Source organism: Clostridioides sp. LIBA-2809 (assembly GCF_056688965.1).
Genome location: NZ_CP197004.1, coordinates 4232173 through 4289843 on the forward strand (window position 1 = coordinate 4232173; position 57671 = coordinate 4289843).

Genomic DNA, 57671 nt, shown 5'->3' on the forward strand with positions numbered 1-57671 from the left:
TTGCCATTTAATTGAAACAGTAAAACAGAATCCAAATATTATAATGGACTTTCACTATATAAAAAAAGATGATAACATAATTGGAGTTGGATTAATGTCACATGGAATACTTGATATACCACTTTTTTTCCCAGACACGATAAATATTTCAGAACCTACAGATAATATTTTGGTATTCAATTATTTTCATATTTCTCCAGAAGACCGAGGTAATGGTGGACGTTGGTTAAGAGATATCATTATTCCATATTACTATGGTAAAAAATTCAAAAGTATTTATGTAAAATCAAGTCATCCTAGAGTTTTCAACCTATATAATAAATTAGGTAAATGTATTGGTGAATATATCAGTAAGAGTGATAATGGACTTTATGAGCGATTAGGCAAAATGTTCAGAATATCTCTTGAAAAATAAACTTATTACAACTGCATATTAATAAAACCACAAGAGAATATAAAGATAAATAAGCTTTAATTCTGTAATAAACTCTTGTGGTTTATACTGTACTATAAAATCATAAATAAAATACTTTATCCATGATTTTACGCTTTTTTAACTACCGAAGACTTCAACTTCATAGCTCCGAATCCATCTATTTTGCATTCTATATCATGCCCATCTGATGGGTCATGTACTAAACGTATATTTTTTACTTTTGTTCCAATCTTTATAGATGATGAACTCCCTTTTACTTTAAGATCTCTAATTACTGTAACAGAGTCTCCATCATTTAATATATTTCCATTTATGTCTTTAATAATATTTGAATTTTCTTCTGTTCCCAATTCTAAGGCCCATTCATGAGAGCATTCTGGGCAAACTAAAAGAGTTCCATCTTCATAAGTATATTCTGAGTTACATTTCGGGCAATTTGGTAAACTTTCCATATTTATATGTCCTCCACTTGTTATTTTTAAATTTTTTTACAACATAAAATTTCTTTTGAGCCTATATGATATCATATTATACTTATATTTACAAACTACTCTTTTTCCTAAGGTTTAAATTCTTCCATTACACCATATCAATACATAGGTATGCTTCTTTTTGATTCCACATAATGGATGTACTATGAATATCTATAGAATCAAGATAACAAGGTTGTCCAATTTGGAATCCAGAATATGTATTTTTAAATTTTTTATTTAAATACAACAAAATATTATTTTCCTTATCAATCACATAAATACATTGTTCAATATTATCTAAAATAGACTTATATTGGTTCATATGTTGACTTACTTTCTTTTCTTTTTTACGTTGTAGAAATATTGATATAATTTGAGAAATCAAAGATAACGTGCTGACTTCTTCCTGTGTCCATAGACGTAGTCCTGTACACTCATCAAATCCAACAAATCCACTGAAAACCTGACCATCTCTATATGCACATTGAAGTGTAGAATGGATACCCTGACTAGAGAACAGATCTTCTAACTTAGGAGGTAGTGTATGAATGTCACGACAATAGAAAACTAAATCTTCTCCAAAAAGCTTTTCATAATCATTATACTCTTGATAATCACTATTTTGTAAATTAGCCATTTGAGAAGAAACTCCAGTATTACACCATTCATAAGTGTTCGATGTATATTGACTATCTTCTGTATTTTCAAAAATATAAACACGACTCACATTAAACTGTTTCCCAACAACTTCAAGTATCATATTAATTGTCTTATCTATATCATCAGACTGATAAAGCATACGGAATATATAACGTGTAAGGTTATCAGGACATTCAGCATATTTCTTTTCTGAATCAATAGCTGTTCCAAGAGAAGAGTAATTAAATTCTTCCAAATCTTCAAAGTAACCTTGATCATAGATGACATAATTGTTTTTGCCCAGAGTTTTTGCTTGATATAAAGCCTTATCCGCTCTTTTATACATCTCCTTAAATGTGTCACCATCTTTTGGATATATAGCTATTCCAATACTACATGTCACTTTTATGGAACTTTTCTCTTTATGAAATAGATGACGAAACATATATAAAAGTTCTTCTGCTTTCTTTTCTGCATCTTTTAATGAAGAAATATTCTTCATTAAAATAGTAAACTCATCTCCACCAATCCTGCCAACAATATCATTATCTCGCATTATTTTTTTCATACCTGCTGCTATTTCAGTGAGCACTATGTCTCCAATCATATGTCCTTCTGTATCATTAATCTGTTTAAAATTATCTGTATCAATCATAAACAATGCACCCATAACATCTAAATTCTCTTCAAAATATTTCTTAATCTGCCTCTCGGTTTCAGCACGATTATAAATTCCTGTTAATGCATCTTTCTCTGATATGTACTGTAATTTCTCAATCTGCTTTCTTTCTTTAGTAATGTCAAGTCCTATACTGTAAAAAGATGGTATTCCATCCCAACTATCTTCTCCACTAACATAACACAACGTGACAGTCCATACGCGTTCTTGCTTTGAGCGTGTATATATTCTTGTTTCAAATACAACATTATCTCCAGACTCTTTTAAATCTAGTGCCAATTCCTTACTGCGTTTATAATCCTCAGAAAATAAATATCTACATTGATTATCAAGTTCTTTTTCAAACTGTTCCTTTGTATATTCAATCATGTTCAAGAATATGTTATTATGCCAAAGTATTGTACGAAAATCTCTTGCATCTATTCTAACCATACCTGCTGGAATAGTTTTCAAGATTGATTCTCTTTCCTGGTCTTTTTTCGCTAGCTTATACTCAGCACTATACATATCATAAGATAACTCTATACGAGCTCTTCGACCTTTCCAATCTATCATGCGATTTTTAATCATAAATGTTCTTTTCAGTTTTTTATTGTAAAACTCCCATTCATATATATCATCTTTCTTTAAATATGAATTCGTACAAAATGGACATGGAGAAGTTCTTCCTTGAATTACCTCATAACATTTCCTTCCAATCAGCTCACTTGGTGATGCTTGTAAGGTATTACACGATTGTTTATTTAAATATAACAACTCATACGTATTCATATCGCTAATATAAACGTTTCCAGCATACTCTGACATCATCCATTCAAAATTCTCTTTACTTTCTTTTTCCTTCTCACACAGTTCATCTTGCTTTATTTTTAATTCATTGATATTTGAATACAATATATAGATTATTGCTTTTTCATGTTCCTGTGATTCGATTAATATGCCATTCATTATTACCCAAAGATTACTTCCATAATTTATTGGAATGCAAGTTTTATGCTCTCCACTCTTCTTACCATTATGGTAAACATCGAAAAAATAATCTCTCATAGATTCAAAATCATCATAATCATCTTCATAATAATCTCTTAGATTAGAAAATTCATTTAAAAATTCTTTTTCTGTATATCCTAACAACTGATAAAAAGCTGCATTTCCCCAGATAACTGTAAATGAATCATCTAAAAAATGCTTACTAACTCCAATACCCATAGATTTTAATATTTCTTCTGAAATAACTTCATTATTTATTGTTTGTTCTTTTTCAAATACTTTATCTAACCCAGCATTATCTCGTATCATTTTTTGTTATCCTCCTATCCTTATCACCCTTTTTCAATACATTATGCTTTTTATAACATAATGCTAAAAGTGAATCATCAATGTGTGTTAACCTATCTTATTTACAGCTTCTTCTTAACTTAAATCCATATTTAAATTTCCCTATGAAAATATATAAGTTCTCTTTCCCTGTTTCTTTTTACTTAATATTAAATCTTTTGTAATTATAATTAATCTTTTTTCAAATTTAAAGACGAAAGTTTTATTTATTTGACTTTGATAATCTACTTAAGACTATTTTAAAAAATTTAGTTTGTAAGGTTTGTTTATTGTCATTTAAATGATAAGTTTGATTTGTTGTAAACAAAGCTTGATTTATTTAATATATAGAACTAAATTTATTTCTACTTCAATCATAATTTTTTCATACATATCTCAAGTTTGCCTTCTTTTAATGAAATTATATCATAACTTGATTTTTAAATCAGTTCTTTTCTAAGTCAAAGAGACAATACAAAACAACTGAAGTTACTTCACTAAAAATAACCATATAAGTAATTATCTTATATGGTCTTGATTATTCATTAATATAAAGTTTTATTTCAAGATATTATACAATAAATATGCTTAAGGTAGATTTCCTTTTTTAATGCTAGTAATTGTTACTTCTATACTATACAATATATTTACTAGATAATACTCTATATACATGTATTGCTCACTTATAACCAAACTATATATTCTTATTTATAATGTATTTCCATGTTGCACTTTTATTGAAAGTTTTTTTATTTAGTTTATCTTGTCTTTTTTATTTAAATATTCTATTAGATAACTAATTCCCATACCTATAAAACTACCAACTATTCCCCACATAAAATTCTCTGTAATAAATCCAATTGATATTCCTACTATAAAGCCACCTATCATGAAGCTATCTGACAGTTCATCTTCTGACTCATTTTCATCATAATTTATACTATTTGTAGGCAATTTGCTTGACTCAATCATGTCTTCAATTTTATCTGTATTTTCCTAAACCTCCCATGACTAAAGTCACAGGGTTCCTGCTTCATAGAATTTTGCATACTAAAATATGTCTTACCAATTCTCCACAAGCTATCCCCGTAGTTCCTACGGTTCTTACATAAGTTATTTATTTTAAACTGTTATTAGTCTTAGTCCTTCTTTTAGTATATTTATACTTGCATTTATATCTCTATTGTGAGTTACATTACAACAAGGACAAATCCATTCTCTTATATTTAAATTCTTCATTTCCTCGTTTTTGTACCCACATTTATTACATATTTGTGAACTTGCAAAGAATTTACCTACTTTTACAATTTGTCTACCATACCAATTAGCCTTATATTCTAATTGACGGACAAATTCTGACCATGACACATCAGAAATAGAGCGAGATAGTTTATGATTTTTAGTCATATTCTTTACTTGTAAATCTTCTATGCAAATAATATCATTCTCTCGTATTAATTTAGTAGATAGTTTTTGTAGAAAATCCTCTCGACAATTAGCTATATGTTCTTGAAGTCTTGCAACTTTTAACCTTGCTTTATTTCTATTTAAACTACCAATTGTTTTTCTTGATAATTCTCTTTGTAATTTAGCAAGTTTGTTTAATGACTTCTGAAGATATTTAGGATTTTCTATAAAGTCTCCACAACTTGAGATACAAAATTCTTTAATTCCTAAATCTAAACCTATCTGATTATTAGTATTTTCAAATGCTTTAATATCTATATCAGTACAGCATAATGATATATAATATTTACCACTTGGCTCCCTAGATACAGTAGCATTAAGTATTCTCCCTTGAGGTACTTGTTTATCCCTTACTTTAACCTTACCAAGTTTAGGTAATTTTATATATTGACTAAAGTACATAATATTTCCATTTGTAAAGTTAGTTCTATATGAAAATCTATTAGTTTTCTTTGATTTAAATTTAGGAAATCCTGCATTTTCTTTAAAGAATTTTTTATATGCGTTTTCTAAATCTTTTAAGGTATTTTGTAGTGAAAATTTGTCAGGTTCTTTAAGCCACTCTAATTCCTTTTTTAAATTGGTCAAATCAGAACTACACTGTTTATAAGTAAAAATGTCTTTATCGTTTTCATAAACTTCTATTTTTTTAGCAAGATATTTATTATATACAAATCTACAACATCCAAAAGTTTTGTTAATTAACTGTTGCTGTTTTTTATTTGGATACATTCTAAACTTATATGCCTTTTCCACTACTATCACCTCACTTTACTTGTTTTTTCTGATTATTCATCACCCATCATAATATTAACATTTAAAACAAGTATTTTGAAGGTTTTCATATTTATTTTTTAAATAACATATATAAGAACTGTAAGCCCTTAACTTTTATCATTTTTGAGGTTGTCGTTCACATAAGTTCGCTACTACCTATGCAGTTCTCTTATGAACTTCTTACATTTTCATGCAAGCACAGACTATATCTTATCCTTCGGCATTATCCGTTAAGGTCTACCCACTTCCACTACCAATAGCTTGTAGTGTACTTCCCTCAAGAGGAATAGTCGTTGAAGTTTCTCCTATTCGGAGCTTACCTGCTGATTGCCCATTTTAAAGTACTTAGGGTTTAACCTTATACCATCTAACCAATTTTTTCTACTTTCGTAACTTTCACACTTAGGTTTATTTCATCCTTATGTTTTAGTTTAGTTAGCTTTAGGGGTTTCCAGCAATTCAAGTAGTATTGGATAGGTTCTTTCCTATCTCTACATATAAGTTTCCCTATATGCTGACTACTTTAGCTACTAACTCACGACTAAAGTCACGAGTGTGCGTAGCTATTTTTTAATCAAATAACAAATCATCTAATGTTGTATTAAATATATTTCTTAGTAACATTAAATTCTCTATATCTGGATATGTTTTATTGGATTCCCATTTTGATATAGCTTGCCTAGATACATTTAGCATTTCAGAAAGTTGTTCTTGTGATAAATTTCTTTCTTTTCTTAGTCGCTTTAAATTTTCTCCAAAGTTCAATATTATCACCTCATCTCAACTTAATTATATTTATATATTGATTGATTCACAATCCTTATATAGTTGCATTTTGTTAACTAATAGTTGCATTACTAATTTTATCTATAGTTTAGATTAAAATATAGCAAATATTAAAGAGGCTATATCATAATAATTATAAACTACTATGATATAGCCTGAATATTAAACTTCTCTTGTATTTTTAATGATTTCACGAATCTTTTTAGCATTTTCAGCAATATCCCCAACATTACCTTTAGTTAATAAACCACCAAAACCACATACATCAACACCGTTTCCAAGCCATACATGCAGGTTATCAAAGTTAATTCCACCACTTGCCAAAACTGGCATATCAGGTATCGGTGTTTTAAATACCTTTACTAGTTTAGGTCCATAGAAATCTGATATTGGAAAAGCCTTGATAAAGGCAGCTCCTAAGCTCAATGCATCTACTGCTTCAGTCAATGATGTACATCCTGGAGCATAAGGAATTTGATATCTATTGCAAAGCCTTGCTACATCTTCATTGTAATTTGGTGCAATAATAAATTGAGCTCCATGTAAGATAGCATGGCAAGCTGTTTCACTATCCAAAATGGTTCCTGCTCCTACACAAAGGGATTCACCATATTTTTTATTAAGCCCTTGAATTATTTCTCCAGCATTATTCAAAGTATAGCTCATTTCCATAACCGTTATTCCACCTTTTATACAACCTTCAGCAATTTCACATGCACGATTAAGTGTTTCTTCTCTTACAATTGCAAGAGCCCCACATTCTGCCATTCTTTTGGTTATATTCATCTTTTTCATATCATCACCTCTATATTTATCAAACCATTTTACTTTTCCATTAAGTTAACTTCATTTTCATAAGACATATATTAGTCATATGCAAATGTGATTCCCTTATCTATGTTATCTATTATCACTATATTGATTAAGTACTCCTCTATAATTTTTAACCACTTGCTTAATTTCTTCAAGTGCTTTTCCAGTTGGTTCAGTTACAGGAAGTCGTGCAGTTCCAACGTTAATTCCATTAAATACAACAGCTTTTTTTATAACAGATGGAATTGTTCCCAGCTTTAGGATACGACGAAGCTCCTCTATACTACTTTGAGCTTTTTGAGCTTCTTCCAAATCCCCCTTCATGAAATTTTCATAAATAGCAATATCAATCTCTGTAAGAAAGTTTGCTGTTGCAGCAACAGCACCTTGTCCACCAGCCTTCAAACTATCAAGAATAAGTGAATCTGAACCTGAAAATATACTAAAATCCTCACTCTTAGTTACTTCAATATAAGCTTTCATGTTGTCAAGTTTACCACTACTATCTTTAATACCAACGATATTCTTTATCTTTGCCAATTCACGCACTGATTCAGGCTCAATATTAATCCCTGTCTTACCTGGCATGTTATACATCATAATGGGTAAATTAACTGAATTAGCAATAGTTTTATAATGTAAAATTAATTCCTCCTGTGTTGGTGTCACAAAGTATGGTGTAATAATAGATAAAGCGCTTGCTCCAATAGATTCCATTCTCTTAGATAAACTTATAACTTCACGAGTTGAATTACCACCTGTTCCAACAAAAACAGGTACACGATTATTAGTGTGATTAACAACAATTTTTGCAAATTCAACCTTTTCATCATCTGTTAGCACATGACATTCACCATTAGTTCCCAAAATAAATAACCCATAAACTCCCTTACCTACTAGATAGTCAATTAACTCACATGTTGCCTGTGGATTTATATTTTGATTTTCATCAAAAGGTGTTATCATTGCACATATAATACCTTTATATTTCATAAAATTACATTTCCTCTCTAATAGACTTTCCAAGACTTCCTCCTGGATGCCACTTCAAATACTGTTGTACATCAAGTTCTTTAGCATATTGTAATGCAACACTTAAGGACTGTAAGACTATAGTTTCAGCAAGAATCGAAGCACGAGGGGCTTTATTAAGGCAATCACCTTCCTGTTTAACACCTGCAAACAAGAATATATCAGAAACATCCTTTAAGAATGAATTTGTATTACCACTTACACCAATTATCTTTGCTCCATTTACTTTTAATGTCTCAATAGTTGCTTTTAATTCTTGAGTCTCACCACTATTTGATATTGCAATAACAACATCCCCAGCTACTACTTGACCACTTGAGCCATGTACTGCTTCTGTACCATGTAATATATATGCTGGCGTTCCAGTAGATGAAAGTAATGATGAAATATACCCTGATACATGTCCTGGTTTACCAATACCAGTCACGTGTACACGTCCATGATTCCTTTCAACTTCAAAAATTAAGTCACATGCTTTATTTATAGATATTTCATCTATTGATGCAATAAACTCTGATACTTCATTAGATAGAGTGTCTAGAAATTCAGATAGCGTGTTTTCCATAATAGACTTATCCTCCTTTAAATTATGGTAACCATACCTATGACTTTTACATTGTTACTTTAAGACTAGATAGGTTTTATAAATTGTAAAATATTATGTAAGATTGAGCCAACTACGTTATAATCAATATTTGGGAAAGTTGCACCCTCTATACCAAGAGTTCCATAAACTGGATATAGTATAACTGGTAAAAATGCAAGTAATAATCCTACAACAAACGACCCTGCAATAGCTCCTCTCCATCCTCCTGAAGTATTACCAAATATCGCAGCTGTACCACCTGAAAAGAAACATATATGAGCAGCTGGAATAATTACTACAGGGAATATACTAGGAAATGATGCCATAATAACAATTGCTAATAGACCCGCAGCATATGCTGATATAAAGCCAATAATAACTGCATTTGGTGCATATGGAAATACTGTTGGAACATCAAGTGCAGGACGTGAACCTGGAATATATTTTTCTGAAATAATTACGAATGCCGCAGTTATTTCAGCTAAGAACATACGAACACCTGACATCAGTATTGACATACCAGCTACAAATGTAAATGCCTCTATAAGTGGAAATACTAACCAATGTGTTGAACCAGCGATTTCTTGAGTAAATGCCTGTCCAGCTTTTAATGTTGCAATATAAAATAAGATTAACATAACTATAGATAGACCCATTAAAAAGTCTCTAAATATTGATAACCACTTAGGAAATTCTATAGTTTCTGTTGTATCATCTTTATGCTTTGAAAATAAACGTCCTATATATCCTGATAGACCATAACCAATCATATTGAAGTGACCAATGGCTTGTTCATCTCCACCTGTCAATTCACGCATAAATGGCTGACAAAATTGAGGTAGTGCAGCAGACATAAATCCTAAAATAACTCCACCTATTAAAATAGTGATTGTATTATCGAATCCATGTGCTTTCATGATTAAAACTAATACACAAGAAAAGAATAAACTATGACCTGTTGTAAAGAAAATATTTTTAAACTTTGTAATACGTGCAAAAACTAAATTTAATATAAATCCAAGAATTAATGTACATGAAACTGCAAAACCGTATGTACTTTGTGCAAGTGCTGTAGCTGCTTCTGGTGAAGCTATAACACCAGTAATTCCAAACCCATGTTGGAACAATTTATTGAAATTCTGAAGTGCACCAGTCATAGCAGATGCACCAATACCAAATATTAGAAAGCCAATAAGCGTTTTTGAAGACCCAGTAAATACTTCAACAGCTGATTTCTTTTGAAGAATCAATCCTATACATGCAACTACACCAAGCAAAACAGCAGGTGTACTCAACAAACTAATAATAAACTCCATAAACATTCCTCCCTATTCTCTTAAATTTATCCCTCTTTTGAAGCAAGGAATTTTTCTAGTGCCGCCTTAATCTCGTTACGGTCAACAATATTACGAATTCCAATTATATCGAATTTCAAATTTTTCTTTTTTAATTCTTCAGCAACATCAATTAATGTTTCTACAGCATCTCCATTGAATCCATTTAATGAATCCAATGAACCATGTTCTACTTCGATTGGAAAGTTATTTTCTTTAATAATTTGTTGAGTTTTTATTTTTAACATTAAACTTGAGCCAACTCCTGCTCTACATGCGATTAAAATTTTATACATTATTAAATCCTCCTTTATAATTCGTGTCTTTTTATAAAATCAATAATTTCTTTACCTTCTTTAGCAGTATCCAACACACTAAAGAATTCATCTTGTTCCAATAATTCAACCAGTTCAGACATAGCACGTAAATGACTATTATTATCTACTGCACTTAAACAAAATACATATTTTACAGGGTCATTTTCATCATTTCCAAACTTAATAGGGCTATCTAAAGTAGCAATACCTATTGCAATCTCTTTTGAGCCAGCCTCTGGTCTAGCATGTGGAAGTGCCACATGTTTTGTAATTACTATGTATGGCCCAGATACTTTTGCTGAGTCAATCATGGCATCTACATATCCCTCAGTTACTTTATTGTTTTCAACTAAAACAGAAGCTGATTGTCTAATAGCATCCTCCCAATTCTTAGCTTTTATCTTTAATTTTATTAGTGTTTCACTAGTAATCTCACTTAGCATAGGCCCCTCTCCTTCCTTAGATGTAAAATTCTCTATTTGTGCAAAATAAGCTAATAACTCGCTTGAAAGCATACTTTCAGAAGTTACTTTTGCATATTTTTTTATTATATTCATAACCTCATCTATCTTAGGTTGTCTTAAAAAAATATCTCCCAATTGAATGTACACTTCACGTGTAATCTTATATTTTTCTTTTGTGGTCATAACAGGACTTACTTTAATTACTGGTACATCTGTCTTTAGACTCTCTGTATTATAATTAGTAGTAAATACAATGTCTACAGGTTCACTTATATTTTCCAAACCAACTGATTCTGACATTGGTATAAAATGCAAGTCAGGAAATAAGTTTGTAAGTTCTGCATGTAAAATAGCTGAACTCCCAACACCATTTGAACAAACTATTAATGCTATTCTTTTTCTAAAGTCTTCGAATTCCTTTTTATTTGAAAAAAGAGTTGCAAAATGCATTGTTAAGTATGCTAATTCCTCTTCTTGAATTTCTTCTCCAAATAATCCACAAAACTCTTTCATTGAATTACTTACAATTCTATAAACTAATCTATATTCTTCTTTTACCTTTTCACAAATTGGATTATAAATAGGCAATTTAAACAAAAGTCTATAATAAGCTGGTCTAAAATGAGAATATAATTGTTTAAATATCTTTTCTTGACTTATATAATAAACCCCACTTAAATATCCAAACCTTGTCATCATTTTATTTACAATTTCTGAAATTACAGCCTTATCTTCTGTATCTTCTTCATAATTTCCTACTGATATACCTAAAATCCAAGCACTAATATACATTATATTATGAGGTCTTATCTTTTCTTCACTTTCATATACTTCTAATAATTCCTTAGCAAATTTATATTCCTTCATTGAACTCATAACCGAAATATTAGGAATATCTATATTTTCTTGAGTAACTATTCTAGTTGAACACATCCTTGCTTTTAGAAAGATAAATATATATATAAATTCTATTAATCTATCTTCAACAAAATTAATTTCGTATCTTTTTATGAGCTTTAATATAATTTGTTTGGCTTCTTCAAAACTATCTAAATTATATTCTTCAATAAAAATATCAAATACTCTTGAGCTCTTCTCATTAGACAGAGTTTCTATAATATTCTTAATAAGTACCCTTCTAATTTCCATTTCATTTCCAACTAAATAATAACCACTTATACGATTGTTCTTAACATATATGCCTTTTTTTTCAAGATTTGGTATTAAATCCTTAAAATCAAGATTTACAGTAGACCTACTCACTTTTATAGAATTTGTAAAATGGTTAATTGAGATATCCTCCATGTTAATAAAAAGCATTAGGTACATATATAAAAGTCTTTCTTCTTTACTAAAGTAATAAGTATTCTTAGAATAGTTTTTTTCTAAAATTTCTTTAATTACTTTTTTAGTTTCTTTTCTAACGATAATATCTTTATCAGCTCTTAAACATATAAGTGGTACTTTTTTTACTTTAAGCATGTCATTGATTTTATTTATTCTATAAGTAATTTGCCTCTTTGATGAGTTGGATTCTTCTTGTAATCCATTAGCTGTAATCAATGTGCTATTTAATAAAATCTGGAGAATTGATACAATTTCTTTGTCCACTACCATTAATCCCTACTTTCTTATTAAGATTAGTCTTCATATTATCATTGGATTCTTTCATCACCTCCACAATATTTATTTTATTGGAGAATTTTATTGTTTTCAATTTCATTTAAGTATAACTTTTGTTTTAGATTGAGACAAAAATTATACTTATCTAAAATAGATACCATATTACAATTGTAGATTTTATAAATAAAAAAGGTTTCTTTAGTAAAGAAACACAAGAAAACTGATTTTATAAATAAAAATCATATTCACTTTTAGCACATTATTTCACTTAAAAAGCACATTAATTTAAAATAAAATTGATGTGCCTTATCCTACTTATATAATTCTAATACACTAGATTTGTCCATTAACTTTTACTCTAGTATCATACTTTTCTAAAATTAATCTGTCTAAATACAAGATTCAGTAACTTATACTTCTTATGATTTTAATATTTTAATCCAAGTAGATTACAATTTTTTATTATAAGTAGTCTATACTTATTTCATTCTTTTAAGGGTTTCATCCAATGAAATACATTCTGCATATCTTCCATCCCATATGAGTTCATTGTAGTATTTATATGACTGTTCTGCTGACATAAATGAATTATCAACAGTTGTATTCGAATAAGCCGGAACTATTATGTTAAAACCATGTTCAAATCCACATTTTATAGTTGCATCAATACAGTAATCTGTTTGAAGTCCAACGATAATTATATATTTTTCACCCTTATTTGTTAAATATTCTAATAGACCAGTTTCTTTAAAAGCGCTGTTTACTTCTTTATCAAATATTTTTTCTTTATCGTATGGTTTAAATTTTTCATATATCTCAAAACCATTTTTACCCTTAGTCAACTCATTTTCAGCCCCATCATCATGACGTACATATATTATCTCTATGTTATTTTTTCTAGCTGTATCAATCAAGTTTTCTACATTTGCTACAAATCCATTAAAATTATATAACTCTTCATTTGTTATTAGTTTTTGTGTATCGACTACCAATAAAACCATATTTATCCCTCCTTGAATCTCTTTTAAAATTTCTTTATATTTTACCATAAAAAGTAAATACAATCTTATGTAGTCTTTCATTTCTTTTATAGTATATTTTCCTATAGTGTATTCTCCAAAATATTTTTTAATTTTTTACCTTTAAGATACTCTTTCATATATTTTAAATTTTATCTCACAAGATTTTCTAGACATAAAAATATTCCCTTCATGGTAACAGTTTTATTATTTCAACTTTCTATCATAAAAGGAATATCTCAATTTTTAAATACACTCTAAACACTTTTTAATAAATATCTTATAAATTTTTATCTCATTGGAATATATCCACGATACTGTGAATATGCATCCATAGTAGCTATATCACCTAAAAATACTGATGCGATATTGAATTGTGGCTTTAGATATGGAAACTCCTCTTCTTGTGCCCATTCTGGCTTTTTAATAAATGATTTTGCCTCTTCAACCACAGCTTTATACCATTCTTCTTCTCCTTCAAACCATAGTTCTACTACACGGTCAAAAGCAGTTGCTCCATAGTTAATCATAATTTTACTACTTACAAAACGATTAACATAACAGCAGTTTGTAAAGTATGGAACTACCTCATCATAGAACCATTTTTCCCCTTCTTCTTTAGAAATGCCCTCTGGATACTTAATCATAAATTGCCAACGATAGTTTGGTCCATCTTGCACAGTACGTCCTTTTCCTCTAAAATCTTCTTCCCAGTTTATTGGAACAAAAGCAAATATAAATGGTGGACATCCGTTGTCCCCACCTACTGCACGTCCTGCATCTCCACTTTCTGCATTCTCATGAACTTTTTTATTTTCCACATCTGGTATACATCCTTGCCAACGAAGAACATCCATAGGCATGTACTCTGTCATAATTCTATTTGCCATTTCAGGCATATGCTCATCCACAATCCAATAATGCTCTGTTAATTGCATCTTACGTACCCCAAAGCGTTCTCCTTCATTCGGTGTAGGATATGCTTGATAAAAAGCATATTTAGTACAATATGGTCCAAAATTACTAATACTATCTGGAATATGGTAACGATATAACCAGTCCATTAATTTAGGTCTATACTCTTCCTTAGCAAGCCCTACGTATATTAAACTTCTCATTATTTTAAATTCAAATCCCATAAACATTCTCCTATAATCAAATTATATTCACATGCTTCAATTTTTCTCTTTTTTATCTTTGTTCAAAATACCTCTAGTAAACAAATCTACACCTGCTCCCACATACCACACTCCTACTGCCATAGCTATAGCAATTTGAATACAAGTGTCCTGTAAATTAATAATATTTTCACCTGTCATGATAGTTAGACCTATAGCCCAACCACAAAGCCATGATGGTAAGAAAATTATTTTTTCAAATAAAGATGCAATTATAACTGCAAAGAATCCCAATATACTAAGTGTTAAAAATAATTCTAGGTTTTGATTGAAATTTATATGTTCCATAATTAAAATGGCCAAAAGTGCCCATAAATCTCCACACCAAAACCCAAACATTATTTTTAATCCATCTTTTTGTTTATTACCATTAGTTACATATAACCCTGCACAAATTAATGCTACTGCTCCAGTTTTTATTCCTATATAAGGTGCTAATACTGCCCATAAAGGAGGTAATAAAGCAATTCCTATGGATAGTGTTAATATTTCTTTTTTCTTTCTATCCATTTTCTATATTGTAATTAGTAAATTTTCTAGTTTGTCTCATTCCTATTAGCTTAATTGCTATTGGACTTATAATTATAGATGCTACAAAATAACTTAGGTATAGTGGTATTATTAGTACTACAACTGACACGATAAGTGCTATGGGTATATTTTTTACTGTATTGATAGCTACAGTTTGTCTAAAGCACGGCTTTTCATTCATATAATAAGCCTCCTATAACACTCCTTAAAAAAGAGTCTTTATATTTCAATTATTCTCCTAACGAAACTTCAACTTGCTTTTCTTTAGTTAATGGTTCTATAAAATTATAAGCTACTTTTCTTTCTTTAAATTCTGGTGTTTTACGAATTTCTGCATAATGACCTTCCATTTGTTTAATATCATCTCCATGTATAAACTTACCTGGTAAAGTATCATGAGCATGACCTAATTGCTCTTTTGGAAAACTAAATACAGTTTTTCCATTTGCTGTATCCAATTCTCCAACTATACCACATAGAGCACATATTGATTTTTTAGTACCTGGTTCAAGGTAGAATAGCCTATTATGGCAATGTGGACAGACTCCTTCTTCTCCTTGGTATGAAGCTTTTTCAAAATCTTTTGCTGCTTCAACTATATTTATTCCTATTTGACGAACTTGAGCAAGTTTTTCATCATTCATGACTAGTTCCTTTGCCCATGGAAACCAAGCATTATCTATCACTTTCCACATTGGTATTAGAGCTAACATAGCATGCTCACATTGAACTCTTGTACCCCAGTCTGAACCACCTATTCCCATAAATGATATTACTTTATCTTTAAGAATCCTTGGGTCTGGAATTTTTCCTCCTGTAGCTTCTGCAACTTTTGTTCCTATAATATTATTTCCTTTATCTACTCTTGGCCCAAAACGATCCATTATCGTATGAAATAATCCTGATGCTCCTTCTTCGAATATTGGGTCTGAAGCTACTATCCCATCTGCATCTTTCATTTTGTCAAGTAGCCACTCAAAATCATCTTTTAGTACACACATACTACCTTTTCCAGATAATAAAGTCTTAACACATGCACAGCACCCAGTACAATGTTTAATATTAAGAGATGACATTTGAATAAATTCTACTTCAGCTCCTGCTTCTTGAGCTCCTTTAAGTGCTACTTTACACATTGTGTCATTATTTCCATTTTTTGTTCCGAAAGAAATACCTAATATTTTCATTTTTAACTCTCCCTCTTCAGTATTTATTAATCTTCTTTCATTTTTAATATATAGAATCCATCATCTAGAGCATCTATAATGATGTATCCTCTATCATCAACAATAATATCTTCTGTTACTGCCAAACGTGGTCCAGGGAATCCTGGAAAATAAGACTCTTCTGGCGTTTTATTTGGATTTGGTGGTATGAAATATGCTAACTCTTTGATGTAATATGGGTCTGATACATCATAAACTCTTAAACCTGCGTGGAAATAACAACAATATAATCTATCTCCTCTTTGCTCTAGCCATGGTTTATTATCCATTGGTTCATGAAGATTATGTGGGCCAAATGGTCCTGGCTTTCCTAGACCTGCAACATTAAAATTAGGATAAGGAAAATCCTTTGGTACTTCAGGATATGGGAATTGAGCAATTAATGTTGGCTTTGTTGGATTACTAACATCAACCATATGTATATTGTTCATGGCTTGAACATCTGTGATACTATCTGGTTTAAAAAATTGAAATCGCTCTCCTTCATTTTGAACAACTACTAAATCCCTTCCTGGTAATGGTAGTGCTGTATGAGTTCTTGCTCCTGCAAGTCTACTAGAAAATGCAGGCATAAATGGTAATTCACCTAAACATCTTGGTCTTGTTAAATCCTCAACATCTAACACAACTAATCCAGCTCCACCATAACCACAATATGCTTTTTCATCTCTTACAAATGGAGGCCCATGAAGCCATCCTTTATCCATAAATTCTGGGCAATGAGGTGCTCCTGGATCAAATGTCTTATTTGGATATCCATCTGCGTATTGGTCTGGTCTCCACCACTTGCCTATTTCTACTGGATTAGTTGGATCTATTATATCTATGATTCTGTAAATCATACCTTCAAATCCAACACAGTCACTTGATAAATGTACATATCTTCCACCATTATACATAAATCTATGAACACCCATCACATGCTTTAATCCACAATCCCAATATCCTAAAAACTTAGGATTTAAAGGGTCTTCTTTTAAACTATATATTCTAATTCCTGCTTCACACTTAATACTTGATAATTTAGCTTGGTCAACAAGAGCTCCTGGTCCACTTCCACAGCTCATAGCTACTATCATTAAATCATCTGCTATTTGAATTTTTGGAGTTGTTGTTGTAGGATACTCTTTTGGGTCTAACATTTGAAAATGCTTTATAAATTGTGGATTATAAGGATTTGTAATATCACTAATCATTACTCCATTTTTCTTACTTCCGCCAAAACAGCATCCATATAAATAGTATTTTTCATCTCTTTTGTACAGAGCCATTTGAAACATTCCACAAGTTCCATCTAAGTTATTAAAGGAACAAACTTCAAGATTTTTAATATAACCGTTATTTCCTTTACCTTTTGCATAAAATTTATCTTCCATTTTTTCTCCCTTCTCATTTAAGGTATTATCAATTGATATACTTTCATTTTATGAGATAAACTTACTTAAATCCAATATCGTTTTCATGGGAATATATAAGTTATTCTTATTAATAAATTTATAAAATCTAGTGTGAAAATATGTTTAAAATATATATTTTTATACAAATATTTTTCAATATCCTTTAAAAGTAAATTTTCTTATACTATAATAAGTTTTAATTATATATAAATGATGTTTACGAACAATCAAGTTTAAATAGGGGTGATTATTTGAATACTAAACAATTAGAATATTTTATATCTGTAGCAGAAAGCCTAAGTTTTACCAAAACAGCAGAAAAATTTTATATTTCCCAAACTGCTGTTACACAGCAAATAAAAGCTTTAGAAGAACAAATAAATGTAACTCTATTTACAAGAAGTAAACGACATGTTGAACTAACACCTGCTGGAAAAGTTTTTTTATCTGAGGTACGTACTATAATAAAAAATATAGATGATGCTATTACAAAAACACAGCAATTTGCACATGGTTTTTTTGGAACTTTAAGTATAGGAATTTTAATAGGATATGAAAAAAACAAATTTCAACAATATTTAAAAGAATTTTCTAATATATACCCTAATATATCTATGGAAATTTGTACTAATGAAATAACTGAACTTTTAAACTTAGTAAAAAATAATTTTATGGACCTTGCATTTGTAATTAATCCAGAAAATCAACCATTAAAAGATTTTGAATATAAAACTGTAGAAAGGTATTCCTTGGTAGCTCTTTTACCCCCTGGTCATCCACTTTGCAATGAGGATTATATTGATTTAATTGAACTACAACATGAGAAATTTATTTTTGTAAAAGAAACAGGAGATGAATATGGTCAAAAATCCATGATACAGAATAGATATCGTGAAGCAGGATTTGTGCCTAATGTAGTTCAACGTTCAAATAATCTTAACACTATTGAATCACTAGTAGCATCTAATATGGGGATATCCATTTTACCTTCATTTTGTGTTCTAGATACTATGATAGAACATGGTATTGCAATAGTACCTATAAAAGAAGTAGAAGATAGAATTGAAGTTGTAGTTGTATGGAATAAAAACAATACAAACCCAGCATTAGAAAAATTTATTTCTATAGTATAAAATTAATTATAAAAATAGCATTAACCACTTTTATATGGTTAATGCTATTTTCTACTTAATTATATTAATTAGGTTTACCAAAACATCAATAATGGAACACTATAAATATGATATAAAAATATTATCTCAATACATCTAATTTCTCATTGTTCATCAATCTAAATACATGATTTGTATTTATTAAGGAACTATCGCCATAAGTTGTATGAGCTAACACTGAACTAGCAACTCCAAATTCAACAATATCTTCATTTCTCATCTTTTCCAAATATGAATATATAATTCCTGCTACATATCCATCCCCAGCACCTACTCTATCGTATATTTCTAGTTTATATTCCTTACTTTCAAAATAGCCATCATTATTTGATATGTATCCCTTTATAAATCTATTGTTCATATTATCAAATCTTCTCATAGTTCCAGCTACAATTTCTATATTATACTCTTTTCTAATTAATTCTGAACTCCATTTTATATCTAAAGTATCTATATTAAGTATTTTATTTATATCTCTATAACTAGCAAATAATCCGTGACAATATGGCAGTATTTTTTTATAATCGTTTACTAAATCATCATAAGTCTTATCTGGATTTAGTGATTGTCTAAAATTAAAATCAAAGAATACTTTTATTCCCTTTTCATAAGATTCTTTAGCTAGTTGTAAAGCAATATGTTTAACTGAATCTGTAAGTTGCATAGCAATACCACAAATATGAACCACATCAATTCCTTCTAAACATTTATCAATATCATAGTCTTGTATCCTACTCTCGCAAAATGAACTATTTAACCTATTTAAGTAAGTCACTTCTGAAGGTCTTTCCCCATATCCACTTTCAAGAAAGTATACCCCCATATGATTTCCTCCATATGTAATAAAGTCATCTTTTACTCCAAACTTTCTTATGTTTGCACTTGATGCTTTACCTACATTGTTATTAGGTAACTTTGTTAACATATAGGTATTATATCCAAAGTTTTTAAGTCCAGATAATATATTTAACCCTGTACCTGTAATTACATAATTTAGTTGGTCAGTTTGTGTTAAAAATTTATAATCAGGTACTGAAAGTCTCATCATTATTTCACCAAAAGCTAATATATTCATAAATCTATCCCAATAATTCTTTCATTATTTTATAAAGTGTTTTTATATCTTCTACTTTTGTATCACCTGTTACTTTATCGATTATTGATGTATAAACATGAGGTATGACCTTTTCTACACCATTATCAAGTGCAATTTGAACTATCTCTTTAAAGTTATCTAAGTCTATGCCTCCTGTTGGCTCTAGATAAAAATTATGTTCTGCACAAGCTTTTACAACTTCTATATATTCATCTTTTGTTTCAAGCCCTCTCATTGGGAAAAACTTAACTGAACTTCCTCCCATATCCTTCATCATAGCTATGGCTGTTTCTATAGGAACTATGCCATCTTCCTCCTTTGAACTTAATGGACCTGTAGATATCTTTACAAATCCTGGTTTACCAGTTGGAGAAACTAATCCATTTATTATACTATCATTTTGACTAAGTAATGCTCTAGATGTAGCTACACCTGTAAATACTTGATTTATATGTTGTGGTTGAAGTTCTTTAGAAATTTGAGATACCATATTTGACTGATTCGGATCTCCAGCTCCAAGACCTACAGATACTGCATTATCTATTTCCTTTGAGTATTTTTTCATATCTTCAATAGCTGCTTCTACAGTACTATAATTCTTCGATAATACTCCTACTAATACATGCCCATCACAAGCATCATATATTTCTTTGGCGTTTTTTATACTTCCTGCAAGAACATTTAAACAAACTCTATCTTTATAATATTTTGGCGTACAATTCATATCACTTACCCCCGTTAGTAAAATTTAATAAATCTTTATAATTTTATTTATCTTATTTTCTATTTTTCTATTATCTCTTTTATTCTATTATAAATAATATCTAAATCATCTTCACTCACGCTTCTTATATCAACCTCTATATTGCCTTCATTAGACTTATAATCTCGAGTGTATATAGCTATCTTTCCACCTCTAAGTTCGTTTATAATTTGTTGTGTTGATTTATTTATTATATCTTCATTAAAATTAATCTCTCCACGTAATATTTCTCTCCCTGCTGAGTCTCTAGTTATATTCGCACTAACCCCTTTTAAAGTATTTATCTTATCTATAAATGGATTTAACTTATCCTCCATTTCTTTTAAAGTTACTTTAGCACTATTCACATATCTCTCAATTGCGCATGTTAAACCTATTATATTTTCTTTTCCTATTTTCATAGCTCTTCCAATACCCTTTGATTGAAGCTTTACATTATCTATGTATTTTTTCCTACCTATTACTAACCCTGAACTAGGACCCTCTATAGCCTTTGCACCACTGTATATAACTAAATCTGCTCCTAATTCATAGTATACTTTTAAATCTTCCTCTGCTGCTGCATCTACTATTAAAGGTAGGTTGTATTCTTTGGAAACTTGCACTGCATCTAATACACTTAGCATACTCTTTTGAACACAATGATGAGATTTAATATACATAATTGCTGCTGTATTGTCATTTATCTCTCTTATTATATGTTCCTTACTGCACATATTACTATAACCAGCCTCAACAACTTCTCCACCACCAAGTCTTATCATTGTTTCTACTGGAACTCCATAGTCAACATTGTGTCCTTTAGGAATTATTATTTCCCTTTTAATTTGTTTCTTAGGGTTATTTATATTGTAAATTAAATTTATATCATCCTTTGCTATTATTGCACCTACACTCTGTGCAATTCCAGCAGATGCACTAGAAACTATTACTGCACTTTCACAGCCTAATAAACTCGATATATATTCACCAGTTTTATTTACAAGCTCTTCTACTATGAAGAAATTTTCACACCCTTGACCTATTGCTTCAATAACTTCCTTATCTAATGTTGACACCCCTAGTATAGTCATCTTACCTGAAGCATTTATAACACGTCTTACAGAGTACTTTTCAAATATACTACTCATACAATCAGCCTCTCCCATCTATACATTCTATTTTATGGACTAACATATATTCAAATACTCTCCATTTATTACTACAGCCCTTGGTTTTATGGACGTATTTGTGATTACTGAATTATTCAAAGAATCTTGAAGCTCTTTTTCTTCATTTACTACATCAAATATAGTTAAATCAGCATCATATCCTTTTTTTATTAAACCTTTATTTTTCAAATTTATTGCATTTGCTGCATTTTTAGTAACCTTATTTATTATATCTTCAAGTGAGTAACCCATATATATAAACTTTTCCATTGTTGTAGATAAACTATATACTGGACCATTTATTCTATTTTTAATATATATATCTGTACTTATGGTATCTGGAAAAAGTCCTGCATCTTTAGCTTTCATTGCAACATCCATACTAAAACTTTCTGTTCCATGACCTACATCAAGGATTATACCTCTTTTCCTAGCTTCTATAATTTCCTCTTTAAGTTTATTACCTTTCAATATTCCATTTGGTTTTCCGTTATATATATGAGTTAATATATCACCTTTTTCCATATATCCTAATATATCCTCTATAGTTGGAGGAGAACTGCCAAAGTGAACCATCATAGGTAGATTAAGTTCTTTTTTAATTCTTTTAGCTAACTTCAAAGGTTCAATACCATTTGAAATTACAACACTTTTACTCATTCTAGCTTTGATTCCAATAATAAAGTCTTTATATTTTTTAACTGCATATTTAAGCGCCTCCTCATCTATGCTCATCATATTTGAAAGTTCATCTTGAGACGTTATTCCCTGCTTTGCAATATTTATCAAAGCATACACATTTGTTTTGTACTTTTTAGTATCCTCATAAAATTTTTCTATATCTAAAGCACCTGTTGTCCCTGTATCTACCACAGTGGTAACTCCACTTTTTATTCCAACCTCATCAGGATAATCCTTATAAATCTCTAACCTTTCATAGCAGTGTGTATGTATATCTATCCATCCTGCACTAATAAATGTCTCTCCATACAGCTCTATGATTTGGCTTGCTTGATACTTAGAATCATCTATATTATTTGTTACCTCTATTATTTTACCTTCTAATATAGCTATATCAATTATATGTTTATCTACTGTTTTTCCACCTTTGATTAATATGTCTATCTTCACTTTACTCTCCCTCTAAAATAATCTTAAATTTGCTCCAAGGTTCAATAAAGTCTAAAAGCATTATTTCATCTTCCTTTATTCTACCAACCCTATTTTTTCTTTCATCTTCACAGTCTTGAAGTATCAATTGTAATTCTCCTTTATACTTTCCAAAGTCATCATTACCAATCACTACGTCTCCTCTTTTAAAAACAGTACTGTTATCATGTTTAGGGAAATGTTCTTTAGCATATTTTTTTCTTACCTCTGTAGACCTGGCCACCTGGCTAGTTATGTCTCCTCTTCTAAAGTGTTGCTCTTTTATCATTATTATCTTTTCTACCTCAGAAATTTGCTCCTCAGCTACTACATTAAATACAATTTGATATTTATTTACTTCAGACATTCTTTTTAGTTCATCTTCACTTGCATATGCATTTCCTACAATCACATCATCAATCAAACCAGTTGCAAATAAGTGCTTAGTAGCTGTAGATATATCTAAATTTCTATGCATTTCAAGTGTGCACAATCCATCATTTATATCCCAAGGTCCTATCGTTGCATGTTTTGAATTAACAAAAGCAGCAGTTCTTATTCCATACTTTTTAAATCTATTTGAACATCTTACAAAGAAATCATAGGGTAAACCTGTACCCCTTTGAGGGTAAAAATTATGACAACCATATATATTATTTACATTTGGCTTGTACGTAATTATATTATCTAAGTATGCTACATCATTACTCATATTTAGCTCTACTTTTAAATCATATGGATTAAAAGAAATCATGGCTTCTTTACTTCCATCATATCCATAGTCAAGTCTTATTCCACTAGCATTTAACTCATTGAAGAATGTTAAATCATCATAAGATATTTCTAATATATCAAATATATTTGGAGCTATATCAAGGATTACTTCAAATCCCAAGTCTCTTGCATAGGTTATAATCTCTTTAAAATGTTTTTTAACCTCTTCCTTTGGTCTTGTAATTGAAAGCATACACATAAATATTCTTTTAAATCCATACTTTGAAGCCATTTTTATATATGCTTTATCATCTTTCATATTACTATGTTCTGGATATACTGATATCCCTAATCTTCTTTCCATCTTTCTCCTCCTCAAGTTACATTTTTAAAGTATATAAATTATTAAAGGTGAAGGTAATTCCTCCTACCTTCACCTTTAATAATTTATAAGTTTCTTATATTTACAATACAAAACTTCTATTCTATGTATTTTTATAAACTTTCACTCATTTCTTCTTGCTCCCTTTGTAATTGTTGTTTTTCAAAAACCTTGAAGAATGGATAATAAACAACAAATGATATCACAAAGTTAATTAATACTAAGATACCTGCCATTATACTCCAGTTAGTACTCATTACAGCTGCTATTGGTGCTGGCATTGCAAAGGGTAGTCTTGCTACCATCATAGGTATAATCCCTGTAATAGTAAGAACATACGACAAAGCTGTCATTATCATAGGTCCAATTATAAATGGTATCCCTAGTATTGGATTCATAACTATTGGTGCTCCAAATATTATAGGCTCATTTATGTTAAATAGCCCTGGTAAAAATCCTAATCTACCTAAACTTTTTAGGTATTTTGACTTAGAAAACATAAACATTATAACTAATGCAAGAGTAGCTCCTGCTCCTCCTATCCATACATACCATTGTAAAAATTGTTCTGTAAATATATTTGGCATTGCATGAGCTGATACTCCTTCTGTGAATGCAGTTATATTTTCTGCTATGGACATATCCCATATAGGTCTTATTACTGGACCCATTATAGCTGGACCATGTATTCCAAGTACCCAGAATACTGTTATTAGGAATACTGTCAGCAGTCCACCACCCAAACTGTTTCCTGATAAGAATCCTTTTAAAGGTGATAACATAGAACTTAACGCTGTACTTATATCAAATCCTAATATATGTCTTATTACCCAGAATAACATTAACACCACTGCTGTTGGTAATAATGCAGTAAATGAGTTTGAAACCTCTGGTGGAACCCCTGCTGGCATCTTAATTGTAATATTCCTTTCCTTCATAAAACGATATATCTCAACTGTAATTAATGATGTTACAATTGCTCCAAATAGTGATGGCGAATTAAGTTTTGCCATATCCATCCATCTTCCAGCTTCTATAACTCCATTTATCGGTTCAATCACTTGAGTTGGAACTATTGTAGAAACCAAAAATGCCATAACTGCAAGCATACCAACACCTGTTGTATCTAGGTTGTAGCTTTTGGCAAGTGATGATGCTATTCCAAAAGTAGCATATAGAGATAAAAATCCTACAGTATATCTAAATGGTATATCTAATGTTGCCTTGAATGGAGCTATAAAATCCATATAAGCATCAATAGGTATGTTTAGTAATATTGTAAAAAATGAACCCACTATTGTTAGTGGTAAGGTTGCTATTATACCTGCCCTTACAGCTCTCATATGCCTTTGATTACTTATCTTCGCCGCTACAGGCATAACCTTACGTTCTAAAAAACTTGCGAAATTTTCCATAATTCCCCCCTGTATTAGTGATATTTTCCTTTATTTATAATTCAATAACTATTTCATAATAAAAATTAATTTTTATGTAATTGGTAATATCACTTATTTGCTTAAAAATATTATAACATTATAATGTTTAGTTGTAAACATTATAATGTTATAATATTTTATAAAGGAAATAAAAATCCTGAGCATATTATCACTTTAATAAGCTCAGGATTTTTATTATATTTCATATTTAATTACATAATTTTGTACTTCTGTATTATATCTTGCAAATGATAATTCAACTATGCTATCATTTTCATCATATGTTTTTCTCTTTCTTCCTAATAATTTGTCTTTCTCAAGATTTAGAGCCTTTGATATTTCTACTTCTGATTCTTCTATAAAAAATTCATCTTCAAATCTAGTTATGTTTATATTTCGTCTATATAAGTACATATATAAAGAACTGTGATTATTAAAGCTTTCAATAGTTAGATTTTCGTCAAAAGGTATATAATGAGTAAAATATATGTATGGTTTACTATTCAAGTAATACATTCTAGTAATCTTGCTACAGTTTTCTCCAAATATACAAAATTCTTGTGAGTTTGCATCATTTGTAATTTTTTCAATTGAAATAATCTCTTTAGATAACTTATGACCTTTAGATAAGAGTATACTTGAAAAAGAATCTGCTTTAGATAACTTATTAAAAAGACTATTACTTATTACTTTTGTACCTTTTCCACTTTTTTTCTCTACATATCCTTCTGATTCTAATATCTCAATAGCTTTTCTAATAGTAATTTTACTAACGCCAAACTCTTGCTCTAACTCTTTTTCTGTTGGAATATTTTCATCAATTTTATATTCATTATTTAATATTTTTTGCTTTAATATCTCTACAACTTGTATATATAATGGTTGATTTCTTAACATGATTCACCTCTTAGATTATATGTTATAATATTATAACATATAATCTTATACTTTAATAGTAGTATATATTAACTTTAAACTTAATATAAAAAGAGTCCTCAAAATAAACTTAATGTATATTTTAAGAACTCTCTTAATTTGTTCCTTTTAATTCTTATTTATCTTGTAGCTTCAAATGTAAATCAACGATTTCCTCAGCTAACTGTTGAAAATTCATAGAATTCATTAAGTGGTCTTGTGCATGTACAAGTATGACACTCATTTCTGTCTTGTTTCCACTAGCTTCATTTTGTATTAATTCTGTTTGATATCTATGTGCTTTATTTATAACTTCCTTAGACTCTTTTAACAATTCTTTTGCTTTTTCTATATTTCCATTTTTAGCTTCTTGTATTGCCTCAAAAGCTAATCCTTTACCTTCACCTGCATAACCTATTATACCAAAAGAAATCTCTATAATTTTTTCGTCCATCCTTTGATTCTCCCAATTTATATATTAAAAATAAATTATATTTTCTATTACTTCGCATTGTTAAGTTCTATTGCTCTATTTAGAACAGCTTTTCCATCAACTGTCCCATAGTGCATCATATTTATAACCTCTACTGGTATATTATATGGCTTAGCTATTTCCTGAGCCTTAGGTAATATGTATCTAACTTGTGGACCTAATAATAAAACATCACATTTTTCTATTTCATTTTGTATAGTTGATTCTGGTATTGCCCAAATTTGTGACTCTATACCGTTTTCTTTAGCTGCACTTTCCATTTTATTAACTAATAAACTTGTAGACATTCCCGCTGAACAAGCCAACATTATTTTTATCATATATTCCCCTCCTATTTTTTGTTAATAACATTTTAAACATTATAATGTTATAATATTTATTTAATTCTACCTTAAATGCTATATACTTTCAACACTTTTTTATTATTTTAATGTTATTAGTTGCAAAACAGATAAAAACCGTATCATTTGCTTGTGATACAGTTCTTCATAACTTAATCCACTGAGCGTGTTTTTATTACTTAACTATAAGTGATTAATCATTGAATTTTATTTGCTTAAACCTTAATATAAAATACTCAATACCCCAGTATATCTAATTATAACTATTAATAAAACTATTTTATTACAAATTTATTTTTTGTCTTCTATAAATAGATGGTGATACTCCTGTTTTCATTTTAAATTTTTCAATAAAATAACTAGTACTTCCAAATCCACACTGATAAGCTATATCTGAAATTGAATCATTAGTTGTAATTAATAAATTTGAACTAGCTACTAAACGGTAATTAGTAATATATTCAAAAATAGTGCAATTCATATATTTTTTAAATTCACGACAACAAGTACTTTTAGATAAATTAACTTCTTTTGCTAAATTATTAAGTTCAATTTTCTCCATATAATGATTACATATATAGCTAATTATATTTTTTATATGCAAACTATTGTTTCTAGCTTTATCATTAGGAAATGATACAAAATAAGATTTTATTAAAATATTCCATACCTCTATTAATAAGATAAATATCTGTAATTCAAACCCCATTTCCTTTTTGTTATACTCTTCATAAACTTTGAAAAGCTTGTTTAGTATAACCAATTTCCATTCAATATCATTTTTCAAAATACAATAATTAATTCTAGAATTATCTATATAAGGTTGTATATATTTTATATTTACAATACTTCCTGCAAAGCTAGATATAAAGTCTGAATTAAAAACTACACTTATATAAGAACAATCACTTCCCTTATAATTTTTTGCTTGATGTAATTGCCTTGCATTTATAAATATCCCTTCTCCTTCAGATAAAATTATTGAATCTCCATCAACATTAAAATTAATATTACCCTTTATTACAATACAAAATTGCAACTCTTCATGCCAGTGCCAATCAATATATCCCAAAATATTTTCACTTATTTTAGTTTGATAGACTGTAATTGGAAATTCAAATGAACCTTGTTGTGTTACTTCTTTTTTATTTTTATTAGTAACAATATTATCCTGCATAAATCCATCCTCCTTTTACTAATTTCGATTTTTTTTAATTATATATAACTTGATAATATAACGATATTTATTGCCTATATTATTATATATTTTTTGTGAATTAGTCAATATAATTATAATTAAGAAATAAATAATAAATAATTTTAGGAGATAAAAACTATGAGAAATATAAAAGATATTAAATATATACAAAATGAAAATGCAAGAAATTTACACAAATCTAAAGTAAGTATAGACTTTATTAACAAAGAACAAATAGAAAAAATTAGAAATTTCCATAGAAGCTTTTCAGAGTATAAAGTAACTCCTCTTCACAGTTTAAGTGAATTAGCTAATGAATTAGGTATTAGTAATATCTGGATAAAAGATGAGTCATATAGATTTGGACTTAATGCATTTAAAAGTCTTGGTGGTTCATACGCGGTTGGAAAATATATAGCAAAAAAATTAAATATGGATATTTCTGATCTTTCTTTTGAAATGCTAAATAGTAAAAATATAAAAGAAAAGCTTGGAGACTTAACTTTTGTAACAGCCACTGATGGAAATCATGGAAGAGGGATTGCTTGGTTTGCAAATCAAATTGGACAAAAATCAGTAGTATTTATGCCAAAAGGGTCTTCTGAGATAAGATTAAATAATATTAGAAAAGAAGGTGCAAAAGCATCTATAACAGATTTAAATTATGATGATGCAGTAAGATTAGCTACTAAATATGCTGATGAAAATAATGGTGTTATAATACAAGATACCGCTTGGGATGGTTATGAAGAAATTCCAACTTGGATTATGCAAGGATATGTTACTCTTATTGATGAAGCTATAAATCAAATAAATTCTTTAGATAATGGAATTCCTACCCATGTATTCCTTCAGGCAGGAGTTGGCTCTTTTGCTGGAACTGTACAAGGATATTTAGAATATGTATTTGGCAATAATAGACCAATAACTACGATAGTTGAACCAAATGAAGCAGCATGTATATTTAAATCGGTAGAAATAAATGACCAAAAACCACATGCTGTTACAGGTTTTATGGAAACTATAATGGCAGGGCTTAATTGTGGTGAACCTAACACTATAGGTTGGAATATTTTAAGAGATTATTCTGATATGTATATTTCTTGCCCTGATTATGTAACTGCAAGAGCAATGAGAATACTTGCTAACCCATTAAAGGGAGACCCTACGGTTGTATCTGGAGAATCTGGTGCGGTAGGTTTAGGAATTTTAAGTTTGATTTTAGAGGAAGATGGATTAAAAGAAATAGCTGAGAAGCTAAATATAAACAAAGACTCAAAAATACTTGTTATAAGTACAGAGGGTGATACTGATCCTGAAAATTATAAAAGAATAGTGTGGGATGGCGCTTATATGTCAATTTAATAAAATAAGGTAGATTAGGTGTTTATCACCTTGTCTACCTTTATTTTATTTATTATGTTATATCCCTTACTTATGATACGGTTCTCCATTATTTATCCTATATGCTCTATAAATCTGCTCCAACAATATCAATCTCATCATCTGATGAGGAAAAGTCATCCTAGAAAAAGACAACTTATAATCAGCTTTTCCTAGGACTTCATCAGAAAGCCCTAGAGAACCTCCAATTATAAAACAGACATTACTATTCCCTCTAACCGCTAAATCACTCATCGTCTTAGCAAGCTCTTCAGAAGACAAATTCTTTCCATCAATAGCTAAAGCTATAACATAACTATTGTGCTTTATCTTCCCTAAAATTTTCTTACCTTCTTTATCTTTTATAATTTCCATTTCCTTAGCACTCAAATTCTCTGGAGCTTTCTCATCGTCCAACTCTATAATTTCCAACTTACAGTACTTAGAAAGTCTTTTTTTAAACTCATCAATACCTAATTTTAAATATTTCTCTTTAATTCTACCTACCACAACTATACTTATATTCATATGTTTCTCCTAAACTTAATTTTGCTATAAATTTATATCCTAATAGAATCTATAAACTCTTATAAAATTATCTCTCTCTTTCTTGATTTGCATACTCTATAAACTCATCAAAAGGTACAGCTTTGCTGTAATAATATCCTTGATATATTTCACATCCTAATCCATATAACTTATCTCTTTGATTTAAATTTTCAACATACTCTACAATTATATCAAAATCCAAATGCTTTGAAAGATTTACAATAGACATTATGATTTCACTGCTTCTTTTATTTGTAAGTATCTCTTTAACTAACGAACCATCCAATTTAACTATATCAAAATTATTATTTTGAAGATATATAAGAGAGCTGTGCCCCATGCCAAAATCATCCATAATTAACTTTACTCCCAAGTTATGTATCGCATTTATACGTTCAATAATTATTTGTGAACCTGACAATGCAACTTGCTCTGTGATTTCTATACCTAGCATATTGGGATTTATATCATTACTATTAATTATATTTTTTATTTGCTCTGGCAACTTAGGGTCATCAAGTTGGTCTGGAGATATATTTACAGAGAATTTAACAGGATTTCTCAGTAGCTTTTCACTCTTCTTTAAATCAACACATGCTTTATTAATAATATACTCTCCAAGCTCATCTAAAAAGCCTTCTTCTTTAGCCAAGATTATAACTAGTGGTGGATAAATGAATCCCCCTATTGAATGTTTCCATCTAAGTAATCCCTCTGCACCCACGACACTTCCATTATAATTAACTTGAGGTTGATAAAAAAGTTCTATCTCTCCTCTTTTCATAGCAAATTTTAAATCTGAAGCCAACATTTTTGAAATTGACCCTATTTTACCACTGTAATTTAAAAGATTTGGCTGTTCACCTGTTAATTCATACCTTTTTATTAAATTTGTTAAGTTTTCTATATTATTCTTAAACATGTATGTATATCTATTTTGCGACATTTTTATAAATGGTATATAAATCATAACCCCAATACATAGATTAAACAATTGTAACATACTACCTCTTATAGAGCCTGTAGCCATATAGCCACTTAAAAATATAGGTGATGTCCATTCTACAGGAGAAACTGTACATGGAACAAACCCTATAGACATAGCTATATAACTTGTAATAGTTAAGATTATAGGTGTAATTACAAAAGGTACAAACATAATATGGTTAAAAACAATTGGGATTCCGAAAACTAACATCTCATTTATATTAAAAAGAGCTGGTATGGAAGCAATTTTGGCTAGCTTTCTTACATTTATACGTTTTTCACTAAGAAAAATCGCAATTACTAGACATAGCAAAGAACCGCATCCACCCAACAAGACCATTGTATCAAAAAAAGTCTTAGTAAAAATTTCTGTTGGCAATTGATTATTATTAACTAAATTGATATTAATCGCCATACTATTTTCAAATAAACTTTTTGCAACTGTATCTAGAACATTACTCCCATGAATTCCAAAAAACCACATGAAATGCATCAAGAAAATAAATAGTAAAGCACTCATGAGATTTCTTCCCATTTTACTAAACACATTTGAAAATAAATCGTAAAATATATCTTGAAAGTTTGAACTTCCAATTAGATTTATCATTATTACTCTAAAAATAGAAAATAAAAATACTACAATTATGAACGGAACTATAGCCGAAACTACCATATTAAAATCTGCATCTGCTCCCTCTGTATGAAACTTTACACTTGTGACAAAAGATTCTGTAAGTTTTACAAACAATACAGATGATGTCATAGCTACAATAATAGCTGTAAATAACCACTTGGTCTTAAATACTTCTATATAATTAAGTTCATTGCCACTTGAAAACACTAAAAAAGAGCACATTGCAACTATAGGAACAAGTACTGTATACTTGCTCCCATATATTTTCCCATAACTATAACTTATTGTTAATAATATTATTAATGAAATAATTCCTAAAGTAGAATCATTTATAAAGTTAAGTATATTTGTAATTTCTCCATTAAACAAACTTGATAAATACTTTTGATAAGCATCAATTGGAAGATTCAAAATGACAAGAGCAGTTGAACCAGCCATAATAGCAGGTATCGCTAAAATCATTCCTTGCTTTATAGAATACAAAATTTTATTATCTTCGACATTTTCGAAATTTCTTTTTAGCAAAGTTATTCACCTCTACTTCATTTCATAAACATTAGAAACATCATTTCGTGATAGTACATCTAGTTTTACATCCTGTCCAACTACTATATCATTTGATGCTAATACTCCTTTTGAAGTCTCATATGCCAATTCTGGAAAATTATTTTCTTTGCTTAAGTGTGCCAATAATATAGATTCTGTCCCTTCATTAATAAGCTCAACACAGAAATTAGCTGCATCTTCATTAGATAAATGACCAGTATTTGACATTACTCTTTTCTTTAAAGCATATGTATATGACCCCATCATAAGCATATTAGGGTCATAATTTGATTCTAACACTACTAACTTAGATTTATATAGGTGTTTTTTTATATTTTGAGTTATACATCCTATATCAGTAGCTATAGATATCTTTTCATCACTTTCTGTATAGAAATTGTATCCAACTGGGTCAGACGCATCATGTTCTATTGAAAAAGGTCTAACTATAATATCTCCTAATGAATAAGTTTTATCATTTTCAAAAACTTTCATATTTTTATCTTTGACATCTCCTAACTTATCCTTCATAGAACACCATGTCTTTATATTAGCAAATATTGGTATATCAAACTTTCTTGATAATATACCTGCCCCTTTTATGTGGTCAACATGCTCATGTGTTATAAATATTCCTTTTAATTTATCTGCATCTACATCAATGTCTTTAAGACCTGTAGTTATTCTCTTTCCACTTAATCCTGCATCTACTAGTATATTGGTATTTTTATATCCTATATAATGGCAATTTCCACTACTGCCACTTCCGACTGAACAATACTTTAGCATTCCTTCACCTCTTTTTCTGCCTTATAAATTATATTATACCAAAAAAACAGGAGTTGTCTCGAAATTGATTTTTTCTAATCAAATTTTAAGCTCAACTCCTGTTTTTAATAAAGAAATATTCCTTCTATACGGCTTACACTTAGGTAAATATTAGAAATTTTTCTAACTTGCTGTCTTCAGACTTGCTTTACTTTAGCACACAAGATAATACAATCTATTTTTATTCAATCACCTATATAATCTCTACCTTGTATTAATGAATTGGCAACATCATTTTGGTTAAGAGTTCGCTCGTTGGGCGATTTGGCGTATTTAGGTATTGATAATAAATTTCTCCAAGCATTTCATATGGACTACTCTGTACCCATGCAAACAATTCTTCTAATGTAGAGTCTTGTAAAAGATAATCACCTTGGTCAATTGCAGTAACTATCTTTTGTGCAGGTATTTCTATCCCCTGAATATCATCTACGCCTTCCATCTTAGTTGCAGTAGGAAAACCTATTTCAATACTTAAGTTTTCTAAGTCCATATTGTGAAAGCAGACAATAGGTGCTCCTGCTACGAAAGTATTTTTACTTTTTATATAGTCCATGATTTTGGCATATCCTTGAGCAGAGAACTCTTGAAATTCAAGCATGAAGTTAATTGTTTTCCTTATTACTAAAGCATAATATGCACTCTGTTCAACCACAGTAATATCTGTTATTCTTGACATTTCATTTCCTCCAATAAGTTTATTTTATTTATAGTTAATATGATATCATCTAGCATATATTGTGGCTTGTTCTACAATGCTCTTTTTAAACCCCAAAGTAATAATATTATTAAATGGCACAAACATATTTAAATACTATACATAATATTTTCAATATACAAACCATAAAGCAAATTACTTTAAAAATACATTATAAATTGCTAGGAGTATCAACTCTATATTCCATAAGGACATTATATATAAATAGAGAGATAAATAGATTATTGTATAGTCATCTTTAATACGTTATAATTTTCTTGACATTCCAGTGCAGAGGATAGTTTACAATTAAAATCGAAGGAGGCAATTATGTATAGAATAAGTCAGTTTTCTAAAATATCTGGTTTGACTGTAAAAGCTCTACGCTATTATGATAAAGAAGGTATTTTAGAACCGTCATTTAGAAATGAAGAAAATCAGTATAGATACTATGATGATGATAATTTGAAAAAAGCAATGCTTATTAAGTATTTACGCTCTTTAGATTTTTCTATAATAGAAATCAAAGAAGTTGTTGAAACTGTCAAAAATGAAGATGATTTAGTATATATCTTACAAGAAAAAATTAAATTTATTGAAATGAATATTTCAAGAGAAAAGAAACTCATACAGAAAATTAGCATGGGTACATCTTCATTAGAAATTACGCATGAGAATAACAAATACAAAATTGAAAACATTGAAATTCAAAAAATGCTTGTTGCTTCTATCAGATTCACTGGAAAGTATAGCGACCTTGATAAGTATGTCCCATTGCTTTATAAAGCAGTAAAAAATAATAAAGATGGAAAACATTTTAACTGCTATTTTGATGAGGAGTATGTTAAAAATGCAGACATAGAATTATGTGTACCTCTAAAAAAGCACATTACAGATACAAGTATTGAGTGTAAAGTATTACCTAAAATTAAAGCAATATGTACAAAACACTATGGTAGCTATGATACTTTATATCTTGCATATAAGGCTATGTTTAAATATGCTAATGCTAATAACTTGAAAATTTTGACTCCAAGTAGAGAAGTATATATCAAAGGGCCTGGTGCTATTTTCAGGGGAAATCCTGCTAATTATATAACTGAAATTATTTTGCCTCTTGAAATAATAGAAAAGGAGTAATTATGAAAAAATTAATTGAAAGTTTTGTTCCACAAGGCGGGAAACACTGTATTACTAATTCGCTGAAACAAATTTTTACTTATTATGGTTATCCAATGTCAGAAGAAATGTTATTCGGATTAGCATCAGGTATATCATTTCTATATTTAAATCAATCTGCCTCACCTATGATAAATGGAAGAACAAAAATATTTGAGTTTGAAAATAAACTTGTCAAACGATTAAACATAGAAATTAAATGTAAGTCTGGGAATAATTATCCTAAGATTTTTGACAGTACAAAACATTTGGTTGATACAAATAATCCAGTCCTAATTTATGTAGATATGCCTTATATGAAATATCTAGGAATGAACCAAAATAACCATTTTGGAGGTCATGCAGTCGTTTTATTTGGATATGATGAAACATCAAGAAAATTTTGGATAAGTGATAGAGATAATCATGATTATCCGATAAAAATTCCCTCTGGGCAAATATCTCAAGATTATCATATGGTCGATTACGATGAAATTGAAAAGGCACGCAGTAGTGTATATAGACCATTTCCTGCAAACAATAAATATTTAATATTTGATTTTACTGGTTTCAGAGTGATTGATAAGGTAATTTTACAGGAAGCTATAAAAGAAATTTGTGATACAATGCTAGATCCACCAGCACAACTTATGGGTATTAATGGAATCATGAAATTTTCAAAAGAAATACTAAAGTGGAAGCAATTTAGCTCAAACAAACTACGCTTGGCTGGGATAACAAATTATTTTCAAATCAGTAAAGATGGTGGAACTGGCGGTGGGATTTTCCGCAAGATGTATGGCGAGTTTTTAATTGAATCTGCTCCAATAATAAAAGATGAGAGACTATTTGTGATAGGTCAAAAGTTTATTGATGTTTCTGAACATTGGAACGAAATAGCTAATGATATGTGGGAATTATCTCAGACAGCTAATGTTGAACTTTTGAAGAAGATGTCTAATTCAATCTCACAAATTTATGATGATGAAAAAAATTTGTATTTATCATTAAAAACTACTGTAGATTAGAGGTTCTTAAGAACCTCCATTTCTATTTTTTCTGTTTTTTACACAAAAAAAGAAATGCTCCAAATTCTTATTTTGAAACATTCCCTGTACAGAATTTACTTGTATTCACTTATAATCTTATTTATATCTACCCCTTTACTACTCCATAGCTCTACAAAAGCTCTTCCATTAGCATTTTTATGTTTATATTTATTAAAGTATTCATTTAAAGTCTCAAAGAATACTTTATCGCCAACTTCTTTTCTTATTTCATTAAAAGCTATTGCCCCTTTTGTGTAAACATTCAAGCTGTATTCAGTAGAATTTTTATACTCATTTGTTGGCTTAAATATATTCTCACTCAAATAACTCTTTGTCTGTATTTCCATAGTCTTTAGAAGTTTATTTGCCATTTCTTTACCATATTTCTGTTCAAAATACACTATTGTAGAATATTCAGTAAGTGCTTCATCCAACCAAGGTTCACTTATTTCATCATTTCCAACAGCAGAATACCACCATTGATGTGCTGTCTCATGAGCAATAACATATTCAAGTAGAAATTCATTTTTTTCATTATATAAACTTTGGTCTATCATAACAAGCATAGGATATTCCATCCCACCTATAAAAAAATCACTTGCTACAACAGAGTATTCTTTGTATGGATATTTGCCAAATAATTCACTAAATATATCTATTGAGTCTTTTGCAACTTCAGTTGCTTTTTTAGAAAGTTTTTTATTTAAATTGTATGTACTAATAGCTACTCCTTTTGAATCCACTTTATTTACATCAAATTTACTACTTAATATAAATGCAAAGTCTCTAACATTTTCAGCTTCTATTTCATATAACATCTTTTTATTGTCATGTTTGTCATTTATAAGTTTTCCTGTATGAGCAATTTTATATTTATTTGGAATCAATAGTTTCACATGAAAATCGCTAGTTTCACTATAAAACGGGTCCCCAATTGTTTCATAACTCTTTAAATTCCATCCTCTTTCATCATTAACACAAGCTATAGGAAACCAATTAGTAACATTTATAGTATTTTCTCCATATCCAAATCTTCCAACTGAATTTGGCATTTTTACATTATATTTTATGTCTAATGGTATTTTTTCATTTGGTTTCAATTCTTTTCCTAATTCTATTTCTAATATATCATTTTTATCCCCTTTAATTTTATACTCCATTTTACTATTCTTATTTAATACATTCTTTATATCTATGTATCCTTCATTAAATCCATTAGGATAAGCTCTTGTCATTTCCTCTTTTTCAAAAGGAGCAAAATCTTTTTTGGAAAAAGCATTTGGATATATATGAAAATATACTTTATCCATATTTGATTTTGTATTATTTATGTACTCAACATTCTGATTACACATTAGCCTCTTAGTTTCATCATCAAATATAACATCCATATTATATTGATTTATCTTAGAATTGTTTTTTTCTTTGTACGTTTCTAGACTGTCATCCTTTTCTATAAAGCAACCTATTATTAATACCACAAATAGAATTGCTACTGATAATGTTCTTCTTACTTTTTGGTTGAATTTTATAACCAAAATATCTCCTCCCTTTCAAAATGAATATTGCTAGAAAATATTTACATGCTAATCTTGTGACCTTTTATTTGTTTACAGACAAATATAATATAAAAAATGATATAATTTAATCTGAGGTGATAAAATGTTTTTCAAAGAAAGCAATGAAATAGATTTAGGTGAAATCACTATTCCCAATATCTTTATAGATATATTTATGCCAATGGCGGACGGGTTATACGTAAAAGTTTATCTTTTGGGTTATAGACAAGCATGTGATATTACTTCTAATCCTAAGTTCGACAATAATTCAATAGCCAAAAACCTAAATATACCTTTGTCTGATGTGTTATCTGCTTGGAAATTTTGGGAGGAAAAGAAGATTATAAAAATACATGACAATGGAGAATTTGATAGTTTTAATTATTCAATAGAATTTTTAGATTTAAAAAATTTCTATATTGAGAATATATTAGGTAATAATTCATCTATAAAATCTAATACAGATCAAGTTGTATCTACTTCTGAAAATCCAAGTATTAGAAAAATGTTCAATTCCATAAATAAAATAGTTGGCAGATATCTCGACCCAAGTGAAAAAATAAGTATTATGGATATAATGAATAAATACAATATGAGCCCTGATATGATACTTTGTGCTTATGAATACGTCAAAGATAAAACAGGTACATCAAAACCAGTTAAATACATTGAGGGTATTATCAGGAATTGGTATGATTCAAATTTATATACACCAAAAGATGTTGAAGACAGCTTTTTAGTTAGAAGTGAGAGATATATTTTATATAAAACCATTTTCAATGAGTTAGGATTTTCAAGACAACCATCAAAGTCAGAAAAAGAACTTATGGACAGTTGGTTTGATAAATTTGATATGGATATGGACTTGATAATAAATGCCTGTTCTAAGTCTAAAAATATTTCAAACCCAAGTATATCTTATATAAATGGTATAGTTAAAAATTGGAATGAAAAAAATATAAAAAATTTAAATGATTTAAAGCAAAAAGAGGAAGAACGTATAGTTAAGGAGAATATTAATAAGAAGCAGATTAATACTACTCAAAACAACAATACTTACAAGAAAACTAAGTTTCATAATTTCAACGAAACATTCACTCAGTATACCTCTGATGAACTCGATGAGATTATTAAAAAAAGTCAAAAAGAAAAGTTTAAGTAGGTGATTAAATGAATGAAGATAAAATAAGAAAAATACTTGCTAAATACGATAAGAAAAGAGATAATAACGAACTCTTATTAGAAAATAGAAAAAATGAGGTATATAATAGAATTCCGGAAATAAAATCTATAGATGATGAGATTTCTAAAATAGGCCTTAGCTTAGCTAGAACAGTACTTTTAAATCCTAAGTCTAAAGATGAAATTGTGAATAAATCTAAAGATACTATAGAATCTTTAAAGGTAAAGAAAGAAGAACTTTTAGTTGAAAATAACATACCTCTTGATTATCTAGAAATAAAGTTTCAATGTGCTTCTTGTAAAGACAAAGGTTTTTTACCTAATGGTGAAAAATGCTCTTGTCTTAAACAAGAAATTGTAAATGAAGCTTATAAAATGTCTAATTTAGATAGGATTTTAAGTCAGGAAAATTTTTCGAATTTTAACTTGAATATATTTTCTCCTAAGAAAGGTTCTAATGGAGAAATATCTCCTAGAGAAAATATGCTAAATAATTTAAGTATCTGCGAAAATTTTGTTCATGATTTCAAGAAAGATAATGATGAAAATTTACTGTTTTATGGTTCTACTGGACTGGGAAAAACATATATGTGCAATTGTATTGCAAAGGAATTATTGGACAAAGGAAATGTTGTAATCTATCAAACTTCTTTTAGAATATTAGATATTCTTGAAGACTATAAATTTAGAAGAGACACAAATAATCAGATAAGTGAAGATAATTATAAAAACTTGTTTGATTGTGATTTATTAATAATAGATGACCTTGGTACTGAACTTAATAACTCTTTTACTAGTGGAGAAATCTTCAACATTGTAAACACAAGACTAGTTACTGGTAAAAAAATTATTATCTCAACCAACTTAACACCATCCCAAATAGGAAACACTTATACTCAAAGAACTCTTTCTAGAATTTTAGACAAATTTAGGATTTTAGAATTTACTGGTGATGATTTGAGATGGGAAAGATTTAAATAAAATAGCCCTTAAAAAACATTTTTTTATTTTTAAATAGAGAGGTAAGAACAAACTTGCTTCTCTGTTTAAAACTTATACTAAAGAAACTAATCTCTCTGCTATAAGTACACTTCTAAAGTATTTTTAATACATCTAATTCTTTATATTACTTGTAATTTATCAATATTGTAAACTTATCAGATTATATAATACTATTCTAAAAAGATTCTAAATTTTAATCTTAAAATTATATCATTACAAATAACTTAATACTTTATTGTAATTAAATTTAATTTTTCAATCAAAAAAAGATACTTAAAAGTATCCTGTAACATAGAAAATTATATTAATTTGAATTTATGTACTTTGTGGAGCTGGTGATAGGAATCGAACCTACAACCTGCTGATTACAAGTCAGCTGCTCTACCGTTGAGCCACACCAGCATATAATCTAGTATTCATCTCTAATTCAAAAATGGTGGGACTAACAGGGCTCGAACCTGTGACCCCCTGCTTGTAAGGCAGGTGCTCTCCCAGCTGAGCTATAGTCCCATACTGGTGACTCGTAGGGGAATTGAACCCCTGTTACCGCCGTGAAAGGGCGGTGTCTTAACCTCTTGACCAACGAGCCATAATTTGGTGATCTATCCGCGACTCGAACGCGGGACACCCTGATTAAAAGTCAGGTGCTCTACCGACTGAGCTAATAGACCACATTTTTTCGACTTTTTTCGTCGTTTCTTTCACTCACAAGTTATATTATAACTGCTGTACAATTTTTAGTCAATAGTTTTTTTATTTTTTTTAGCATATAATTAAAATCCTCTTGAACTACCTATTTTCAACAAGTATTTTAAATAAAATATGTAATTAGAATACAGAAATTCAACTTTAATTACACATAGAATATACATAAATAATTTTAACTGAATAAAAATTTAATACAAATCTAACACAAAAGAGTATCTCTAATAACTATAATCATTACCTTGAGATACTCTTTCCTTATTATTCATAACTTAAATTGTTTAATAAAATATTAAGCAAATATATTTTTTCTTATTATTGTTTGAGCTCTATTAGGCCCAACAGAAACCATGTCTACACTCACTCCGACCAACTCTTCTATTTTAGCTATATATTTCTTTGCATTTTCTGGAAGATTATCAAAATTATCTACTTGAGTTATATCTTCATTCCATCCGTCTAATTCTTCATATATAGGTTCACATTTTGCTAAATCATCTAATGATGCTGGGAAATCTGTTATTATTTTATCGCCCATTTTGTAAGATGTACAAACTTTTATCTTATCAAATCCAGTTAAAACATCTAGTAACATAAATGAGATACTAGTTAAACCATTAACCCTAGCTGCATACTTAACTATAACTGCATCAAACCATCCACATCTTCTTGGTCTACCAGTAGTTACTCCAAATTCATGACCTTGTTCTCTTATTTTATCACCAGTTTCATTTATTTGTTCTGTAACAAATGGTCCCTCTCCAACTCTTGTAGTATATGCTTTTACTATACCAACAACATCTTTTATCATATTTGGCCCTATACCTGCACCAATTGCAAATCCACCAGATGTTGGATGAGACGATGTAACAAATGGATATGTTCCTAAATCTAAATCTAATAAAGTTCCTTGTGCTCCTTCAAATAATACTTTTTTACCTGCTCTTACCGCATCATATACAATAACTGACGTATCTGCAACATATTTTCTTATCTGTTCTGCATATCCTATATATTCATTATATATAGTTTCAAAATCAAATAATTCTTCTTTTCCATATATATTTTTAACTATTTCATTTTTAGCATCTATCTGAGCTTTTAACTTTATAGCAAATTTATCTTTATCCATTAAATCACATATTCTTATTCCAGATCTCTCTGTTTTATCCATATAACAAGGTCCAATACCTTTTTTTGTTGTACCTATCTTTAAATCGCCTCTGGCTTCTTCTGACAATGCATCTAGCTCTTTATGATATGGGAATATGACATGGGCTCTATCACTTATTTTTATATTTTCTGTACTTATATTATCCGCTTTAAACATTTCCAATTCTTCTAAAAATCCTTTAGGGTCAAATACTATACCATTTCCTATTATATTTACTGTTTTTGGATTTAATACTCCTGATGGAATTAAATGTAATGCATACTTCTTACCTTCCACAACTAATGTATGCCCTGCATTATTTCCACCTTGTCCTCTCACTACTACATCTGCTTGAGTAGCAAGATAATCTATAACTTTACCTTTACCTTCATCTCCCCATTGAGAACCAACAATTGCAACTGTTTTCATGTAATTCACCTCTATATTTTATATACTCTCGAACGCTTTACTTATTTATTCTATCAAACATTCGTATTTTTTTCAACTTTTTTAGCGTTCTCCAATATTTAACAAATACTTTTCTATTTTTGAAAATTCATCTTTCTCTATAATTTCTTTTTCATATTTTATAACTTTTTCCATAAATTTATCCACATCTAAAAGTTTTTCTAACTTACATATGTTAATTATATTTCCAAAGTTTGTATTAGTCATATTTATATAATACTGACTATCCACAATACTAGCATAAACAACAATCGATTCTTTTAGGTTATTATCAATTATTCTAAATAAGTTTATTTCATCAAGTACTTTAATTATATTGGGATATATACACTTTAAGCTTATTTTTTCCATATTATTCCTCCTAATAATTAACATTTATACACAGATAAAGCAAGCCAAAAGCTTGCTTTATCTACTTATTCACACTTATCAACAGAGCACCTGTGGATACTGTGGATAATTTTTTAGCTAAATTTCAATGTTTAGACATATTTAGTGACAGGTATCCACATTTTTCCTGTAGAAAGAAAGGATGTTCTGTGGATATTCGTTAGATTATAGGTCTCTCAACTTATCCCCAAATCTTTGAACTTCACCAAGCCAAACTAGTTCTACAGAACCAGTTTCACCATGTCTATTTTTTGCTATTATTACTTCTCCTATATTTTTACTCTCAGAATCAGCATGATAATATTCATCTCTATATAAGAACATAACTATATCTGCATCCTGCTCTATTGCTCCAGATTCTCTTAAGTCAGATAACATAGGTCTATGATCTGCTCTTTGTTCTGGTGCACGTGATAACTGAGATAATGCTACAACAGGACAGTTTAATTCTTTAGCTAAGACCTTTAGTGACCTTGATATTTTAGATATCTCCTGCTGTCTACTTTCATTATTGCCTTCACCTTCCATAAGTTGAAGATAATCAATAAGCACTAAGTCCAGACCTTTTTCTATTTTCAACTTCCTGCACTTTGACCTTAATTCTGATATTTTTATACCAGGAGTATCATCTATGTGTATTTTCGCATCTGATAACACCGCCATAGCATCTATAATTCTAGGCCAGTCATTATCATTAAGTGTTCCAGTCTTTATTTTTTTTAATTCTACACTAGACTGTGAAGATAGCATACGTTGTACTAATTGTTCTTTAGACATCTCTAAACTGAACACAGCTACAGAAGCATCACCTTTTAGGGCTGCATTTTGCACTAAGTTTAAAGAAAAGGCAGTTTTACCCATTGCTGGTCTAGCCGCAATTAATATTAAATCGGTCCTTTGAAGACCATTTATTTTTTTGTTTAAATCTTTAAAACCAGTAGTTATACCAGTCACATCACTCTTATTAGTGTATAACTTTTCTATCATATCATAGGCATCCATTAAAACTAAGTTTATAGATTTAAAATCATCACTAGTTTTCTCCTGTGATATATCAAATATACTCTTTTCAGCTTGTTCTAAAACATCTTCAATTTTAGTTGCTCCACTATATCCTAGATTTATTATTTCATTAGAAGCTTTTATAAGCTTTCTAAGCACAGACTTCTCTTTTACTATATCAGCATAGTATTTTACGTTTGAAGTCGTCGGTACTATAGTAGAAAGACTTGTAATATAACTGATTCCTCCAATATCATTAAGATGCCCTTGTTTTCTTAGTTCTTCTGTTAATGTTATCAAGTCTATAGGCTCACCTTTATTACTTAAAGTTATCATACATTCATATATTATTTTGTGAGCCTCTTTATAGAAATCATCAGGCTTTATAGTTTCTGTGACTGTTATTATAGCATCTTTATCTAGAAGTATAGAACCCAATATTGATTGTTCCGATTCTACACTATGAGGAGGAATTCTCGTCATATCTTCCATCTTTATCACCTCTAGTTATTACTGTTTTTCTTTTACATCTACTCTTATTTTAGTAGTTACTTTTTGATGTATTTTTATTTCTACAAAAGTTGAACCTAGGGCTCTTATTGGCTCATCTAATAATATTTTTCTTTTATCTACATCTATATCTTTTTGTTTCTTTAATTGCTCAGCAATCTCTTTAGCAGTTATTGAACCAAAAAGTCTTCCACCTTCTCCTGCTTTTGAATATATTTCTATATTAATTTCTTCCATTTGTTTACCTAATAAAACAGCTTCTTCATATTCTTTTTGTGCTTTTATTTCTTTAGACTTATTCTTTTCATTTAATTCTTTTATTGCTACATTATCTGCTTGCACAGCCATCTTTTTAGGAAATAAGAAATTTCTTGCATATCCATCACTTACTTCTTTCATTTCCCCTTTTTTACCAGTCCCTTTTACATCTTTTAATAATATAACTTTCATCTATTCTTCCTCCTCCAAATACTCCTCTATTATTTTATTTACCATCTTATAAGCTTCTTTTAGAGAAACATCTTTTAACTGTGCTCCAGCTATATCTATATGTCCCCCGCCTCCTAATTTCTCCATAAGCACATGTACATTTATCTGTCCTAAGGACCTTGCACTTATAAATATAGTATCATCTTTTTCACCTAATACAAAGGAAGCTTCTACTTCTTTTATGTTTAATAACTCATCAGCAGTTTGAGCTATTATAACATTTATACTATCTATTTCTGTACTTGAATATGCTAAACATATCCTATTATTAATTATTTTAGTACTTTGAATTATTTCAGCTTTTATTATGAAGTCTTTTACATCAGAATTGAAAAACTTTTTAACCTCAATAGTATCTGCTCCAACTTTTCTAAGATAAGAAGCTGCTTCAAAAGTCCTAACACCTGTTTTAAACGCAAAGTTTTTAGTATCTAGACTTATTCCTGCTAAAAGTCCTTCAGCTGTGAGTTTATTTATTGTTACATCTTCATCCATATATTGAACTAATTCTGTAACCATTTCACAGGTTGAAGATACATATATCTCATGGAATAAAAGTACTGCATCATTTATGAATTCTACACCTCTTCTATGATGGTCTATTACTACTATCTTCTCTGATAGCTTTAATAACTCTTCACATTCAGTATAATTAGGTCTATGAGTATCAACTACCACGACTAACGTATTTTTAGTACAGTTGTCAATAGCTTCTTCTTTTCCAATAAATAGTTTCTTATAATAATTATTTTCATTTATTTTATTTATAAATATTTCTATAGATTCATTTACAGAGTGTAAAACTATGTTTGCTGTTTTGTTACAGGATTTACATATATCATAAACTCCAACTGCCGCTCCCATAGCATCCATATCTGGATATTTATGTCCCATTATATAAACTTGGTCACTTTGTTGTATAACTTCTCTTAGAGCGTGACCTATCAATCTGGACTTTACTTTGGTTTTCTTTTCTACAGCTTTAGATTTTCCTCCATAAAATACAAATTTATCTTTTGTTTTTACAACAGCCTGATCACCACCTCTACCAAGTGCTAAGTCAAGGGCACCTGTAGCAAGTTTTAGGTTCTCATTTAATGTATCTCCATCTATACCAATTCCTATACTTATAGTAACAGGAAGATTATTTCCATAATCAATATGTCTTATTGTATCTAAAATAGAAAACTTCTCAGTTTCTAATTTTTTCAACTCTTTTTTATGCATTACTAAGAAAAATTTATCTTTTGAAGTTCTTCTCAATGCACCATTTGAATTTAATTCCAAAGCAGAAAGTATTTTTTCTACTTCAACATTAATTAAAGCCCTCTTATCTTCTGCTGCACTTTTTAATACTTCATCGTATCCATCTACTTGTATTAGCATTATTGCATTTTTTTCATCATCATAATCTTGTTTTACTTTTAAATATTCTGTCTTGTCTATCCAGTATAATATCATCAAATATTTAGGATTTTTTTCTTGATCATTTTTTATAACATTATAAATTATTGTATATTCTTTTTCTTTGTAGTTTATTTCTGTGTACATTTCTTTATTTTCATTTAATACTTTTCTTAAGTTAAGATTTTTAACTATATCTTCTATATTTTTATCAAGTAAATCTTTTTGACCAATCATATCATAAAACTTCCCATTGTACCACGATATATTTCCATCAAATTCTAAGATACACAGTGGTATTGGAAGGTTTATTATGGCTTTCTTGGTTGTCTCATCTATATCTAAAGATAAATTTTGAATATACTCTGTCCATTCATGACGTCTAATATTAGTTGTTCTCCAATTGTGAAAAACCATATATACAAAAATACAGAAAAATAAACACCCTACATACAAGTTGTAATAAAGCAAAATTATACTAGAAATACCAATAACAATTATATATAAATTTATTTCTGGCATATTTAATTTAAAGGTTTGTTTATTACTCATTTCTATCCTCCTAAGTGGATTTATAACTTCTCACCTTTCTAAAGTCAATTATACTATCTACCATACCAACAAAAGATATTCCCATAAATCCAAATAAACATAAAACTATCCCTGAAAGAAACATAATTTTATTTGGTCCCTGTCTTATCCATTTCTTTAAAAAATAGATACAAACTGCTATACCTTGAATTACAAACATTAAATTAAAAACTAGCTGTAAATTAGTCATTATTAATTCTGTATATAGTTTTGAACCAATAATTTGAATAAATAAGACTAATAAATAAAGTAAAAAAGTTGTGAGTATAGCATTTCCTGGTAAATAAAAATCTGCAAATTTAGGAAATCTTATATTCATCTTTGTAATTCTTTTGATAAAAAATACACTTAAATAATATGTTACAAATGCTGATAATAACCCTTGTAAAAATAGCATCATTGGTAGCATATTTGTAAAATAACTTACAATCTCATCTGGCTTCATTTTATCAAATAATTTAAGCTCAGCTGCTGAAAAACTATTTTTTTGAATATTTACAATTTCTGTTATCATCTTAGAAACTTCATCTAATAGGTTTACATTTAAAAATGTTTTTAATACAAAGAAATATACAAGCATTGAAAGTACAAATATTATCGTTCCACCATATATTGGTTCAAATTTATTACTATCTTCTTGTTCAAAACTTCTCTTTAACATCTTTCCTATTGCTATACCTGGTAAAGAATACATTATACATATATTTAATGCATAAGAAATGTCTGCAAATAGAATTAGTACACAAAATGTAATCAAAATAGATATAAAAGAATACTTTCTATCAGTAATAGCACCTATAATTACATATGGAACAGCTGCTAATATACTAAACATCCCTAGCATTGGAATATAGGCTATCACTAAAGCGATTATTATAGCTAAAATTATTATAGACATTGCTTTAGATAGTCTAATTTTATTATTCAATTTAATATCACTCCCTATTGTCCATATGTTTTTTTAAATTAGATAAATCTCCATACCATCTTTCAACGCTATGGTCTTCATCTATACCAATTTTTATTTTTTCTTTGACTTTATAATCCACATCTCTAAAACTAATTCCTAATCTCTTTGCTAAGAGATATGTTATCATTATTATATTTGCTAGAGTATCTTGAATTGCTTCATCTAAAGGTTTTACCCCTTTAAATAATAAGTTAAACAAATCACTTACACTCATTAATATTTCTGTTTTCATCCATTCTATTATCTTTATGTTTCTCGTTATCTCAGAACCTTTATCTATTTTCACGTTTACAACCCTCCTTAATATATAATATTATATCATAAATAATAATATATTTAAGTATATAAACAAAAAAACGAGCTTTATAGCTCGCCTCATTTAGATATATAAATACCTATAATAAAAAATGAGCACAAGGCTCATTTTTTTAGTCTAATGTATATGGTAAAAGTGCTATATTTCTAGATCTTTTTATAGCAACTGTTAATTCTCTTTGATGCTTAGCACAAGTTCCAGATATTCTTCTTGGTAATATCTTTCCTCTTTCAGTTATATACTTTTGTAATCTCTGAGTACTTTTGTAATCTATTTTAGCGTTTTTGTCAGCACAGAATTGACAAACTCTTTTTTTCTTACGTCTTTTTTTATTCATCATGACTTTTTTCCCTCCTTTTTAAAATGGTATATCGTCATCATCTATAGCTTGGAAACCTTGTGGGTCTAGACCTTGAGGTTCAAAGCTTGGCTCAAAAGCTGGAGCACTCTCTCTATATGAATTTTCCGATTTATTCTTACTATCCAAAGCTTGTACTGATCTAGTACTTACTTTTGTAAAAGTTCTCTTTTCACCTGATTGTGTCTGATAATTGTCTACTCTTATAGATCCTTGCAATGCAACTAATCTACCTTTAGTTATGTAGTTAGCACAAAATTCAGCAGATTTACCCATTACTTCAACAGGTATAAAATCAGTTTCTTTAGATCCATCTTTTTTTACATAGTCTCTATCAATGGCTATTGTAAAGGATGCCACTGGTGTTCCTGTACCTGGGATGTATCTTAATTCAGGGTCTTTAGTTAATCTTCCCACTAATACAACTTGATTCATAAAAACACCACCTATTTTTTATAATAAAACCCAGTTATTAAGCAACAACTATCATGTGTCTTATTACGTTTTCATTTATCTTTAAGTTTCTGTCTATCTCTTTAGGAACGTCTACTGCTGATTTAAAGTTAACTAATACGTAAAAACCTTCTGTAAACTTAGCTATTGGATAAGCTAATTTTTTAGTTCCCCAAGTATCAACTTTAACTATTTCTCCGTCAGTTGCAACAACTTCCTTAACTTTGTTTAGTATAGCCTCTCTTACTTCTTCATCAGAGTTTGGCTTTACCACATAAACTAATTCATAATTTCTCACTATAATTCACCTCCCTTTGGACTTAACGGCTCTACACTCTTAGAGCAGAGAAATGAGACTAAAATCTCATACCTACACATTTTATCATTTATTCTCATTTATGTCAATTTAAATTTTGGACAAAGTTTAATATAAGGTAAATTATATATTCTTAAATTAACAAGGGATGGCAATAGCCATCCCCTATAATATATCTATATAAGTTATTATTTTTAATTAAGCTTCAACACCCATAGCTTCTTTTAAAACTGATGCTATATTTTTTATACCTTCTATTATTTTTTCTTCTGGCATATTTGAATAGTTAAGTCTGAAAGTATTTTCTCTACCACCATTAGGGAAGAATCCTCCTCCAGCAACATAAGCAACATTCTTTTCTAAGCATTTTGGCATTAATTCTTTAGCATTTAAGTTACTTGGAAGCTCTACCCATGTAAATAATCCACCTTCTGGATGAGTAAATACTAATCCTTCTGGGAATTCTTCTTCCATAGTCTTAAGCATTACATCTCTACGTTTAATATAAACTGCTTTAATTTTTTCAACATGTGCATCTAAGTCATACATATCCATGAATTTACTTACTTCCATTTGAGATATAGTTGATGCTTGTAAGTCTGCACCTTGTTTTGCAAAGTTAAATTTAGATAATATTTCTGGAGAAGCACAAGTCCATCCTAATCTGTATCCTGGGCAGAATATTTTAGAGAAAGTTCCTAAGAATATTACTAATCCTTTTGTATCCATTGATTTTAAAGATGGTAAAGATTCTCCTTCAAATCTTAAATCTCCATATGGATTATCTTCTATTACTGGTATTTCAAATTTGTTTACTATTTCCATGAATTTTTTACGTCTTTCAAGTGGCCAAGTTCTTCCTGTTGGATTTTGGAAGTCAGGAATTACGTAAATCATTTTTATTCTATCAGTTGTTTCTAGTATTTTTTCTAATTCTTCCATTATCATTCCGTTAGAATCAGTTGGAACGTCTATGAATTTAGGTTGATAAGATTTAAATGCGTTTATAGCTCCTATGTAAGATGGGCTTTCACATAAAATTACATCACCTTCATCAATAAATACTTTTCCTGCAAAATCTAGACCTTGTTGAGAACCACTTGTAACTAATATATCATCTTTGTCTACATTAGTTTGATTTTTCTCATTCATTCTAGCTGCTATTTTCTCTCTTAATGGTTCATATCCTTCTGTTGTAGTGTATTGCATAGCTGATCTTCCATTTTCTTCAAGCACTGCAACTGATACTTTTTTCATTTCTTCAACTGGAAATAATTCTGGAGCAGGCATTCCACCAGCAAAAGATATTATTTGTGGTTGTTGAGTAAGTTTTAAAAGCTCACGTATTTCAGATCCTTGTAAACCTTCCATTCTTCTTGCATATTTAATTGCCATAATTAAAGCACCCCCATGAAAATGTTTTCTTCATTTTCTATTATACCAAAATTTTGGATATTAATATACGGTATTTGACATTTTTTAAATGTTAAATTTATGTCATTCTTTTATTAGCTTTTTTACTCTCTTTTCTAAAGTCTCTCTATCAAGCATTATTAACCTTGAACACTTAGTACATTTTATCTTTATATCCATTCCAGTTCTTATGATTTCGAATTCTTTACATCCACATGCATGTTGTTTTTTTAATTCGACAATGTCTCCTATTTTTAAATCCATTGGCATAAATAATTAGCCTCCTAATCTAGCTTCTCTGCTTCTTTCGAACCATCTTCTAATTTACTTATACAATAAATTCCTTTTATATCTACATTATTTTCAGTTAAAATTGTTTTTATCTTTTCCATGTCTTCAAAAGAAAATTTAATTGATATTCCACAACTTGCTGTTATTTCTCTTGGTGTTGGAAGAGCCATTACCTTTAGACCATTTTCACCAAATAACTTTTCTGATCTTATTGCATGATGTGTCGAATTAAATGACACTATATACATCTGATTCATTGCTTAATCCTTTCTGACTATCTGTTTTTCTTTAAGTTAATCATTATTATTAGTTTTTATATTATTAAACAAACATACATTATATAGAAATAGTATTTGATGCATTCTTTAATGTTTCAACTATAGTATACATATTTGTAACTGAACCTACTTGTAGTTTGTCTTTTAAATTGTAGTAGTCTAAACAAGTACCACAAGATAAGACTTCTACGCCTTCATTTTCAAGTATTTTTAAATTTTCTATAGTTTCTTCATTTTCAGCACTTAGTGTTACTCCTCCATTAACTAAAAGTACATATTTAGGATAAGGCTTAGATTCTGTCAAAGTATATATAAATCCTTTTATTAATACTTTCCCTAATTCATCATTTCCAAGTCCCATTTTGTCTGAAGATATAAATACACATGTATCTTCTAGTTCACATTCTTTCTTGTCTACATTATTTTGTTTATCTAAGATATTTTGACCTTTTATAATTTCTATAGATATAAAATTCTCTTTTTCGTCAACAATATTTGCCTCACAATTTAAAGATTTAGCAAGTTTTAATACATTTTCTTTAGCTGTTTCATTGTCGACTGTTGTAACTACAATACCTTCTTCTATGTTATCCAATTCTTTTTTTGTGTTTATAACTGGTTTAGGACAAGCAAGTCCTCTAGCATCTATTTTTATACTCATTGTTTGATTCATCTCCTTAAAAATATTCATACAATTTATATTTTATCATAGATGTTATCTTGCTTGTTATAGATTGTTTCTATAGCCTTATAGGTTTATTTTTTTACATTATTTCTAAATTTTTATACATAAATACACCTTTTTGATAATATTCTAACTCTTTTTCTTTTGAAATACTTGAATATAATTGACCTAAATCTATATATAAATTAGCCAATATTCTACTATTTCCTAAGTCTGATACTATTTTTATACATTTAATTAAATACTCAATTGCAAGGGTAATTTCATTTTGATTTTTATACATATTAGAATAGAATTTTAATGCTTTATATTCATTGAACTTATTTTTATTTTTTATTGATGAAGCTAAAGCTATTTTGCAATATTTTCTAGCTAAATCATAATCTTCTTTATCTATATATGCTTCTATTATCTTAAATAAACCTGACATCATGTATTCGTCTTCATCATTTTTCTTTATATCATATACCTTTTGTGAATATTCAAGTACTCTATCTGTCTCACCTATTTTTCTGTAAACATCACAAATTGTTAAATATACATTTGCTAATCCAGTTTTATTATCTTCATTTTCAAGTATCTTTAACGCTTTTTTAAAATAATCTTTTGATTCTTCATATTTTCCTATTTCAAGCATATTATTTGCTTTTAACACCAAAATATCGACATCTTCTTTTCTATCATTTCTATTATCTATTTCATTTATTTTATCTATGTACTTCAATGACATATTTGGATTATCTAATTTTATGTAGCAATATGCCATCTTACTGTATAGTTCCTTGTATATGTTAACATCCTCAAACTTACTCTCTAACAAAATTTCCTCTGCAAAATTAAAGTGGCTTATAGCACCTTTATAAAAGTCTTCTTGCATGTATATTTTTCCTATGTTTAAATAGCACTTAAGTATATTTTCACTATCACTATTTTTTATAAAGAAGTATAATGCCTTTTCAAAGTTTTCTATAGCATCATTATAATCAGATTTTTTTAGATTAATATTAGCCATTAAAAAATTACATCTGCCATAGTTCTCCATTAAATCGTATCTCTTACATATATCTAAAACTTCTTTTATTTGGTCCTCAGCCTTGTTTAGTTCATTTTCTTTTATATATATTTCGCTCTGTAGTATTAAATTATCAGTTATCTTTTTTGACTGCATTTCTTTGGTTTCTAATAAGTACTCTACACTTACATCTAACTTATCGCCTAGATATTCCAACAGTTCATAGCTAGTATGAGATTTATCCCTCTCTATATGGCTTATTTGTGCTGCTGTTATCCTATCTCCAGCTAATTCTTTTAATGTCATGTTTTTTTCTTTTCTTAATTTTTTAATCTTTTCTCCTAAGCTCAAAATTTCCATACTATTCCCACCTTTTGAAGACATTTTTTTATAATATAATTATAACTTATATTTATTTTAAAAACACTACTTTTATTTTACAATATTTTCTGTGTACATTAAATGATTTCCCATAAAAATGACTAAAATTTAGTTTATTTTGAATTTAATTAATTTAAATAAATCATTTTTTAAATTTGTTACTATTTTGTATTCATATATTTGCTCATAACGACTATAATTATATATAAGAATAGTTTTTATGAGAGGAGAAATTTTTATGAAAAATAAGAAAATAATGTTAGTGTTAAGTATATTATCTATATCTATATTTGCAATTGGTTGTACTAATGCTCAAGTTGGTAATGATACACCTAAAAAAGAAGCTAAGAGTAATACAAATGTTGAGCAACCAAAAGAGGAAAACAATACTGAAAAAGAGGCACCTGATAAAAAAGCTACATCTACTCCAAAAGAGGAAAAGAAAACTCAATCAGCTGTTATTTATTCTTTTGATGTAGATAAAACAGATTTAATAGAAAACAAGATTGACTTAAATAAAGTTGATGAAAATACTTTATTTGAGGAACTTCAAAAACTTAAAGTTGTTCCAGAATCTTCAAAACTAAATTCATTTACTACAAAAGATATTGATGGTGTAAAAACTGGTATATTAGATGTTAACTCTGATTTTACAAATTCAAATTTAGGTAGTGATGCAGAAACTTTAATGCTTGATTCAGTTGCTCGTACTTACATAAAAAATATGAATGTTGAACAAATAAAAATTACTGTTGATGGTGGTAATTATGAAAGTGGTCATATAGTTCTTGAAGAAGGAGATTACTTAAAGTAATTTTTTAAGATATACTTAAGCCATGCTATTACAAGAAAATAGTGTAGATTGTACAATCTACACTATTTTTATATTCTTATATTATTTAATTATTATATGCTACTTGTTTTTTGAAATTTTATTTAGAGCTTCTACTGCTTTATCTATTTCATCCTTTGTATTGAAATATCCTATGCTGAATCTTACTGCACCTTGTTTTAAAGTACCTAAAGTAGTATGCGCTAGTGGAGAACAATGTATTCCTGATCTAGTTGCTATATTATAATCACTATCTAATAAAAAAGTAACCTCTCCAGAATCCATGTTTCCTATATTTATAGCTATTACTGATGCTCTTTTTTTACTATCTTTTGGTCCATATATCTTTATATCTGGCACTTCCTCTAATTTGTCTATCATATATTGACATAATTCTTCTTCATGTTGTCTTATATTGTTGATTCCTCTTTCAAATATAAATAATACGCCTTGGTTAAGACCTGCTATTCCAGGGGTATTATGAGTCCCTGATTCATATTTATCTGGGAACAATTCTGGTTGAACCATTTCTTCTGATTTACTACCTGTTCCACCTTCTTTTAATATATTTAAATTTAAACCATCTCTTACATATAATATACCTGTTCCTTGAGGTCCAAATAAGCATTTATGACCTGGCATTGCCAACATATCTATATTACATTCATTTACATCTATGTCATAAACACCTGCCGTTTGTGACGCATCTACTAAAAACAGTATATTATGTTTTTTAGCTATTTCTCCAACTTTTTTTATATCTATTAAGGTACCACATACATTAGATGCATGTGTTGTTACAATCAATTTAGTATTTTTCTTTATTGATTTCTCTAATTCATCATAATCTAAAAATCCCTCATAATCGCATTTTACTACAGTATTTTCAACACCCTTTTTTTCTAATGCTTTTATAGGTCTTATTACTGAATTATGCTCCATAGATGTTGTTATCACATGGTCTCCCTCTTGTAATACACCCTTTATTGCTAAATTTAAGGAATCTGTAGCGTTAGATGTAAATACTATATTCATAGGATTACTCACATTAAACAACTTAGCTATATTCTCTCTTGTATCATATATTTCCCTAGCAGCTCTCATAGCAAGTTTATGTCCAGCTCTACCTGGATTTGCACAGTAGTTTTTCATGCAATCTAAAACAGCATCATACACTCTTTCTGGTTTTGGATATGTAGTTGCAGCATTATCTAAATAAATCATAACAATCTTCCTCTCTGTTTTATAGTTTTGTTCTATTCAAGAAGCATTGATACAATACTATTTAAATCATCATCATTATAGTATTCTATCTCTATTTTGCCTTTTTTCTTTCCTTTGGAAATATTTACCTTAGTTCCAAAGATATTTCTAAGTTTATCTTCTACATCCAAGATAAATACATCTTTAGGCTTAGATTTTTTTGGTACTTCTTCTTTGTTTTCAGATATTTTTTTAGCTATATTTTCGACTTCTCTTACAGAAAGCTCTTCTTCCTCTATTTTTTTTGCTATTTGTAGTTGTAAATCCTTATCTACAATTCTCAACAATGCCTTACCATGCCCTGCTGTAATTCTACCACTATCTATCATTTCTATGACATCTTGTCCAAGATTTAAAAGTCTCAGTGTATTGGTTATATGAGGTCTACTTTTACCAACAGCTTCTGATATTTCCTCTTGAGTTACATTATAATGCTCTATTAAACTTTTATATGCTAGAGCCTCTTCTATTGAGTTTAAATCTTCTCTCTGTAAATTTTCAATTAAAGCTATCTCCATTATATCTTTCATATCTATATCTTTAATTATAGCAGGTATTTTACTTTTATTTGCAAGTTTTGATGCTCTAAATCTTCTTTCCCCTGCTATTATCATATACTTATCATTTTCATCCTTCTTAACTACTATTGGTTGTAATACACCATAGTTTTTTATAGAATCAGACAACACTTTTATCTTTTCTTCATCAAATTGTTTTCTAGGCTGAACTTCGTTTGGATATATTTCGTCTATATCTATGTTGACTATCTCTTTTTCTGAAGTTTCTCCTTTAATCTCTGGTATCAATGCACTAAGACCTCTACCCAATCTGTTACTTCTTTTAGACTTATTCTCCATACTACTATTCCTCCTCTTCTAAATCTATAAATTCTTCTGCTAGTTCCAAATAAGCTATAGCCCCCCTACACCTTTTATCATAGTAAATAACAGGTTTCCCATGACTTGGAGCTTCTGCAAGTCTTACATTTCTTGGAATTAGGGTCGTATATACACTTCCTTTAAAATATTTTTTGACTTCTTCAACTACTTGTATTGATAGATTCGCTCTCCCATCAAACATACTTAAAACAACACCTTGAATCTCTATGTCTGCATTTAATCTTGATTTTACTAATTTTATAGTCTCCATCAATTGACTAACACCTTCTAAAGCATAATATTCACATTGTATAGGAATTAAAACACTATCTACAGCAGTTAGACAATTTATTGTAAGCATCCCAAGTGAGGGTGGACAATCCAAAAATATATAATCATATTCATCTGCTACTGCTCTTATGGAATTTCTTAAAATATACTCTCTATTACTTTTAGATGTAAGTTCTATTTCTGCACCTGATAGCTCAGTAGCTGATGGAACTAAATCTATATTTTCAAACTCAGTATTTATTATTGCTTCTTTAATATGTAACCCATCTAACATAATTTCATAGATTGTATTTTCCACTTCGTTTTTATTAATACCATATCCACTAGTTGTATTTCCTTGAGGGTCCAAATCTAATACTAATATTTTCTTCCCCAAAGTTCCTAAACTAGCACTTAAGTTTACATTTGTTGTAGTTTTTCCGACTCCACCCTTTTGATTGAATACAGCTATAACTTTGCCCATGATGTTCCCCCCCTTTAAGAATTGAATTAATTTTAAATGTTGACTAGGTGTTTTTATAATTACAAATAATGTCTATAAATCAATTTATATTACAAGGCTTATATTACAAAAAAAGATTACTGGTAAGCAGTAATCTCTATTTTTTAGGGATTTTTACAACAACTTCCATATAATCTCCCTTATCTATTTCATTATACTTAGCATCAATTCCTGTATTTGATATAGCATCAAAGGCCTGCTTTATAGTATTTATGTAAATTCTTATACTCATAGCACCCTTT

59 protein-coding genes and 4 tRNA genes (2 of these 63 only partly in view) are annotated in these 57671 nt (G+C 29.1%); 8 read left to right on the forward strand and 55 right to left on the reverse strand.

Going from position 1 to position 57671, the window contains the following annotated elements:
* Positions 1–415, forward strand: the 3' portion of a protein-coding gene (locus ACTG44_RS19930) for a hypothetical protein (RefSeq protein WP_479921086.1). 143 nt of this gene lie to the left of the window's left edge; 415 of the gene's 558 nt are visible here — the last part of the coding sequence; its start codon lies beyond the left edge, outside the window; it ends in the stop codon at positions 413–415.
* 128 nt (positions 416–543) lie between these two features.
* On the opposite strand, the gene ACTG44_RS19935 is transcribed toward ACTG44_RS19930, so the two are convergent.
* The 17 genes from ACTG44_RS19935 to ACTG44_RS20015 all read right to left on the reverse strand — a co-directional run bounded on the left by ACTG44_RS19935 (position 544) and on the right by ACTG44_RS20015 (position 18073).
* A complete protein-coding gene (locus ACTG44_RS19935; protein WP_021386555.1) occupies positions 544–888 on the reverse strand; it encodes a zinc ribbon domain-containing protein YjdM in 345 nt (114 codons plus the stop codon).
* Between the two features lie 127 nt (positions 889–1015).
* Positions 1016–3526: a sensor domain-containing diguanylate cyclase gene (locus ACTG44_RS19940; RefSeq protein WP_479921087.1), complete on the reverse strand. Its 2511-nt coding sequence runs from the start codon at positions 3524–3526 to the stop codon at positions 1016–1018.
* Between the two features lie 771 nt (positions 3527–4297).
* The gene (locus ACTG44_RS19945; protein ID WP_052328896.1) at positions 4298–4516 is read right to left on the reverse strand and encodes a hypothetical protein; all 219 of its coding nucleotides are present in this window, start codon (positions 4514–4516) and stop codon (positions 4298–4300) included.
* A 150-nt stretch (positions 4517–4666) separates the two neighbouring features.
* The gene (gene tnpB, locus ACTG44_RS19950) at positions 4667–5776 is read right to left on the reverse strand and encodes an IS200/IS605 family element RNA-guided endonuclease TnpB (RefSeq protein ID WP_479921088.1); all 1110 of its coding nucleotides are present in this window, start codon (positions 5774–5776) and stop codon (positions 4667–4669) included.
* A 582-nt stretch (positions 5777–6358) separates the two neighbouring features.
* Positions 6359–6553 carry a helix-turn-helix domain-containing protein gene (locus ACTG44_RS19955; RefSeq protein ID WP_021386619.1) on the reverse strand — a complete coding sequence of 65 codons (195 nt, stop codon included), beginning with the start codon at positions 6551–6553 and terminating at the stop codon, positions 6359–6361.
* 183 nt (positions 6554–6736) lie between these two features.
* On the reverse strand, positions 6737–7369 hold the full coding sequence (locus ACTG44_RS19960) for a beta/alpha barrel domain-containing protein (protein ID WP_479921089.1): 633 nt from the start codon (positions 7367–7369) through the stop codon (positions 6737–6739).
* 105 nt (positions 7370–7474) lie between these two features.
* Complete coding sequence (gene dapA, locus ACTG44_RS19965; protein WP_265113951.1) at positions 7475–8413, reverse strand: 4-hydroxy-tetrahydrodipicolinate synthase; 939 nt, start codon at positions 8411–8413, stop codon at positions 7475–7477.
* Positions 8385–8984, reverse strand: a complete 600-nt coding sequence (locus ACTG44_RS19970; protein ID WP_021386582.1) for an SIS domain-containing protein — start codon at positions 8982–8984, stop codon at positions 8385–8387. Before ACTG44_RS19970 ends, dapA begins: the two co-directional genes overlap by 29 nt.
* A gap of 65 nt (positions 8985–9049) precedes the next feature.
* On the reverse strand, positions 9050–10321 hold the full coding sequence (locus ACTG44_RS19975; RefSeq protein WP_021386607.1) for a PTS ascorbate transporter subunit IIC: 1272 nt from the start codon (positions 10319–10321) through the stop codon (positions 9050–9052).
* A 26-nt stretch (positions 10322–10347) separates the two neighbouring features.
* Complete coding sequence (locus tag ACTG44_RS19980; RefSeq protein ID WP_021386611.1) at positions 10348–10635, reverse strand: PTS sugar transporter subunit IIB; 288 nt, start codon at positions 10633–10635, stop codon at positions 10348–10350.
* A gap of 14 nt (positions 10636–10649) precedes the next feature.
* The gene (locus ACTG44_RS19985) at positions 10650–12737 is read right to left on the reverse strand and encodes a BglG family transcription antiterminator (protein ID WP_021386618.1); all 2088 of its coding nucleotides are present in this window, start codon (positions 12735–12737) and stop codon (positions 10650–10652) included.
* Between the two features lie 485 nt (positions 12738–13222).
* Positions 13223–13744, reverse strand: coding sequence for a cysteine hydrolase family protein (locus ACTG44_RS19990; protein ID WP_479917821.1), 522 nt, complete (start codon positions 13742–13744; stop codon positions 13223–13225).
* Between the two features lie 308 nt (positions 13745–14052).
* A complete protein-coding gene (locus tag ACTG44_RS19995; RefSeq protein ID WP_079747094.1) occupies positions 14053–14907 on the reverse strand; it encodes an acetyl-CoA hydrolase in 855 nt (284 codons plus the stop codon).
* Between the two features lie 30 nt (positions 14908–14937).
* Complete coding sequence (locus tag ACTG44_RS20000) at positions 14938–15450, reverse strand: DUF1097 domain-containing protein (RefSeq protein ID WP_021386580.1); 513 nt, start codon at positions 15448–15450, stop codon at positions 14938–14940.
* Positions 15443–15652: a hypothetical protein gene (locus ACTG44_RS20005; RefSeq protein WP_021386588.1), complete on the reverse strand. Its 210-nt coding sequence runs from the start codon at positions 15650–15652 to the stop codon at positions 15443–15445. The genes ACTG44_RS20000 and ACTG44_RS20005 overlap by 8 nt, the downstream gene beginning before the upstream one ends.
* A gap of 49 nt (positions 15653–15701) precedes the next feature.
* Complete coding sequence (locus ACTG44_RS20010) at positions 15702–16658, reverse strand: flavodoxin family protein (RefSeq protein WP_021386584.1); 957 nt, start codon at positions 16656–16658, stop codon at positions 15702–15704.
* 26 nt (positions 16659–16684) lie between these two features.
* The gene (locus ACTG44_RS20015; protein ID WP_479921090.1) at positions 16685–18073 is read right to left on the reverse strand and encodes an LVIVD repeat-containing protein; all 1389 of its coding nucleotides are present in this window, start codon (positions 18071–18073) and stop codon (positions 16685–16687) included.
* Between the two features lie 272 nt (positions 18074–18345).
* Between ACTG44_RS20015 and ACTG44_RS20020 the strand changes: the two genes are divergently transcribed.
* Positions 18346–19227: a LysR family transcriptional regulator gene (locus ACTG44_RS20020; RefSeq protein WP_021386575.1), complete on the forward strand. Its 882-nt coding sequence runs from the start codon at positions 18346–18348 to the stop codon at positions 19225–19227.
* A 121-nt stretch (positions 19228–19348) separates the two neighbouring features.
* Here the strand turns inward: ACTG44_RS20020 and ACTG44_RS20025 are convergent, their stop codons facing one another.
* From ACTG44_RS20025 to ACTG44_RS20070, 10 genes are all read right to left on the reverse strand, one after another.
* Positions 19349–20341 (reverse strand): sugar kinase, encoded by a 993-nt coding sequence (locus ACTG44_RS20025; protein ID WP_479921091.1) that lies wholly within the window; start codon positions 20339–20341, stop codon positions 19349–19351.
* 4 nt (positions 20342–20345) lie between these two features.
* A complete protein-coding gene (gene dagF, locus ACTG44_RS20030; RefSeq protein WP_479921092.1) occupies positions 20346–21086 on the reverse strand; it encodes a 2-dehydro-3-deoxy-phosphogluconate aldolase in 741 nt (246 codons plus the stop codon).
* 59 nt (positions 21087–21145) lie between these two features.
* Positions 21146–22255 carry a DgaE family pyridoxal phosphate-dependent ammonia lyase gene (locus ACTG44_RS20035; protein ID WP_479919626.1) on the reverse strand — a complete coding sequence of 370 codons (1110 nt, stop codon included), beginning with the start codon at positions 22253–22255 and terminating at the stop codon, positions 21146–21148.
* 39 nt (positions 22256–22294) lie between these two features.
* The gene (locus ACTG44_RS20040; RefSeq protein WP_021386583.1) at positions 22295–23407 is read right to left on the reverse strand and encodes an amidohydrolase/deacetylase family metallohydrolase; all 1113 of its coding nucleotides are present in this window, start codon (positions 23405–23407) and stop codon (positions 22295–22297) included.
* Between the two features lies 1 nt (position 23408).
* On the reverse strand, positions 23409–24503 hold the full coding sequence (locus tag ACTG44_RS20045) for a DUF871 domain-containing protein (protein ID WP_021386605.1): 1095 nt from the start codon (positions 24501–24503) through the stop codon (positions 23409–23411).
* Between the two features lie 131 nt (positions 24504–24634).
* The gene (locus ACTG44_RS20050; RefSeq protein WP_479921093.1) at positions 24635–25936 is read right to left on the reverse strand and encodes a PTS sugar transporter subunit IIC; all 1302 of its coding nucleotides are present in this window, start codon (positions 25934–25936) and stop codon (positions 24635–24637) included.
* A gap of 216 nt (positions 25937–26152) precedes the next feature.
* A complete protein-coding gene (locus ACTG44_RS20055) occupies positions 26153–26854 on the reverse strand; it encodes a GntR family transcriptional regulator (RefSeq protein ID WP_021386608.1) in 702 nt (233 codons plus the stop codon).
* 154 nt (positions 26855–27008) lie between these two features.
* Complete coding sequence (locus tag ACTG44_RS20060) at positions 27009–27326, reverse strand: PTS sugar transporter subunit IIA (protein WP_479917826.1); 318 nt, start codon at positions 27324–27326, stop codon at positions 27009–27011.
* A 47-nt stretch (positions 27327–27373) separates the two neighbouring features.
* Positions 27374–27685 carry a PTS sugar transporter subunit IIB gene (locus tag ACTG44_RS20065; RefSeq protein WP_021386610.1) on the reverse strand — a complete coding sequence of 104 codons (312 nt, stop codon included), beginning with the start codon at positions 27683–27685 and terminating at the stop codon, positions 27374–27376.
* 304 nt (positions 27686–27989) lie between these two features.
* Complete coding sequence (locus tag ACTG44_RS20070; protein ID WP_479921094.1) at positions 27990–28883, reverse strand: AraC family transcriptional regulator; 894 nt, start codon at positions 28881–28883, stop codon at positions 27990–27992.
* 159 nt (positions 28884–29042) lie between these two features.
* Here ACTG44_RS20070 and dpaL point away from each other — a divergent pair, with 159 nt between their 5' ends.
* Positions 29043–30269, forward strand: coding sequence for a diaminopropionate ammonia-lyase (gene dpaL, locus ACTG44_RS20075; protein WP_479921095.1), 1227 nt, complete (start codon positions 29043–29045; stop codon positions 30267–30269).
* Between the two features lie 66 nt (positions 30270–30335).
* Here the strand turns inward: dpaL and rlmH are convergent, their stop codons facing one another.
* From rlmH to ACTG44_RS20095, 4 genes are all read right to left on the reverse strand, one after another.
* The gene (gene rlmH / locus ACTG44_RS20080; RefSeq protein ID WP_479921096.1) at positions 30336–30815 is read right to left on the reverse strand and encodes a 23S rRNA (pseudouridine(1915)-N(3))-methyltransferase RlmH; all 480 of its coding nucleotides are present in this window, start codon (positions 30813–30815) and stop codon (positions 30336–30338) included.
* Positions 30816–30882: 67 nt separating this feature from the next.
* A complete protein-coding gene (locus tag ACTG44_RS20085) occupies positions 30883–32982 on the reverse strand; it encodes an EAL domain-containing protein (protein ID WP_479921097.1) in 2100 nt (699 codons plus the stop codon).
* A gap of 12 nt (positions 32983–32994) precedes the next feature.
* Complete coding sequence (locus tag ACTG44_RS20090) at positions 32995–33792, reverse strand: MBL fold metallo-hydrolase (RefSeq protein WP_021386601.1); 798 nt, start codon at positions 33790–33792, stop codon at positions 32995–32997.
* 253 nt (positions 33793–34045) lie between these two features.
* The gene (locus ACTG44_RS20095; RefSeq protein ID WP_479921098.1) at positions 34046–34510 is read right to left on the reverse strand and encodes a GyrI-like domain-containing protein; all 465 of its coding nucleotides are present in this window, start codon (positions 34508–34510) and stop codon (positions 34046–34048) included.
* 348 nt (positions 34511–34858) lie between these two features.
* On the opposite strand from ACTG44_RS20095, the gene ACTG44_RS20100 reads away from it, so the two are divergent.
* Complete coding sequence (locus tag ACTG44_RS20100; protein WP_479921099.1) at positions 34859–35668, forward strand: MerR family transcriptional regulator; 810 nt, start codon at positions 34859–34861, stop codon at positions 35666–35668.
* 2 nt (positions 35669–35670) lie between these two features.
* Positions 35671–36714 carry a BtrH N-terminal domain-containing protein gene (locus ACTG44_RS20105; protein ID WP_479921100.1) on the forward strand — a complete coding sequence of 348 codons (1044 nt, stop codon included), beginning with the start codon at positions 35671–35673 and terminating at the stop codon, positions 36712–36714.
* A gap of 95 nt (positions 36715–36809) precedes the next feature.
* Here ACTG44_RS20105 and ACTG44_RS20110 read toward each other — a convergent pair whose 3' ends face one another.
* Positions 36810–38273, reverse strand: a complete 1464-nt coding sequence (locus tag ACTG44_RS20110; protein WP_479921101.1) for a M1 family metallopeptidase — start codon at positions 38271–38273, stop codon at positions 36810–36812.
* Between the two features lie 124 nt (positions 38274–38397).
* On the opposite strand from ACTG44_RS20110, the gene ACTG44_RS20115 reads away from it, so the two are divergent.
* Positions 38398–39456: a DnaD domain protein gene (locus ACTG44_RS20115; RefSeq protein ID WP_021386620.1), complete on the forward strand. Its 1059-nt coding sequence runs from the start codon at positions 38398–38400 to the stop codon at positions 39454–39456.
* An 8-nt stretch (positions 39457–39464) separates the two neighbouring features.
* A complete protein-coding gene (locus ACTG44_RS20120; RefSeq protein WP_479917838.1) occupies positions 39465–40457 on the forward strand; it encodes an ATP-binding protein in 993 nt (330 codons plus the stop codon).
* 348 nt (positions 40458–40805) lie between these two features.
* Here ACTG44_RS20120 and ACTG44_RS20125 read toward each other — a convergent pair.
* The 19 genes from ACTG44_RS20125 to rstA all read right to left on the reverse strand — a co-directional run bounded on the left by ACTG44_RS20125 (position 40806) and on the right by rstA (position 53642).
* Positions 40806–40880, reverse strand: a tRNA-Thr gene (locus tag ACTG44_RS20125).
* Between the two features lie 32 nt (positions 40881–40912).
* Positions 40913–40988 (reverse strand) — tRNA-Val (locus ACTG44_RS20130).
* Between the two features lie 4 nt (positions 40989–40992).
* Positions 40993–41067, reverse strand: a tRNA-Glu gene (locus ACTG44_RS20135).
* 6 nt (positions 41068–41073) lie between these two features.
* Positions 41074–41149 (reverse strand) — tRNA-Lys (locus tag ACTG44_RS20140).
* Positions 41150–41475: 326 nt separating this feature from the next.
* Positions 41476–42765 carry an adenylosuccinate synthase gene (locus tag ACTG44_RS20145; protein ID WP_021386596.1) on the reverse strand — a complete coding sequence of 430 codons (1290 nt, stop codon included), beginning with the start codon at positions 42763–42765 and terminating at the stop codon, positions 41476–41478.
* Positions 42766–42846: 81 nt separating this feature from the next.
* Positions 42847–43155: a hypothetical protein gene (locus ACTG44_RS20150; protein ID WP_479917840.1), complete on the reverse strand. Its 309-nt coding sequence runs from the start codon at positions 43153–43155 to the stop codon at positions 42847–42849.
* Between the two features lie 204 nt (positions 43156–43359).
* On the reverse strand, positions 43360–44688 hold the full coding sequence (gene dnaB / locus ACTG44_RS20155; RefSeq protein WP_021386564.1) for a replicative DNA helicase: 1329 nt from the start codon (positions 44686–44688) through the stop codon (positions 43360–43362).
* A gap of 18 nt (positions 44689–44706) precedes the next feature.
* Positions 44707–45156 carry a 50S ribosomal protein L9 gene (gene rplI / locus ACTG44_RS20160; protein ID WP_479917841.1) on the reverse strand — a complete coding sequence of 150 codons (450 nt, stop codon included), beginning with the start codon at positions 45154–45156 and terminating at the stop codon, positions 44707–44709.
* Positions 45157–47151, reverse strand: coding sequence for a DHH family phosphoesterase (locus ACTG44_RS20165; protein WP_479921102.1), 1995 nt, complete (start codon positions 47149–47151; stop codon positions 45157–45159).
* Between the two features lie 10 nt (positions 47152–47161).
* Positions 47162–48118 carry a YybS family protein gene (locus tag ACTG44_RS20170; protein ID WP_479921103.1) on the reverse strand — a complete coding sequence of 319 codons (957 nt, stop codon included), beginning with the start codon at positions 48116–48118 and terminating at the stop codon, positions 47162–47164.
* A gap of 7 nt (positions 48119–48125) precedes the next feature.
* Positions 48126–48446: a MazG-like family protein gene (locus ACTG44_RS20175; protein WP_003420530.1), complete on the reverse strand. Its 321-nt coding sequence runs from the start codon at positions 48444–48446 to the stop codon at positions 48126–48128.
* A gap of 142 nt (positions 48447–48588) precedes the next feature.
* On the reverse strand, positions 48589–48816 hold the full coding sequence (gene rpsR, locus ACTG44_RS20180; protein WP_021386573.1) for a 30S ribosomal protein S18: 228 nt from the start codon (positions 48814–48816) through the stop codon (positions 48589–48591).
* An 18-nt stretch (positions 48817–48834) separates the two neighbouring features.
* On the reverse strand, positions 48835–49269 hold the full coding sequence (locus ACTG44_RS20185; RefSeq protein ID WP_021386628.1) for a single-stranded DNA-binding protein: 435 nt from the start codon (positions 49267–49269) through the stop codon (positions 48835–48837).
* Between the two features lie 37 nt (positions 49270–49306).
* Positions 49307–49585, reverse strand: coding sequence for a 30S ribosomal protein S6 (rpsF, locus tag ACTG44_RS20190; RefSeq protein WP_003420522.1), 279 nt, complete (start codon positions 49583–49585; stop codon positions 49307–49309).
* Positions 49586–49801: 216 nt separating this feature from the next.
* Positions 49802–50998: an aminotransferase-like domain-containing protein gene (locus ACTG44_RS20195; RefSeq protein ID WP_021386598.1), complete on the reverse strand. Its 1197-nt coding sequence runs from the start codon at positions 50996–50998 to the stop codon at positions 49802–49804.
* Positions 50999–51100: 102 nt separating this feature from the next.
* The gene (locus ACTG44_RS20200) at positions 51101–51286 is read right to left on the reverse strand and encodes a DUF951 domain-containing protein (RefSeq protein ID WP_021386561.1); all 186 of its coding nucleotides are present in this window, start codon (positions 51284–51286) and stop codon (positions 51101–51103) included.
* Positions 51287–51300: 14 nt separating this feature from the next.
* On the reverse strand, positions 51301–51564 hold the full coding sequence (locus tag ACTG44_RS20205) for a putative Se/S carrier protein (RefSeq protein ID WP_021386600.1): 264 nt from the start codon (positions 51562–51564) through the stop codon (positions 51301–51303).
* Between the two features lie 79 nt (positions 51565–51643).
* On the reverse strand, positions 51644–52246 hold the full coding sequence (gene yedF, locus ACTG44_RS20210; protein ID WP_021386623.1) for a sulfurtransferase-like selenium metabolism protein YedF: 603 nt from the start codon (positions 52244–52246) through the stop codon (positions 51644–51646).
* 103 nt (positions 52247–52349) lie between these two features.
* A complete protein-coding gene (rstA, locus tag ACTG44_RS20215; protein ID WP_021386565.1) occupies positions 52350–53642 on the reverse strand; it encodes a toxin production/motility transcriptional repressor RstA in 1293 nt (430 codons plus the stop codon).
* Between the two features lie 259 nt (positions 53643–53901).
* On the opposite strand from rstA, the gene ACTG44_RS20220 reads away from it, so the two are divergent.
* Complete coding sequence (locus ACTG44_RS20220; RefSeq protein ID WP_021386629.1) at positions 53902–54477, forward strand: GerMN domain-containing protein; 576 nt, start codon at positions 53902–53904, stop codon at positions 54475–54477.
* Between the two features lie 99 nt (positions 54478–54576).
* Here ACTG44_RS20220 and ACTG44_RS20225 read toward each other — a convergent pair whose 3' ends face one another.
* The 4 genes from ACTG44_RS20225 to noc form a co-directional block, all read right to left on the reverse strand.
* Positions 54577–55719 (reverse strand): aminotransferase class V-fold PLP-dependent enzyme, encoded by a 1143-nt coding sequence (locus tag ACTG44_RS20225; RefSeq protein ID WP_479917842.1) that lies wholly within the window; start codon positions 55717–55719, stop codon positions 54577–54579.
* A gap of 32 nt (positions 55720–55751) precedes the next feature.
* On the reverse strand, positions 55752–56615 hold the full coding sequence (locus tag ACTG44_RS20230) for a ParB/RepB/Spo0J family partition protein (RefSeq protein WP_021386586.1): 864 nt from the start codon (positions 56613–56615) through the stop codon (positions 55752–55754).
* Between the two features lie 4 nt (positions 56616–56619).
* Positions 56620–57390, reverse strand: coding sequence for a ParA family protein (locus ACTG44_RS20235; RefSeq protein ID WP_479917843.1), 771 nt, complete (start codon positions 57388–57390; stop codon positions 56620–56622).
* Between the two features lie 136 nt (positions 57391–57526).
* Positions 57527–57671, reverse strand: the final stretch of a protein-coding gene (gene noc / locus ACTG44_RS20240) for a nucleoid occlusion protein (protein ID WP_021386567.1). It continues 641 nt past the right edge of the window; only the last 145 of its 786 coding nucleotides appear in the window; its start codon lies off the right edge, out of view; the stop codon is at positions 57527–57529.

Excerpts from the sequence above, each read along its gene's own strand:
- ACTG44_RS19935 (WP_021386555.1), bottom strand. The coding sequence starts at position 888 with ATGGAAAGTTTACCAAATTGCCCGAAATGTAACTCAGAATATACTTAT.
- ACTG44_RS19940 (WP_479921087.1), bottom strand. The coding sequence starts at position 3,526 with ATGATACGAGATAATGCTGGGTTAGATAAAGTATTTGAAAAAGAACAA.
- ACTG44_RS19945 (WP_052328896.1), bottom strand. The coding sequence starts at position 4,516 with ATGATTGAGTCAAGCAAATTGCCTACAAATAGTATAAATTATGATGAA.
- ACTG44_RS19960 (WP_479921089.1), bottom strand. The coding sequence starts at position 7,369 with ATGAAAAAGATGAATATAACCAAAAGAATGGCAGAATGTGGGGCTCTT.
- ACTG44_RS19970 (WP_021386582.1), bottom strand. The coding sequence starts at position 8,984 with ATGGAAAACACGCTATCTGAATTTCTAGACACTCTATCTAATGAAGTA.
- ACTG44_RS19975 (WP_021386607.1), bottom strand. The coding sequence starts at position 10,321 with ATGGAGTTTATTATTAGTTTGTTGAGTACACCTGCTGTTTTGCTTGGT.
- ACTG44_RS19980 (WP_021386611.1), bottom strand. The coding sequence starts at position 10,635 with ATGTATAAAATTTTAATCGCATGTAGAGCAGGAGTTGGCTCAAGTTTA.
- ACTG44_RS19985 (WP_021386618.1), bottom strand. The coding sequence starts at position 12,737 with ATGGTAGTGGACAAAGAAATTGTATCAATTCTCCAGATTTTATTAAAT.
- ACTG44_RS19990 (WP_479917821.1), bottom strand. The coding sequence starts at position 13,744 with ATGGTTTTATTGGTAGTCGATACACAAAAACTAATAACAAATGAAGAG.
- ACTG44_RS19995 (WP_079747094.1), bottom strand. The coding sequence starts at position 14,907 with ATGTTTATGGGATTTGAATTTAAAATAATGAGAAGTTTAATATACGTA.
- ACTG44_RS20000 (WP_021386580.1), bottom strand. The coding sequence starts at position 15,450 with ATGGATAGAAAGAAAAAAGAAATATTAACACTATCCATAGGAATTGCT.
- ACTG44_RS20005 (WP_021386588.1), bottom strand. The coding sequence starts at position 15,652 with ATGAATGAAAAGCCGTGCTTTAGACAAACTGTAGCTATCAATACAGTA.
- ACTG44_RS20010 (WP_021386584.1), bottom strand. The coding sequence starts at position 16,658 with ATGAAAATATTAGGTATTTCTTTCGGAACAAAAAATGGAAATAATGAC.
- ACTG44_RS20015 (WP_479921090.1), bottom strand. The coding sequence starts at position 18,073 with ATGGAAGATAAATTTTATGCAAAAGGTAAAGGAAATAACGGTTATATT.
- ACTG44_RS20025 (WP_479921091.1), bottom strand. The coding sequence starts at position 20,341 with ATGAATATATTAGCTTTTGGTGAAATAATGATGAGACTTTCAGTACCT.
- dagF (WP_479921092.1), bottom strand. The coding sequence starts at position 21,086 with ATGAATTGTACGCCAAAATATTATAAAGATAGAGTTTGTTTAAATGTT.
- ACTG44_RS20035 (WP_479919626.1), bottom strand. The coding sequence starts at position 22,255 with ATGAGTAGTATATTTGAAAAGTACTCTGTAAGACGTGTTATAAATGCT.
- ACTG44_RS20045 (WP_021386605.1), bottom strand. The coding sequence starts at position 24,503 with ATGGAAAGAAGATTAGGGATATCAGTATATCCAGAACATAGTAATATG.
- ACTG44_RS20050 (WP_479921093.1), bottom strand. The coding sequence starts at position 25,936 with ATGGAAAATTTCGCAAGTTTTTTAGAACGTAAGGTTATGCCTGTAGCG.
- ACTG44_RS20055 (WP_021386608.1), bottom strand. The coding sequence starts at position 26,854 with ATGTTAAGAAATCAACCATTATATATACAAGTTGTAGAGATATTAAAG.
- ACTG44_RS20060 (WP_479917826.1), bottom strand. The coding sequence starts at position 27,326 with ATGGACGAAAAAATTATAGAGATTTCTTTTGGTATAATAGGTTATGCA.
- ACTG44_RS20065 (WP_021386610.1), bottom strand. The coding sequence starts at position 27,685 with ATGATAAAAATAATGTTGGCTTGTTCAGCGGGAATGTCTACAAGTTTA.
- ACTG44_RS20070 (WP_479921094.1), bottom strand. The coding sequence starts at position 28,883 with ATGCAGGATAATATTGTTACTAATAAAAATAAAAAAGAAGTAACACAA.
- dpaL (WP_479921095.1), top strand. The coding sequence starts at position 29,043 with ATGAGAAATATAAAAGATATTAAATATATACAAAATGAAAATGCAAGA.
- rlmH (WP_479921096.1), bottom strand. The coding sequence starts at position 30,815 with ATGAATATAAGTATAGTTGTGGTAGGTAGAATTAAAGAGAAATATTTA.
- ACTG44_RS20090 (WP_021386601.1), bottom strand. The coding sequence starts at position 33,792 with ATGCTAAAGTATTGTTCAGTCGGAAGTGGCAGTAGTGGAAATTGCCAT.
- ACTG44_RS20095 (WP_479921098.1), bottom strand. The coding sequence starts at position 34,510 with ATGTCAAGAATAACAGATATTACTGTGGTTGAACAGAGTGCATATTAT.
- ACTG44_RS20100 (WP_479921099.1), top strand. The coding sequence starts at position 34,859 with ATGTATAGAATAAGTCAGTTTTCTAAAATATCTGGTTTGACTGTAAAA.
- ACTG44_RS20105 (WP_479921100.1), top strand. The coding sequence starts at position 35,671 with ATGAAAAAATTAATTGAAAGTTTTGTTCCACAAGGCGGGAAACACTGT.
- ACTG44_RS20115 (WP_021386620.1), top strand. The coding sequence starts at position 38,398 with ATGTTTTTCAAAGAAAGCAATGAAATAGATTTAGGTGAAATCACTATT.
- ACTG44_RS20120 (WP_479917838.1), top strand. The coding sequence starts at position 39,465 with ATGAATGAAGATAAAATAAGAAAAATACTTGCTAAATACGATAAGAAA.
- ACTG44_RS20145 (WP_021386596.1), bottom strand. The coding sequence starts at position 42,765 with ATGAAAACAGTTGCAATTGTTGGTTCTCAATGGGGAGATGAAGGTAAA.
- ACTG44_RS20150 (WP_479917840.1), bottom strand. The coding sequence starts at position 43,155 with ATGGAAAAAATAAGCTTAAAGTGTATATATCCCAATATAATTAAAGTA.
- dnaB (WP_021386564.1), bottom strand. The coding sequence starts at position 44,688 with ATGGAAGATATGACGAGAATTCCTCCTCATAGTGTAGAATCGGAACAA.
- rplI (WP_479917841.1), bottom strand. The coding sequence starts at position 45,156 with ATGAAAGTTATATTATTAAAAGATGTAAAAGGGACTGGTAAAAAAGGG.
- ACTG44_RS20165 (WP_479921102.1), bottom strand. The coding sequence starts at position 47,151 with ATGAGTAATAAACAAACCTTTAAATTAAATATGCCAGAAATAAATTTA.
- rpsR (WP_021386573.1), bottom strand. The coding sequence starts at position 48,816 with ATGATGAATAAAAAAAGACGTAAGAAAAAAAGAGTTTGTCAATTCTGT.
- ACTG44_RS20185 (WP_021386628.1), bottom strand. The coding sequence starts at position 49,269 with ATGAATCAAGTTGTATTAGTGGGAAGATTAACTAAAGACCCTGAATTA.
- ACTG44_RS20195 (WP_021386598.1), bottom strand. The coding sequence starts at position 50,998 with ATGGCAATTAAATATGCAAGAAGAATGGAAGGTTTACAAGGATCTGAA.
- ACTG44_RS20200 (WP_021386561.1), bottom strand. The coding sequence starts at position 51,286 with ATGCCAATGGATTTAAAAATAGGAGACATTGTCGAATTAAAAAAACAA.
- ACTG44_RS20205 (WP_021386600.1), bottom strand. The coding sequence starts at position 51,564 with ATGAATCAGATGTATATAGTGTCATTTAATTCGACACATCATGCAATA.
- yedF (WP_021386623.1), bottom strand. The coding sequence starts at position 52,246 with ATGAGTATAAAAATAGATGCTAGAGGACTTGCTTGTCCTAAACCAGTT.
- rstA (WP_021386565.1), bottom strand. The coding sequence starts at position 53,642 with ATGGAAATTTTGAGCTTAGGAGAAAAGATTAAAAAATTAAGAAAAGAA.
- ACTG44_RS20220 (WP_021386629.1), top strand. The coding sequence starts at position 53,902 with ATGAAAAATAAGAAAATAATGTTAGTGTTAAGTATATTATCTATATCT.
- ACTG44_RS20225 (WP_479917842.1), bottom strand. The coding sequence starts at position 55,719 with ATGATTTATTTAGATAATGCTGCAACTACATATCCAAAACCAGAAAGA.
- ACTG44_RS20230 (WP_021386586.1), bottom strand. The coding sequence starts at position 56,615 with ATGGAGAATAAGTCTAAAAGAAGTAACAGATTGGGTAGAGGTCTTAGT.
- ACTG44_RS20235 (WP_479917843.1), bottom strand. The coding sequence starts at position 57,390 with ATGGGCAAAGTTATAGCTGTATTCAATCAAAAGGGTGGAGTCGGAAAA.